48 protein-coding genes and 1 tRNA gene (1 of these 49 cut by a window edge) are annotated in these 57,671 nt (G+C 61.3%); 21 read left to right on the forward strand and 28 right to left on the reverse strand.

What is annotated here, in order from left to right; all coding sequences use genetic code 11:
* From pqqC to A462_RS19100, 7 genes are all read right to left on the reverse strand, one after another.
* A protein-coding gene (gene pqqC, locus A462_RS19125) for a pyrroloquinoline-quinone synthase PqqC (protein ID WP_003211042.1) crosses the window boundary here: on the reverse strand, positions 1–461 show its 5' portion. 292 nt of this gene lie to the left of the window's left edge; 461 of the gene's 753 nt are visible here — the first part of the coding sequence; it begins with the start codon at positions 459–461; its stop codon lies off the left edge, out of view.
* A gap of 11 nt (positions 462–472) precedes the next feature.
* Complete coding sequence (pqqB, locus tag A462_RS19120; protein WP_003211040.1) at positions 473–1,384, reverse strand: pyrroloquinoline quinone biosynthesis protein PqqB; 912 nt, start codon at positions 1,382–1,384, stop codon at positions 473–475.
* Positions 1,385–1,461: 77 nt separating this feature from the next.
* Positions 1,462–1,536 carry a pyrroloquinoline quinone precursor peptide PqqA gene (gene pqqA, locus A462_RS33330; protein WP_003194766.1) on the reverse strand — a complete coding sequence of 25 codons (75 nt, stop codon included), beginning with the start codon at positions 1,534–1,536 and terminating at the stop codon, positions 1,462–1,464.
* 159 nt (positions 1,537–1,695) lie between these two features.
* Positions 1,696–4,068, reverse strand: a complete 2,373-nt coding sequence (gene pqqF, locus A462_RS19115) for a pyrroloquinoline quinone biosynthesis protein PqqF (RefSeq protein ID WP_008434387.1) — start codon at positions 4,066–4,068, stop codon at positions 1,696–1,698.
* Between the two features lie 51 nt (positions 4,069–4,119).
* Positions 4,120–4,914: a carbon-nitrogen hydrolase family protein gene (locus tag A462_RS19110; RefSeq protein WP_008434389.1), complete on the reverse strand. Its 795-nt coding sequence runs from the start codon at positions 4,912–4,914 to the stop codon at positions 4,120–4,122.
* A gap of 10 nt (positions 4,915–4,924) precedes the next feature.
* Entirely contained in the window at positions 4,925–6,607 is a 1,683-nt protein-coding gene (locus A462_RS19105; RefSeq protein ID WP_032899288.1) for a flavin monoamine oxidase family protein, read from the reverse strand.
* A gap of 167 nt (positions 6,608–6,774) precedes the next feature.
* Positions 6,775–7,257: an Lrp/AsnC family transcriptional regulator gene (locus tag A462_RS19100; protein WP_050543199.1), complete on the reverse strand. Its 483-nt coding sequence runs from the start codon at positions 7,255–7,257 to the stop codon at positions 6,775–6,777.
* Between the two features lie 161 nt (positions 7,258–7,418).
* Between A462_RS19100 and A462_RS19095 the strand changes: the two genes are divergently transcribed.
* Positions 7,419–9,779 (forward strand): glucose/quinate/shikimate family membrane-bound PQQ-dependent dehydrogenase, encoded by a 2,361-nt coding sequence (locus A462_RS19095; protein ID WP_008434394.1) that lies wholly within the window; start codon positions 7,419–7,421, stop codon positions 9,777–9,779.
* 42 nt (positions 9,780–9,821) lie between these two features.
* On the opposite strand, the gene A462_RS19090 is transcribed toward A462_RS19095, so the two are convergent.
* Positions 9,822–10,688, reverse strand: coding sequence for a LysR family transcriptional regulator (locus A462_RS19090; protein WP_003211026.1), 867 nt, complete (start codon positions 10,686–10,688; stop codon positions 9,822–9,824).
* A 113-nt stretch (positions 10,689–10,801) separates the two neighbouring features.
* Here A462_RS19090 and A462_RS19085 point away from each other — a divergent pair, with 113 nt between their 5' ends.
* The 4 genes from A462_RS19085 (at position 10,802) to A462_RS19070 (ending at position 13,316) form a co-directional block, all read left to right on the forward strand.
* Positions 10,802–11,227, forward strand: coding sequence for a VOC family protein (locus A462_RS19085; protein WP_003211024.1), 426 nt, complete (start codon positions 10,802–10,804; stop codon positions 11,225–11,227).
* 10 nt (positions 11,228–11,237) lie between these two features.
* Positions 11,238–12,491 carry an amidase gene (locus A462_RS19080; protein ID WP_008434398.1) on the forward strand — a complete coding sequence of 418 codons (1,254 nt, stop codon included), beginning with the start codon at positions 11,238–11,240 and terminating at the stop codon, positions 12,489–12,491.
* Positions 12,492–12,676: 185 nt separating this feature from the next.
* On the forward strand, positions 12,677–12,859 hold the full coding sequence (locus tag A462_RS19075; protein ID WP_003211022.1) for a type II toxin-antitoxin system HicA family toxin: 183 nt from the start codon (positions 12,677–12,679) through the stop codon (positions 12,857–12,859).
* Positions 12,860–12,914: 55 nt separating this feature from the next.
* Positions 12,915–13,316 carry a type II toxin-antitoxin system HicB family antitoxin gene (locus A462_RS19070; protein WP_003211020.1) on the forward strand — a complete coding sequence of 134 codons (402 nt, stop codon included), beginning with the start codon at positions 12,915–12,917 and terminating at the stop codon, positions 13,314–13,316.
* Between the two features lie 89 nt (positions 13,317–13,405).
* On the opposite strand, the gene A462_RS19065 is transcribed toward A462_RS19070, so the two are convergent.
* The 6 genes from A462_RS19065 to rpsU form a co-directional block, all read right to left on the reverse strand.
* Complete coding sequence (locus A462_RS19065; RefSeq protein WP_008434401.1) at positions 13,406–13,918, reverse strand: cupin domain-containing protein; 513 nt, start codon at positions 13,916–13,918, stop codon at positions 13,406–13,408.
* A 147-nt stretch (positions 13,919–14,065) separates the two neighbouring features.
* Positions 14,066–14,142, reverse strand: a tRNA-Ile gene (locus A462_RS19060).
* Between the two features lie 15 nt (positions 14,143–14,157).
* Positions 14,158–17,901, reverse strand: coding sequence for a bifunctional diguanylate cyclase/phosphodiesterase (locus A462_RS19055; protein WP_008434403.1), 3,744 nt, complete (start codon positions 17,899–17,901; stop codon positions 14,158–14,160).
* A gap of 120 nt (positions 17,902–18,021) precedes the next feature.
* Complete coding sequence (gene rpoD / locus A462_RS19050) at positions 18,022–19,872, reverse strand: RNA polymerase sigma factor RpoD (protein ID WP_003211014.1); 1,851 nt, start codon at positions 19,870–19,872, stop codon at positions 18,022–18,024.
* Positions 19,873–19,939: 67 nt separating this feature from the next.
* Entirely contained in the window at positions 19,940–21,901 is a 1,962-nt protein-coding gene (dnaG, locus tag A462_RS19045; RefSeq protein ID WP_003211012.1) for a DNA primase, read from the reverse strand.
* A 445-nt stretch (positions 21,902–22,346) separates the two neighbouring features.
* Positions 22,347–22,562, reverse strand: a complete 216-nt coding sequence (rpsU, locus tag A462_RS33335) for a 30S ribosomal protein S21 (RefSeq protein ID WP_002551877.1) — start codon at positions 22,560–22,562, stop codon at positions 22,347–22,349.
* Positions 22,563–22,765: 203 nt separating this feature from the next.
* Here rpsU and tsaD point away from each other — a divergent pair, with 203 nt between their 5' ends.
* A complete protein-coding gene (tsaD, locus tag A462_RS19040; RefSeq protein WP_008434407.1) occupies positions 22,766–23,791 on the forward strand; it encodes a tRNA (adenosine(37)-N6)-threonylcarbamoyltransferase complex transferase subunit TsaD in 1,026 nt (341 codons plus the stop codon).
* Between the two features lie 33 nt (positions 23,792–23,824).
* Here the strand turns inward: tsaD and plsY are convergent, their stop codons facing one another.
* Complete coding sequence (gene plsY, locus A462_RS19035; RefSeq protein WP_003211009.1) at positions 23,825–24,394, reverse strand: glycerol-3-phosphate 1-O-acyltransferase PlsY; 570 nt, start codon at positions 24,392–24,394, stop codon at positions 23,825–23,827.
* Positions 24,395–24,468: 74 nt separating this feature from the next.
* Between plsY and folB the strand changes: the two genes are divergently transcribed.
* Positions 24,469–24,822 carry a dihydroneopterin aldolase gene (gene folB, locus A462_RS19030; protein WP_003211007.1) on the forward strand — a complete coding sequence of 118 codons (354 nt, stop codon included), beginning with the start codon at positions 24,469–24,471 and terminating at the stop codon, positions 24,820–24,822.
* Positions 24,813–25,331 (forward strand): 2-amino-4-hydroxy-6-hydroxymethyldihydropteridine diphosphokinase, encoded by a 519-nt coding sequence (gene folK / locus A462_RS19025; RefSeq protein ID WP_003211005.1) that lies wholly within the window; start codon positions 24,813–24,815, stop codon positions 25,329–25,331. The genes folB and folK overlap by 10 nt, the downstream gene beginning before the upstream one ends.
* Here folK and A462_RS19020 read toward each other — a convergent pair.
* From A462_RS19020 to A462_RS18970, 11 genes are all read right to left on the reverse strand, one after another.
* Positions 25,301–26,536, reverse strand: a complete 1,236-nt coding sequence (locus A462_RS19020) for a multifunctional CCA addition/repair protein (RefSeq protein ID WP_008434412.1) — start codon at positions 26,534–26,536, stop codon at positions 25,301–25,303. The genes folK and A462_RS19020 overlap by 31 nt on opposite strands.
* 63 nt (positions 26,537–26,599) lie before the next feature.
* Positions 26,600–28,162, reverse strand: a complete 1,563-nt coding sequence (locus tag A462_RS19015; RefSeq protein WP_003211001.1) for a SpoVR family protein — start codon at positions 28,160–28,162, stop codon at positions 26,600–26,602.
* Positions 28,159–29,430, reverse strand: a complete 1,272-nt coding sequence (locus A462_RS19010) for a YeaH/YhbH family protein (RefSeq protein WP_003211000.1) — start codon at positions 29,428–29,430, stop codon at positions 28,159–28,161. Before A462_RS19010 ends, A462_RS19015 begins: the two co-directional genes overlap by 4 nt.
* Before the next feature lie 126 nt (positions 29,431–29,556).
* Entirely contained in the window at positions 29,557–31,479 is a 1,923-nt protein-coding gene (locus tag A462_RS19005; RefSeq protein ID WP_003210999.1) for a PrkA family serine protein kinase, read from the reverse strand.
* A 285-nt stretch (positions 31,480–31,764) separates the two neighbouring features.
* Positions 31,765–32,094 (reverse strand): thiosulfate sulfurtransferase GlpE, encoded by a 330-nt coding sequence (glpE, locus tag A462_RS19000; RefSeq protein ID WP_008434417.1) that lies wholly within the window; start codon positions 32,092–32,094, stop codon positions 31,765–31,767.
* A gap of 33 nt (positions 32,095–32,127) precedes the next feature.
* Entirely contained in the window at positions 32,128–32,979 is an 852-nt protein-coding gene (locus A462_RS18995) for a symmetrical bis(5'-nucleosyl)-tetraphosphatase (RefSeq protein WP_008434419.1), read from the reverse strand.
* Positions 32,979–33,359, reverse strand: coding sequence for a Co2+/Mg2+ efflux protein ApaG (apaG, locus tag A462_RS18990; protein ID WP_003210996.1), 381 nt, complete (start codon positions 33,357–33,359; stop codon positions 32,979–32,981). The genes A462_RS18995 and apaG overlap by 1 nt, the downstream gene beginning before the upstream one ends.
* A gap of 124 nt (positions 33,360–33,483) precedes the next feature.
* On the reverse strand, positions 33,484–34,296 hold the full coding sequence (rsmA, locus tag A462_RS18985; RefSeq protein ID WP_003210994.1) for a 16S rRNA (adenine(1518)-N(6)/adenine(1519)-N(6))-dimethyltransferase RsmA: 813 nt from the start codon (positions 34,294–34,296) through the stop codon (positions 33,484–33,486).
* On the reverse strand, positions 34,293–35,282 hold the full coding sequence (gene pdxA / locus A462_RS18980) for a 4-hydroxythreonine-4-phosphate dehydrogenase PdxA (RefSeq protein WP_003210992.1): 990 nt from the start codon (positions 35,280–35,282) through the stop codon (positions 34,293–34,295). Before pdxA ends, rsmA begins: the two co-directional genes overlap by 4 nt.
* A complete protein-coding gene (locus tag A462_RS18975) occupies positions 35,279–36,616 on the reverse strand; it encodes a peptidylprolyl isomerase (protein WP_003210991.1) in 1,338 nt (445 codons plus the stop codon). Before A462_RS18975 ends, pdxA begins: the two co-directional genes overlap by 4 nt.
* Positions 36,597–39,407 (reverse strand): LPS-assembly protein LptD, encoded by a 2,811-nt coding sequence (locus tag A462_RS18970; protein ID WP_008434426.1) that lies wholly within the window; start codon positions 39,405–39,407, stop codon positions 36,597–36,599. Before A462_RS18970 ends, A462_RS18975 begins: the two co-directional genes overlap by 20 nt.
* Positions 39,408–39,537: 130 nt before the next feature.
* On the opposite strand from A462_RS18970, the gene A462_RS18965 reads away from it, so the two are divergent.
* The 3 genes from A462_RS18965 to A462_RS18955 are packed head-to-tail and all read left to right on the forward strand — an operon-like array spanning position 39,538 to position 41,997.
* Complete coding sequence (locus A462_RS18965; RefSeq protein ID WP_008434428.1) at positions 39,538–40,557, forward strand: aminoglycoside phosphotransferase family protein; 1,020 nt, start codon at positions 39,538–39,540, stop codon at positions 40,555–40,557.
* On the forward strand, positions 40,554–41,228 hold the full coding sequence (gene murU, locus A462_RS18960) for an N-acetylmuramate alpha-1-phosphate uridylyltransferase MurU (RefSeq protein ID WP_008434430.1): 675 nt from the start codon (positions 40,554–40,556) through the stop codon (positions 41,226–41,228). Before A462_RS18965 ends, murU begins: the two co-directional genes overlap by 4 nt.
* A gap of 1 nt (position 41,229) precedes the next feature.
* Entirely contained in the window at positions 41,230–41,997 is a 768-nt protein-coding gene (locus tag A462_RS18955; RefSeq protein WP_003210983.1) for a TerB family tellurite resistance protein, read from the forward strand.
* A 180-nt stretch (positions 41,998–42,177) separates the two neighbouring features.
* Here A462_RS18955 and A462_RS18950 read toward each other — a convergent pair whose 3' ends face one another.
* Complete coding sequence (locus tag A462_RS18950; protein WP_008434433.1) at positions 42,178–43,152, reverse strand: alpha/beta hydrolase family protein; 975 nt, start codon at positions 43,150–43,152, stop codon at positions 42,178–42,180.
* Between the two features lie 77 nt (positions 43,153–43,229).
* On the opposite strand from A462_RS18950, the gene A462_RS18945 reads away from it, so the two are divergent.
* The 10 genes from A462_RS18945 to trpE all read left to right on the forward strand — a co-directional run bounded on the left by A462_RS18945 (position 43,230) and on the right by trpE (position 55,452).
* Positions 43,230–45,617: a PAS domain-containing sensor histidine kinase gene (locus A462_RS18945; RefSeq protein ID WP_008434435.1), complete on the forward strand. Its 2,388-nt coding sequence runs from the start codon at positions 43,230–43,232 to the stop codon at positions 45,615–45,617.
* 25 nt (positions 45,618–45,642) lie between these two features.
* Positions 45,643–46,272 (forward strand): response regulator, encoded by a 630-nt coding sequence (locus tag A462_RS18940; RefSeq protein WP_003210977.1) that lies wholly within the window; start codon positions 45,643–45,645, stop codon positions 46,270–46,272.
* A gap of 226 nt (positions 46,273–46,498) precedes the next feature.
* The gene (locus A462_RS18935) at positions 46,499–47,611 is read left to right on the forward strand and encodes an ABC transporter ATP-binding protein (RefSeq protein ID WP_003210974.1); all 1,113 of its coding nucleotides are present in this window, start codon (positions 46,499–46,501) and stop codon (positions 47,609–47,611) included.
* Positions 47,612–47,654: 43 nt separating this feature from the next.
* Positions 47,655–48,695 (forward strand): ABC transporter substrate-binding protein, encoded by a 1,041-nt coding sequence (locus A462_RS18930; RefSeq protein ID WP_003210973.1) that lies wholly within the window; start codon positions 47,655–47,657, stop codon positions 48,693–48,695.
* A 212-nt stretch (positions 48,696–48,907) separates the two neighbouring features.
* Positions 48,908–50,140, forward strand: a complete 1,233-nt coding sequence (locus tag A462_RS18925) for an ABC transporter permease (RefSeq protein ID WP_003210972.1) — start codon at positions 48,908–48,910, stop codon at positions 50,138–50,140.
* A 13-nt stretch (positions 50,141–50,153) separates the two neighbouring features.
* A complete protein-coding gene (locus A462_RS18920) occupies positions 50,154–50,978 on the forward strand; it encodes an ABC transporter permease (RefSeq protein WP_003210970.1) in 825 nt (274 codons plus the stop codon).
* Between the two features lie 202 nt (positions 50,979–51,180).
* Positions 51,181–52,329, forward strand: coding sequence for an iron-containing alcohol dehydrogenase (locus tag A462_RS18915; RefSeq protein ID WP_008434439.1), 1,149 nt, complete (start codon positions 51,181–51,183; stop codon positions 52,327–52,329).
* An 83-nt stretch (positions 52,330–52,412) separates the two neighbouring features.
* Complete coding sequence (gene rpe / locus A462_RS18910) at positions 52,413–53,087, forward strand: ribulose-phosphate 3-epimerase (RefSeq protein ID WP_008434441.1); 675 nt, start codon at positions 52,413–52,415, stop codon at positions 53,085–53,087.
* Positions 53,084–53,902 carry a phosphoglycolate phosphatase gene (locus A462_RS18905; protein WP_003210964.1) on the forward strand — a complete coding sequence of 273 codons (819 nt, stop codon included), beginning with the start codon at positions 53,084–53,086 and terminating at the stop codon, positions 53,900–53,902. Before rpe ends, A462_RS18905 begins: the two co-directional genes overlap by 4 nt.
* Before the next feature lie 68 nt (positions 53,903–53,970).
* Positions 53,971–55,452: an anthranilate synthase component I gene (gene trpE, locus A462_RS18900; protein ID WP_003210962.1), complete on the forward strand. Its 1,482-nt coding sequence runs from the start codon at positions 53,971–53,973 to the stop codon at positions 55,450–55,452.
* Positions 55,453–55,590: 138 nt separating this feature from the next.
* Here trpE and estP read toward each other — a convergent pair whose 3' ends face one another.
* Positions 55,591–57,513, reverse strand: a complete 1,923-nt coding sequence (gene estP, locus A462_RS18895) for an esterase EstP (RefSeq protein ID WP_008434445.1) — start codon at positions 57,511–57,513, stop codon at positions 55,591–55,593.
* Between the last annotated feature and the right edge of the window lie 158 nt (positions 57,514–57,671).

Raw genomic sequence — 57,671 nt, forward strand, 5'->3', positions numbered from 1 at the left:
TGGTGGATCTGCGGGGCGAACAACTCGGTCAGGGAACTGCTGGCGGCTTCCTGCCAGCTGGCCCGGCGGGCGAAGTTGACGTAGGCGTCTACCGCAAATCGTACGCCCGGCAGTACCAACTCCTGGGAGCGCAGTTGATCCGGGTCGAGGCCGACGGCCTGTCCCAGGCGCAACCAGGCTTCAATGCCGCCGTCTTCGCCGGGAGCGCCGTCGTGATCCAGCAGGCGCTGGATCCACTCACGACGAATCTCCCGGTCCGGGCAGTTGGCCAGGATCGCGGCGTCCTTGAGGGGAATGTTCACCTGGTAATAAAAACGGTTGGCGACCCAGCCCTGGATCTGCTCGCGGGTGGCGCGGCCTTCGTACATCGCCACGTGATACGGGTGATGGATATGGTAGAAGGCGCCCTTGGCGCGCAGGGCCTGTTCGAACTCGGCGGTGGTCAGCGGTGTGTCAGTCATTTGGCTCGCTCCTACAATTCAATGCTCATGCCGTCGTACGCCACTTCTACATTGCGTCGCAGCAGCTCGGCTCGCTCGGGCGAGTCTTCATCCAGGATCGGGTTGGTGTTGTTGATGTGGATAAGCACCTTGCGCTGCTTGGGCAACTGCTCCAGCACTTCCAGCATGCCGCCGGGGCCGTTTTGTGCCAGGTGGCCCATCTCGCGACCGGTGCGGGTGCCGACGCCACGGCGCTGCATTTCGTCGTCGTCCCACATCGTGCCGTCCACCAGCAGGCAATCGCTGCCGGCCATGATTTCCAGCAACGGTGCGTCAACCTTGCCCAGGCCCGGCGCATAGAACAGCTTGCCGCCGGTGCGCAGGTCTTCGACGATCAGGCCGATGTTGTCGCCCGGGTGTGGGTCGAATCGGTGAGGCGAGTAGGGCGGTGCCGCGCTGCGCAGCGGCAATGGCGTAAAGCGCAGGTTGGGGCAGGCGGGGATCGTGAAGCTGGCGTCCAGCTCGATGCGGTTCCAGGCCAGGCCGCCGTTCCAGTGGGTCAGCATGGTGAACAGCGGGAAGCCGGTGCTCAGGTCTTCATGGACCATGTCGGTGCACCACACCTGGTGCGGGCAGCCTTCGCGCAGGCTGAGCAGACCGGTGGTGTGGTCGATCTGGCTGTCCATCAGGATGATCGCGCTGATGCCGGTATCCCGCAGCGCGCGGCCCGGTTGCATCGGGGCGAAGCCTTGAAGCTGGGCGCGGATATCTGGCGAGGCGTTGCACAGCACCCAGTTCACGCCGTCATCGGAAATCGCGATGGACGACTGGGTACGCGCCTCGGCCCGCAGGCTGCCGTCGCGAAAACCTGCACAGTTCACGCAGTTGCAGTTCCATTGCGGGAAACCACCGCCGGCGGCGGAACCTAGAATCTGGACAAACATGGCCGCTCCATTACACACAACTCAAAAATAAAAACGCCCCGGGCGAGCCGAGGCGTTGCATTGCGATACAAAGCCAATCAGCGGCTGGCAAAGTACATGGTGACTTCAAAGCCGATACGCAGATCAGTGTAAGCAGGTTTGGACCAGGTCATGTTCTTACTCCTACGAAGGGAAGGGACGTTTACTACCAAGTAATACATATAGTCCACCTCCAAGCGGAGATGTTCAGATGTGTGCATGTGAATGTTACGTACTTCTTTTGAAGATAGCGCTGTCCTGCGGGAAAAAGCCTTTTACCGAAGCGGCAATGATCAGCCAGATCGTTGCCAGGAGCCGGCGGCACAAGCGCCATTGGCCACACAGCACCATCCGCCTGCAGCAGCATCGAGTTGCTGTGCAGCTACCATTAAATCCTCGCGGGTGCGGGTCTGGATGAAATCTTGCAGCTGCTGGATGTAATCCGACGGGTGGCCTGCCAAGTGCGCGTGCCAGAGCAGTTCAGCGGCTTGGGAAGTGGGTAGGGCGTCGAGGGAAAATTGCCGGGCCAGATCGTTCGGCAGTTCGCTGGCGTTGATCAGCGCGGGCAGTTGCTTCAGGAACGCCTGCAGGTGATCAAGTATTTGCGCAAGAGACGCGCTTGGGGATTGCACCCCAAACAGCAGGCCGGTTTGCCCGTTGTACTGTCGGATGCCGCTGAACACCGCGTAGCCCAATTGAAGCTCAACACGCAGTTGCTGGTAGAACGGCGCTTGCACCAGATGTGCGAGGAGGCGCCAGCAAGCCTCGTTCGCCAGGGAACGTGTGGGTGTCGGGCAGAACAGCAGCAACGCGGCGTCGCTGGAATCGGTCCTGACTTCGTGCCAACGATGCTGGCTGCTGATTGACGGCAGTTTGCTGATAGCCGCTTGGGGTTGGCCGGGCAGTTTCCCGGCTGCACTTTTTATCCCCGTCTCGCAGGCGGCGGGCAGCCCCACGGCGAGCCCTTGCCAGCGAGCGGTTGACCATCGGTCTCGCCCAGCAACCTGTTGTGCAGCTGGGGTGTCGGCGCAATACCCGGGCAATGCCTTGAGTAACTGCCGGATCGCCATTGCCGGCGCCGGGGAGGATGACGCTCCGGCATTTTCGCCGAGCCGGGTCAGCTCGCGTGCCACTTCCTCCAATATCGCGGGCATGGGTTCGTGCAGCCCTACCATCTTCAGCTGCCAGTGACCGCCGATTGTCTCGAAAGACAACTGAACGCCAGCCTGGCTGGCGTTCTCACGCAGCCGTGGGAAAAGCTCCGCATCCAGCGGCGAATCCAGATGCCAGCGCAGGTACAGCGCACCTTCATCTGTGTCGCCTGGCAAGGCCTGGCTGAAGGTCAGCGCCGAAAGGTCCTTCCGCCCACGGGAGCGATCCTGGGCGAACGTGCGCAGGCCGCGATGGGCGCTGGTTTGCCCGCGAATCAGCCCCGGGCGCTCTTCCCTGGCTGCCGGCTGCAGGAACGGATTGGTGGGCGGCAGTTGCCAGGCGTGCCGGGACGGCGGCAATTGCAGCGAGTCCAGCAGGGTCTTGAGGGAGCTGGCGCTTTGCTCGGACATGACCAGTTCGTTGGCCTGCCGGGCCAATGCCAGGGCACCACTGACCTGTTGTTTGCGAGTAAGCAGCAAGGCGTACTCTTCCCGCAGGGGCGCCCAGTCACTGTGTGCGAAAAAGCTCAGCCAGTCGTGCAGCAGTTCTTCGATCAGTGTCGTCTGCTGCGCACCCTGAGTGTCCAGGGTGAACTTGATATCCAACAACGCCTGTCCGGCAAATTGATACAGCGCCGTTGCGTTAATGGCACTGACTAACTGCCGCGACTGCAACTCGGCGAGCAACCCGCCGGGCGCCGAAGTGTTCAGCCACAGGCAGAGGAAATCCAGCGCCTCAGGGGAAGCCTCGCTTGCCACCACCTGATGCCAGTGGTGTTCATCGGTGTGTTGATAGGTACGTTGATTGCCGGCCAGCAACGCTGGCGCCGGCGTCTGTCGCCGCAGAGGTGCAGTCTTCAGCGCAGCGCCAAACTGATGCGCCAATGCCTCCAGCTCCACCAGCGACTGAGGGCCCGCAAGGCTCAAGGTCATCTGCCCGGAATGATAGAAACCTTCATAAAAATCCCGCAACGCCTGCTGAAAATCCTCACGCTCTACCGCCAAGCTATCCCGGTTGCCCGCATGAAACGCGCGCAACGGATGATCCGCCGCAACACCTCCCAGCAACGCTTGTTGCTGTTGCGCCGTGGCATCTTGCGACCAGGCAATAAACTCCGCCTGCAATACTTCGCGCTCACGCAACTGGTCTTCCAGGGCCAGGCGCGGATGGGCGAGCATGTCCCCCAGGCGCTCCAGTGCGGCTTCAAATGCCGTAACAGGCACCTCAAAGAAAAAGTCGGTAGTGCGCTCGCGGGTGCTGGCATTCACCTGCCCACCCTGGCGCTGGACGTAGGCCATCAGCCCTTCGCTTGCAGGAAAACGCTCGGTGCCCAGGAACAATAAATGCTCAAGAAAATGCGCCAGTCCCGGCCACGCCAAGGGTACATCGTGGCTGCCCGCTGCAACGCGCAAGGCAGCCGCGGCGCGCTTCAAGCGCGGCGCATGATGCAAGGAAACCCGCAGGCCGCTGGCCAGGGTCAATTGAAGGTGATGAGGGTGGGCCGGCGCAGGCATGAGCACTTCCGAAACGTAGGAAGTGCCTATGCTAGCGCAAAGCAGCCGGGATCAGTGCTTGTGCAACGCCCCATAAAGCTCGGGACGACGGTCCAGCAGGTAGCGATTGGCCGCGCGTGAGTCGACCATCAACTGCCGATCGAGTGTGCCCACGATCAGCGCTTCATCCAGACCGGCCTGGGCAATCCGCTGGCCATCCGGCGCGGCGATGCTGCTTTGCCCGCAATACTGGATCTCGCCTTCCTGCCCGCAGTAATTGGCGTAGGCCACATAACACTGGTTTTCAAAAGCCCGCGCCCGCACGGTCACATCGGCGACGAAATCGAAGGGCACCATATTGGCCGTCGGCACCAGGATCAACTCCGCCCCGGCCAGCGCCAGGCGCCGGGTGTTCTCCGGGAATTCCAGGTCATAGCAAATCAGGAAACCCAGCTTCCAGCCGTTCAATTCCACCAGCGGAAAATCATCGTCCCCGGCGCTGAACATCGAGTTGTCGAGGTCGCCAAACAGGTGGGTCTTGCGGTAGTTGCACAGGCGTTGGCCGTTGGCGTCTATCAACTGCACGGCGTTGTAGATCTGCCCGTCTGCACCGCGCTCCGGATAGCCATACAGAATCGCCACGCCCGAGTTTTTCGCCAGCGCGGCGATGGACTGGGCAGCGGGACCGTCCTGGGTTTCAGCCAGGGCGCCGACCGCTTCCACGCCGATGTTATAGCCGGTGAGAAACATCTCCGGCAGCACCAGCAGGTCGGCGTCATTGGCCTCTTGCGCCAGCTGATGCAGCCGCTTGAGATTACCGGCCACATCCAGCGGCAAAGGTGGGCATTGATACAGGGCAACACGCATGGGCAACTCCTTACTCGGGCAGTGCGATCGGCCCGATCTCGTCGAACACATCCCCCGGCCCCGGGTTCTGCGGGTGAGTGCTGCCACCGAAGTGAGTCATGATGCCCCACACCGCGTTCAGCGAGGTTTGCACGGCGCCTTCAACCCACGCCGGGGTCCAGGACACGTCGTCACCGGCAATGAAAATACCGCGTTGCTCCGCCGGCATGTCCTTCTGCATGAAGTGCGCATACATCCGTTGGTTGTAGCGATAGTGGCCGGGAAGTGCGCCTTTGAAAGCACCGAGGAAATGCGGGTCTGCTTCCCATGACACGGTGATCGGATCGCCGATGATCCGCGCGGCGATGTCGACTTTCGGGTAGATCTTCTTCAGTGCATCCAGAGCCAGTTTCACGCGTTTCTCGATGGGTTGCGGAAGCATTTTCAGCGCATCGCTCATCCAGGAGTAGGACAGGCAGATCACCCCCGGCTTGTCGTCACCGTTGTCGAACAGATAGGTGCCGCGGGTCAGGCGATCCGTCAGCGTCATGCTCATCAGGTCGCGGCCGGTTTCCGGATCCTTGTCCTTCCAGAATGGCCGGTCGACCATCACGAAGGTCTTCGACGACTGCATGTAGCGGGTGCGGTCCAGGGCCATCCACATCTTTTGCGAGAACAGGGTTTCGTCGCACTCGATCTGGGTGGTCAGCAGCCAGCTCTGGCAGGTGGTCAGCACGGCGGCGTATTCGCGGGTGTCACCGTAGTTGTCGGTGACGGCGAAACGGCCGTCCGGGGCGTGGGCAATGCGCTTGACCCCGGCCCGTGGCGCACCGTTGTGCAGGGAACTGAGGCTGGTGCCTTCGGGCCAGTGGGCGCAACGCTCCGGCACATGGCGCCAGATGCCCATGGGCACTTGGGCGACGCCGCCGACCACCAGATGCTGGTGATCGTCGCAGTTGGTCATCACCACGCGGAAGATTTCCAGCATCGAGTTGGGGAAGTCCGAGTCCCAGCCGCCGGTGCCAAAGCCGACCTGGCCGAACACTTCGCGGTGATGAAAGGACAACTTGGCGAACGCTTTGGAGGTCGCCACGAAGTCGTAGAAGGTGCGGTCGTCCCACAACGGAACCAGCGTATTCCACAGCTCTTTCAGGCGCGGTACGTCACGGTCGCGGATGGCTTGCTGGATATCGGCGAACTGCGAGCCGGCTTCCAGGGCGTCGGCCCAGGCGTCAGCCACTTCCTGGAACAGTGCAGGAAGGTCAGCGAGTTTCTGTGCGTAGTGCGTCTGGCCTTCGAGGTCGATGACCGTGCTGCCGGAAGCCGGCGTCAGCGGGTTGGGGAAGGGTTTGGTCTCCAGCCCGAGCTTGTCTACATAGTGGTAGAACGCGGTAGAGGACACCGGGAAACGCATGCCACCCAGTTCCGCAATGATGCCTTCGGCGCCTTCAAACGCCTGGGAGCGCAGGCGGCCACCCATTTTCGAGGCTTCATACACCACGGGTTTAAGGCCCAGCTTCATCAACTCATAGGCGGCTACCAGCCCGGCAATCCCGGCGCCGACGATCGCCACTTCGGCGCCGTGGTTGGCCGCCGGAATGCTACCCAGGCCCGCCGGATGCTCGATCCAGTCATCAAAGGCAAACGGGAAGTCCGGGCCAAAGATGGTGATCGGCTTTTTACCGGTGGCGGGGTGGCGATTGGTCTTGCTGATGGTGCTGGAAGGAATGCTCATGGCTGACCTTGCTGGCGGCTCGGCGGGGCGCGACCCGCTGAGTATAGGAAAAGATGGCAGCCATTCTAGGGAGCGTAGCGTTCGTTAATAAGACGCAATGTGTCGTCGGATTGAATTGTTTTTAGTCAGAGTGACGAGCTTGCTGGTCAGATTGGTTGGCCGCGATCCAGTTTGTTACTGAGGATGATCGAGGTGGTGGTCTTCTCCACGCCGTCGACGCTGCCGATCTGGTCCAGCAGTTGATCCAGCTGTTCCGGCGAATCGGTGCGCAGCCAGGCCACGTAATCGAACTCGCCGCTTACCGCACATAACTGCTGAACCTGCGCCATGGCACTGATCCGGCGCAGCACTTCCTTGCCGGAGCGCGGTTGCACGGTGATCCCCACGTAGGCCTGCAAACCACCGTCCACCACCCGCTGGCTGAGGCGCACGCCATAGCCGGTAATCACCTGGGTTTTTTCCAGGCGCGCCAGGCGTGAGGTGACGGTGGTGCGCGCGATGCCCAGTTGCCGGGCAAGCATGGCCACGCTTTCACGCGCGTTGATCTGCAAGGCGGCGATCAACTGGCGATCGATTTCATCGAGGACGGGAGGGTGAGAGGCGGGCAAGGTGTTCTCCGGCGCGGGCATCAATGGGCGAGCATGTTACAGGCTCGGTCCTGGCGATACTGCCCGCCCCGCCGGGAATTTATTTTCGCCGCTGATCGAACACATTATTTTGTGCCAGATTGTGAAAAGTAACTGTTTGGTACATTATTTTGCGTTAGGTATACAGGAAGGACGTTTGCGCGATGAATAACTTTGGGGCTGCCACCGGCAGCAGATGGTTGCTGGTTGGGCTGGGCCTGCTGATCGCCTTGATCGGCCTGGGTTTGGCAGGCGGTGGCGGTTACCTCGTAGTGCTGGGCGGCAGTTGGTATTTCCTGCTGATGGGCCTGGCGATGCTGGTCTCTGGTGTGCTGATCGCCAAGCGCCGGCCTCAGGGAGCATGGCTGTACGCCGTGGCATTGGTGCTGACTGCGATCTGGGCGGTGTGGGATACCGGTCTGGAATACTGGCCGTTGGTTTCGCGAGTCCTGACCTTCGCCGTCATCGGCCTGGTAGTCGCGCTGATTTATCCCCAGCTCGCCCGCGCTTCCGGATCGACACCCGGGCGCGGCGCCTATGGCGTTGCCGGGCTGCTGGGCCTGGGCGTGGTCGCCACCCTGGCGTACATGTTTGTACCGACCCACGTGGTCAAGGCCAGCAGTGAGCCTGCGGTGACTGCGGTAACGCCGGGCACCGAGCAAAAAGACTGGGCCCACTGGGGCAACACCACCGCCGGCAATCGGTTTGCCGCGCTGGACCAGATCAACAAAGGCAACATCGACAAGTTGCAGGTGGCCTGGACCTTCCACACCGGCGACATCCCCGAGAGCAATGGCGCCGGTGCCGAAGACCAGAACACCCCGCTGCAGATCGGTGACAGCGTTTACGTGTGCACCGCCTACGGCAAAGTGTTTTCCCTGGATGCCGATACCGGTGCCCAACGCTGGAAATTCGATCCCCAGGGCAGCGGCCCCAACTGGCAGCGTTGCCGTGGCCTGGGGTATTTCGACAGCAGTGCCAGCGAGCAACCCGCCGGCGCCAAAGCCTGTGTGAAACGTCTGTTTCTGCCGACCGGCGATGCCCGGTTGATTGCGATCAATGCTGAAACCGGCGCGCCTTGCGAAGACTTCGGCGACCACGGCACCGTCGACCTGAAGACCGACATGGGCGAAGTGAAGCCCGGTTATTACCAGCAAACCTCGACGCCACTGGTGGCGGGCGATGTGGTGATCGTGGGCGGGCGTGTGGCGGACAACTTCTCCACCGGTGAACCGCCAGGCGTGGTGCGCGCCTTTGACGTGCACAGCGGCGAACTGGTGTGGGCCTGGGATCCGGGCAACCCGAACACCACCAAACGCCCACCTGCAGGAGAGACCTACACCCGTGGCACGCCGAACGTATGGTCGGCCATGTCCTACGACGCCAAGCTCGGCCTGGTCTACCTGCCTACCGGTAACGCCACCCCGGATTTCTTCGCCGGTGAACGTACCGCCTATGACGACAAGTGGAGCTCCTCCATCGTCGCCATCGACGTGAAGACCGGCCAGGTGCGCTGGCACTTCCAGACCACTCACCACGACCTGTGGGACTTTGACCTGCCGGCACAGCCGCTGCTCTACGACATTCCGGATGGCAACGGCGGCGTGCAACCGGCACTGGCCCAAGTCACCAAGCAAGGTGAAATCTTCCTGCTCAACCGCGCAACCGGCGTGCCCATCGCCCGGGTAGAAGAGCGCCCGGTGCCCCAGGGCAATGTGCCCGGCGAACGTTATTCGCCGACCCAGCCGTTCTCGGTGGACATGCCTTCGATCGGCAATCAGCAACTGACCGAATCCGACATGTGGGGCGCCACGCCGTTTGACCAGTTGATGTGCCGCATCCAGTTCAAGGGTATGCGCCACCAGGGCGTCTATACGCCGCCAGGCCTGGACCGCGCGCTGCAATTCCCGGGCTCCCTGGGCGGAATGAACTGGGGCAGCGTGTCAGTGGACCCGAACACCCACTACATGTTCGTCAACGACATGCGCCTGGGTTTGGCCAACTACATGATCCCGCGCGACAAGATTGCCGCCGGTGCCAGTGGCATCGAAATGGGCGTGGTGCCGCAAGAAGGTACGCCGTTCGGTGCGATGCGCGAGCGCTTCCTCTCGGCGGCGGGCATTCCGTGTCAGAAGCCGCCGTTCGGCACCCTGTCGGCCATCGACCTGAAAACCCACAAGCTGATGTGGCAAGTGCCGGTGGGTACGGTTGAAGACACCGGGCCGCTGGGCATCCGCATGCACATGCCGATTCCGATCGGCATGCCGACCCTTGGCGCGTCCCTGGCCACCCAGTCCGGCTTGCTGTTTTTCGCCGGCACCCAGGACTTCTACCTGCGCGCTTTCGACACCGGCAACGGCAACGAGATCTGGAAATCACGGCTGCCGGTGGGTAGCCAGTCGGGGCCGATGACCTACGTGTCGCCCAAGACCGGCACGCAGTACATTGTGCTCACCGCTGGCGGCGCGCGACAGTCGCCGGACCGTGGGGATTATGTGATTGCCTACGCGTTGCCCAAGAAATAGGGCGTGAAAAAGCCGCACGGATGTGCGGCTTTTTTTTGCGTCTTAGATTGTGTCTGCCAGCAGGCATCGGGCAAAGAGTTGTGGCACCGGAAGGTTGCGCTGGCTGTAGCGGCTCAGCAAGATGATTTCCCGGTTAAAGGTCAGCTCGCCCAGCGGGATGACACGCACCTGCGGGGATCGGTCCAGCCATAGTCCGGCGTGGGGAACCAGTGAAACGCCCAGGCCGCATTCGACCATTTTGACCAGCGCCTCAATCTCGTCCAGTTCCAGCGCCACTTGCACGTCCAGCCGCTGATCCCGCAGAAAGCGACTGACCAGCCGCCCGCCAAACGAAGCCCGGTCGTAGCGCACGTGAGGATGAGCGGCGAGCAGTTGCAGCGGGTCATCCCCCTCGACCGTCAGCGGCGCGATCAACACAAACGGCTCCCTGCGCAGCAGTTGCACGTGCAGTTCCTTGGGCAAGTCAAAGGGTGGGCGAATGATGATCGCCGAGTCGAGTTCGCCTGCATCCACCTGGCTGAGCAGCTCCAGGGAAACTCCCGGCACCAACTTGCACTCCACCGTCGGCGCCGCCTGGCGCAAACGCACCAGGGCCTGGGGCAGCAGGCCGGTCTGGGCGGTGGTGATGGCGCCGACCTTCAACTCGCCCCTGTACTCATTGGCATCCACCGGCACAGCCATGCGGTTGAACGTCTCGAGAATTTCCCTGGCCAGCGGCAGCGCGCGGATCCCCGCCGCGTTCAGCGTGGCCTGGCGCCCGGTTCGGTCGAACAACTGCACGCCGAGCACCTGCTCCAACTGACGGATCTGCGCACTCACCGCCGATTGCGTCAGCCCGATATGCATGCCCGCTGCGGCGAACGTGCCATGGCGGGTAACGGCGATAAAGGTTTTCAGTTCCCGCAGCATGGGCGTCTCGATTGATCAAAATAATTTGAGCTCGCTGCGAAAATTATCGTCTTTCCATCGGTTACGGCAAGGCTAGACTCGCAAGGACTTAATACCCATAGAGGTTAAACCTGATGGCACTGGCTCCTTTTCACCTGGCAATTCCGGTATTCGACCTGGCGGCAGCGCGGCAGTTTTATGGCGAGGTGTTTGGGTTGGAGGAGGGACGAGCCAGTGATCACTGGGTCGACTTCGACTTCTTCGGGCATCAATTGGTGATTCATGAGCATCCGAAAACCGCTTCTCAAGAGGCGGCGCACACCAATGCGGTAGACGGTCACGACGTGCCGGTGCCGCATTTTGGCGTGGTGTTGAGTTGGGATGATTGGCATGCGTTGGCGGAGCGTTTGCAGGCGCGCAATACCCAGTTTGTGTTGGAACCGCATATTCGTTTCAAAGGCCAGGTGGGCGAGCAGGCGACGTTGTTTCTGTTTGACCCGTGCGGCAACGCGCTGGAGTTCAAGGCGTTCAAGGACATTGGGCAGTTGTTTGCCAAATGAGGGCGCCTTGATGAATGGCCTGGATGCAACGGGCATCGCCGTGGCGGTGGGTTCGGGGGCGATTACGCCGGCTTTGGTTGCTGAACACTTTCTTGCGCGCATAGGTGTCGACGAACCAGATATCCAGGCGTTTGTATCCTTCGACGCTGAGGCGGTGCGCGAGCAGGCGTTGCAGCTTGAAGGCTGTTCCGGTCCGCTGGCGGGCTTGCCCGTGGGGGTCAAGGACATCTTTGATACCGCCGACCACCCAACGGAATTCTATTCGCCGATTTACCTGGGTAATCGTCCATCGCGGGATGCCCATGTGGTGACGCTGCTACGACAGGCGGGCGCGATCATCATGGGCAAGACCCACACCACCGAATTTGCCTACATGCACACAGGGCCGACGCGTAATCCGCTCGATCTGTCCCGCACGCCGGGTAGCTCCAGCGCGGGTTCCGCGGCGGGGATGGCGGCCGGGTTTTTCCCGTTGGCGTTGGGTACCCAGACGGCTGGGTCGCTGCTCAAGCCAGCCGCTTATTGCGGGTTGTATGCCTTCAAACCGTCGTTTGGACTGGTCTCGCTAGAAGGCGTGAAACCCCTGGCGCCGAGCTTCGATACCGTGGGTTGGTATGGCCGTTCGGTGCGTGATCTTGAGCGGGTGGCGCGGGTGTTGATCCCTGGGTTTCCGGCTGTTGAGGCGGGGCGTCGGCCCTTGCGGCTTGGTTTCTGCCGTACCTCTCGCTGGTCGGATGTGCAGCCGTTGGTGGCCGAGGCTATTGAACGAGCGGTTGCACGGTTGGGGCCTCTTGTCAGTGAGGTCGTGTTGCCTGAAGCGTTCGACGGAGTATTCGACGATCACCAGTTGATCAACGATTGCGAAGGTGCCCGTTCATTGGCCAAGGAGTTTCAGTCTCATCCCGAACTACTCAGCGACTCGACGTTGGCCATGATCGAGCGCGCCCAGACGACGAGTTGGGAGCAGGAGTCGGCAGCCAAGGCCCGCTTGGTACAACTGGCCCCGCAGCTTGCGCAAATCTGCCAGCCGTTTGATGCGATGTTGAGTGTTCCCTGCGGGATGCTGGCGCCGGTGGGGTTGGCGACCACGGGCCCGTCGGACTTCATCAAGTTCTGGGGCGCGTTTGGCTTGCCGCAGGTGAATGTACCGGTGATGCGTGGGGAAGGGGAGTTGCCGGTGGGGTTGCAGGTAATTGGGGCGTTTAGAGGGGATGCGCCGTTGCTAGGTACGGCGCAAGTCATTGTTAATGCGTTGGTAAGCTGAGAGTCAGTCAAGGCACAAAAACTGACATTAGTTCGCTGGCGAAGCGGCGATAGGCGTCGTCATCATATTCTTCGCATGAGCCCGTTCAGAAATGAGCGGGCTTTTTTCATTGGTGTGTCCTGTGTGTATAAAAGATGCTGCAGGATACCTTCGGTGTGTAAGATACACACTGTGGAGCGGGCGCGATGAGAAGCAGAGAGGTAATTGACTTGCTGATGGCGGATGGATGGTTTGAGGTGGCGGCGAAAGGCAGTCACCATCAATTCAAGCACTCAACCAAGCCCGGCCGGGTGACGGTTCCTCATCCTAAATCAGAGATAGCCAAGGGGACCTTGCACAGCATTTTGAAATCAGCAGGCCTGAAGTGATGACCGTAGGTTATGTGGTGAATGATCCCGCTGCGGCTCATTCAAAGGAGGAAAAATGAAATTTCCAGTGGTGATACACAAAGACGCTGATTCAGATTACAGCGTGACCGTCCCGGACGTGCCAGGTTGCTTTTCTGCGGGCACAACCTTTTCCGAAGCTCTGGATAATGTCCGCGAAGCTTTAGCGCTGCACCTCGAGGGATTGGTTGCTGATGAGGAGCGGCTTCCTCAGGCTAGAGAGGTCGACGTCCATTTGGAGAATCCGGACTTTGCGGGTGGCGTGTGGGCGGTGATCGACTTTGATCTCACTCCTTACCTGGGCAAGTCAGTCAGGTTCAACGCCTCACTGCCTGAGCAACTTTTGAATCGTATCGATGAGCGAGTGCAAAAAGACCATCGCTATGCCTCGCGCTCTGGGTTCCTGGCGACGGCGGCTTTGCGCGAACTTTCCGTTTGATAACGGGCCGGTAGAGCACGCAGTACAAAAAAGGCTTACACCGCAAAGCGTAAGTCTTTCTTTTATTCGAGGAGGTGTGATCAGCGAGACTACGACCCCTTGCACACCTTCGCAGCGGCAGCATCGTTCGGGATAAATGAATCCGGCGCGCCCGGCTTCAGCACCACGTACCCTCGCCGCCACGGTTGATCGTCCACCAGATTCCAGCGATGCCCTGTGCCGGTGTTGTCTTCGGCGATCAGTACTTCACCCGGATGCAACGTGAACTTCTCACCGCCGCGTGTCACGAACGCCAGGGTGCCGGACAGCGTCATGACGTACTGTGGCTCCGGGTCGTTATGCCAGCTATACGAGGAATGCGCCGCCGTTTGCTTGAAGTGAACGGCGGTCACGTCATTGCGCATGCTCTGGTCGATGGTGCCTTCCAGTACGTGCGAATTGTTGTCGGCGCCGGTGCAGAGCTTGAATGCCTTGATGGAGTCAGTGGCGGCGGGGGCGGCTTGTGCGCCGCTCAAGGTTGCGAGGGTGATTGCGACGGCGGCTGTGGCACGTATGCCCAGGCCGTGGATTGCGTTGCGCGGCGAGCGTTTTTGCTGATGCATGGAACAAGTTTCCCTCGTGCTGAATTGGCGTTGACTGGGAATCATGGTCAGTGCCGTAGCCGTTCGGGACAACTAACTAATGTTTCATTGCTGCACGACTCACGCGCGCCAGAAACGACAAAGCCGCGCAATGCGCGGCTTTCAAGATGGTGGGCCCAGTAGGACTCGAACCTACGACCAAGGGATTATGAGTCCCCTGCTCTAACCAACTGAGCTATAGGCCCTCAGTAGGCCGCGGATTATAGCGATGGTTTCTTCGCTGTGCCATCCGAAAAGTCCGAAACGCTCATACGAAGGAACGTAGCGGCGAAAAGGTCCGGCGGCAGCGGCAGGCTGACGATGTAGCCCTGCATCTGCTCACAACCTTCAGCCGCCAGAAACGCTTGCTGGGCCGGCGTTTCTACGCCCTCGGCAATGATGGTGAATTGCATGCTGTGCCCAAGGGCGATGATGGCGCGCACGATCGCCGCATCGTGTGGGTCGTCGGGCAGGCCACGGACGAAGGATTGGTCGATCTTCAGGAAGTCCAGCGGCAGGCGTTTCAGGTAGCTGAGGGACGAATAGCCGGTGCCGAAGTCATCAATGGCCAGTTGCACGCCCAGATGCTTGAGCTGGTGCAGCACCTCCAGCGCCTCTTCGGCCTGGCTCATGATGAAGTTTTCGGTGATCTCCAGTTGCAGGCAGCCAGGCTCCAGGCGGTTGTCCCGCAGCAGTTGCTCGATGCGCGCCAGCAGGTTGGGGTGGCGCAGTTGCGCGCCGGCGAGGTTGACGGACAGCGGGCCGAAGTCATCAAAAATTTCTCGCCAGTCGTGCATCTGTCGGCAGGCCTGCTCCAGTACCCAGTCGCCAATCTGCAGGATCATGCCGTTCTCTTCGGCCAGGGCAATGAAGTGCTCGGGCGGCACTTCGCCGAAGGTGGGGTGGCGCCAGCGAATCAGGGCTTCGGCGCCGATCAGTTGTTGGGTGTCGAGGCTGAGTTTCGGCTGGTAATAGAGAGACAATTCGTCGCGCTCGATCGCTCGGCGCAGTTCGTGTTCCAGGGCCACGCGCTCGTTGGCTTGCGCGGTGAGGTCCTGGGTGTAGCTTTCGACGCGGTTGCGGCCTTTGGCCTTGGAGCGGTACATGGCGGCGTCGGCGTTTTTGACCAGGGTGGCGACGTCGTTGCCGTCCCGTGGGTACAGGCTGGTGCCGATGCTGGCGCTGATGAAGAACTCATGCTCGCCCGCCTGGAATGGTGGGGTGAAGCAGGCCAGCAGCTTATTGGCCAGGTGTTCGGCGTCGCTGGCTTGTTGCAGGCCGGGCAGCAGGATGATGAATTCGTCACCGCCCAGGCGCGCGACGGTGTCGACGTCTCGCAGTTGGTCCTTGAGGCGAACGGCGATGTCCTTGAGCAGCAGGTCGCCAATCGGGTGGCCGAGGCTGTCGTTGATGTGTTTGAAACGGTCGAGGTCTAGGAACAGCACGGCGCCCTGGCTGCCGGTTTCCTGTTGGTTGTTGAGGGCGGCTTGCAGGCGGCTTTCAAACAGGGTGCGGTTGGGCAGGCCGGTCAGCGGGTCGTGGTGGGCCTGGTAATCGAGGCGCGCCTGGGCGTGCTTGAGGCTGGAGATGTCGGCAAACACGGCGACGAAGTGGGTGATCGACTCCTCGCGGTTGCGCACGGCGCTGATGGTCAGCCAGCTGGGGTACAGCTCGCCGTTCTTGCGCCGGTTGGAGATCTCGCCTTGCCAGTGGCCGTTGGCCGTCAGTTGGTGCCACATGGCGGCGTAGAAGGCGCTGTCGTGCAGGCCCGAGGCAAGCAGGCGCGGGGTTTGGCCGAGGGCCTCGGCTTCGCTGTAGCCGGTGATCTCGCTGAAGGCGCGGTTCACGGCGCTGATATTTTGCCGGGTGTCGGTGATCAGTACGCCTTCGGCCGTGCTCTCGAACACGGTGGCGGCCTGTTGCAGTTTTTCCTGCATCAGTTGGCGTTCGGTGATGTCCCGGGCGATGGTCAGCATGCAGTCGTCGTCGCCGATGGGCAGCGGGCCGCTGGAGACTTCACACAGGCGAATTTCGCCGTCGCTGCGGCGGATGTGGCAGACAAAGTCGCGGACAAATCCATCCCGTTGCAGCCGCTCCAACATATCTTTGCGTTCGTTCAGGTCGACCCAGATCCCGAGGTCCAGGGTTGACTGGTCCAGTGACATCACGCTGTTAAAGCCGGTAATTCGACTGAATCCTTCGTTGACCTCAATCAGCAAACCGTCGCTTTGGCGGGACAACAGCAGGCCGTCGGGAGAGGCATGAAAGGCCTTGGCGAATTTCTCTTCGGAGGTCTGCAGTCGCTGCTGGGTTTCTTTCAGCTGGGTGATGTCACGCACCACCACGACCAGGGCTTCGGTGGTATCCAGTTGAAAGGGTTCGGCGGAGATCAGTCCGGTGAAGGCCTGGCCGTTGCTGCGCAGGAAGGGCATTTCCAGGTTGCGGATGCTGGTGGTCTGTACCCGTTGCAGCAGGCCGGGGCCTACGCCCTGGATGCCCCAGATATTCAGTTCAGTGGCGGTTTTTCCTACGACTGCTTCGGCGCTCAGGCCGATCTGGTCTTCGAATGCCTTATTGACCTCCATCAGGCAGCCGTCCGACAGCCGGGCGATGACCAGGATGTCCGGGCATTGCTGGAACACAGAGGCGAATTTCTGTTCCGAAAGCTGCAACGCTTCCTCGGTGCGCTTGGCCTCGCTGATGTCGATCATCAGGCCGCGCAGCACGGGCTCGTGGCCGTGTTCGATCAGGCTGACGATGTCCCGCACCCACAGGCAGCGTCCATCGGCGGTGATCACCCGGTAGTCGACACTGTGGTCGCGGTTGGCCCGGGTTTCGGCGTAGCAATAGGATTCGGTGCGGGTCAGGTCCGCGGGGTGGATGATGTTGCGCCAGAAGCCCGGGATCAGCCAGTGGGCACGGGGGTAACCCAGCAGTTCCTCGGCGTGGGGCGACACGTAGCTGTAGGTGAAATCGCTGATGCTGGCTTCCCAGGCGATCGCGGAAAGGCTCTCCACCAGGCCGCGATAGTGGTATTCGCTGCTGCGCAGTTCCTGTTCGAGGGCGACCCGGCGGGAAATTTCCGAGCTGAGCCGACGATTGATCCGAATAACCACGGCCAGCACGATGCTCAGCAACAGCACGGCAGGCAACCCGTAGAGCAGCACATCCGTCCAGAGCGTCCGGTGGTCGATGACGTTGCCGACCCAGCGCTGCTGGATGGCCTCGGTCTCAGACGGGCTGATGTCGGCCAGGACTTTATCGAGGATGCCCACCAGCATCTTGTCGTCCTTGGGTACGCCCATGGCCAACTGATAGCGGTAAGGCGTTTCGCCGCTGATGTACAGGCCTTCCAGCTTGAGTTGGCGCAGGCTCCACACGCTGGACGCCAGATCGCCCACTACGGCGTCGACCTTGTCGGTGGCCAGGGCCTGCAGCGTAGCGCTGACATTGGGCATGGCCACCAGGTTGAGGTCCGGGTGGTGAGTGCGCAGCAGTTCATGGGGCGCGTAGTTTTCCACCACGGCCACCTTCAACCCGTACAGGTCTTTGAGGCTGCGTGGTTGCGGGCCGCCTTCGTGGGCGAGGATGACGATGGGGAAGTCGAGATAAGGCCGGGTAAACGACAGGAAACCCTGGCGTTCCGGTGTGGACATGATGCCCGGCAGCAGGTCGAGCTGGTTGTTGCGGGCCTGTTCCAGCACGGCGCTCCAGTTCACCGGCTCGATCAGTTTGATCCTGACGCCAAGGCGATCCTGCATCAGCCGCACATAATCAGCGGCCAGGCCCTGGTAGCGACCATCTTCATCGCGGTATTCAAAGGGTGGCCAAGAGGCGTCGACGCCCAGGCGCAACTCTTGGTGGTCCGCCAGCCAGCCACGCTCTTCATCGGTGAGAGTCAACGCGCCAGCCGTTGCGGTCCAGGTCAGCAGCGACAGCAGTAACACGGTCGGCAATCTGGGCATAACGGTCTCGTTATGGCACGGGGAATGTTTCGAGTGTAGACGGGCATTGCGGGGGAGGGGAGTCAGCGAGGATTTAATCTGTAGAAGCAAAAACCCCGGCCTGGGCCGGGGTTTTTGTGATCACTCGTCGAGGAAGGAGCGCAAATGCTCGCTTCTCGTCGGGTGGCGCAGCTTGCGCAGCGCCTTGGCTTCGATCTGACGAATCCGCTCACGGGTAACGTCGAACTGCTTACCAACCTCCTCAAGGGTGTGGTCGGTATTCATGTCGATGCCGAAGCGCATGCGCAGTACCTTGGCTTCACGGGCAGTGAGGCCGGACAGTACGTCGCGAGTCGCTTCTTTCAGGCTCTCAACGGTAGCAACATCGATTGGCGACTGCATGGTCGAGTCTTCGATGAAGTCACCCAGATGGGAGTCTTCGTCATCACCGATCGGGGTTTCCATGGAGATCGGCTCTTTAGCGATCTTCAATACCTTGCGGATTTTATCCTCAGGCATTTCCATGCGTTCGCCCAACTCTTCCGGGGTCGGTTCGCGACCCATTTCCTGCAGCATCTGCCGGGAAATACGGTTGAGCTTGTTGATCGTCTCGATCATGTGCACCGGAATACGGATGGTGCGGGCCTGGTCGGCGATCGAGCGAGTGATCGCCTGACGGATCCACCAAGTGGCATAAGTCGAGAACTTGTAGCCGCGACGGTATTCGAACTTGTCCACCGCTTTCATCAAGCCGATGTTGCCTTCCTGGATCAGATCGAGGAATTGCAGGCCACGGTTGGTGTACTTCTTGGCGATGGAGATCACCAGACGCAAGTTCGCTTCAACCATCTCTTTCTTCGCGCGGCGGGCCTTGGCCTCACCGATCGACATGCGACGGTTGATGTCCTTGATCTCGGCAATCGTCAGACCGGTTTCGGTCTGCAATGCAGTCAGCTTCTGCTGGCAACGAACGATGTCGGCCTGGAAGCGACCAATGGCTTCAGCGTATTTGCTTTTGCCTTTGGCCAGTGCGTCGGTCCAGCTTTCGTCGACTTCGTTGCCCGGGAACTGGCGCAGGAAGTCGGCACGCGGCATGCGCGCATCACGGACACAGAGCTGCATGATCGCACGCTCTTGTGCACGCAGACGCTCAAGGGCGCTACGAACCCGCTCAACCAGGCCTTCGAATTGCTTCGGTACCAGTTTGATCGGCATGAAGAGTTCAGCCAGGGCCAGCAATTCAGCAGTTGCCTGCTTGCTGCCGCGACCGTGCTTCTTCAGGGCCTTGCGAGCCAGTTCCATCTGATCGGAGACCGCGCCAAAGCGCTGCGCTGCGATGATCGGATCCGGACCGCTTTCGACTTCTTCTTCGTCATCAGTGCTGGCTTCAGCTTCGTCGTCGTCGGTGTCGTCGTCTGCTTTCGCAGCCTTGGCATCGATCGGTGGCGGAATTTCAGCCGCAGGTGGCGCAATGCCGTCGTCCGGGTCGATATAACCGCTCAGGACGTCGGACAGGCGGCCACCTTCGGTGGTGACGCGAGTGTACTCGGAGAGAATGTGGTCAACCGTGCCAGGGAAGTGCGCGATTGCGCCCATCACTTCACGGATGCCCTCTTCGATACGCTTGGCGATTTCGATTTCGCCTTCACGTGTCAGCAGCTCTACCGTACCCATTTCGCGCATATACATGCGCACAGGGTCAGTCGTGCGACCGATGTCGGTCTCGACCGCTGCCAACGCGGCGGCTGCTTCTTCAGCGGCTGCCTCGTCGGTATCGGCGTCGGCCAACATAAGGGCGTCCGCATCCGGAGCACTCTCGTGTACGGGGATCCCCATGTCATTAATCATGCGGATGATGTCTTCCACCTGCTCTGGATCTGAAATATCCTCAGGCAGGTGGTCGTTGACCTCTGCGTAAGTCAGATACTTCTGCTCACGACCAAGGGTGATCAACTCTTTGATACGAGACTGCTGTTGCGCTTTTCCGGACATAACACCCTATCCACTGAAGGTCTTGGCGGGCAAAAAACAAGCCGAGGATTATACCCGAGCTATGACCTCACACGCCAGCTGAGGTCGGGTTTGATGCGGAAACATTGCGACTTAAAAGGTCGCGCAGTTGATTTTTCTCTTCGGCGGTCAATTCACTCTGACGCGCTTTTCGAAGAAGTTGTTCCAGGTTTCGCTCGCGTTGACGAGCTACCAAGCTAGTAATGGTGTCGAAAAACTGTTGTTCAAGGTTATCGCCATCAATCAGCCATTCCTTTTCTGCCAATGCCTTCAGCAAACGGCCCTGTTCGGTGCCGTGCCAGCGTGCAATCAGCTGGAATGAGTTTAGCTTAGGATTCTTCTGTACGGCTTCGAGCAGGGCCACCAACAGTTGCGTATTGGTGTGGTCTTCGGCCGCAAAGTGCCCCGCATCCTCGACTTTTTGTGCCAGTTGCGGGTGGTGCAAAAGTGTACGCAGGGCTGCCATGGTGGGCGGCTCTACTGCTGCTGGGACGCGTGGGCCGCGCGGTTCGTCACGGTCACCGCCACGTTTGCCGTTTTTGTCCCAGGGTTTCTTGTCCCATTTCTTGCCGCCGGCGCCGGGTTTCTTCGGTGTCCACTCCTGCTGGGGCGTGTAGGCCTCCTGCGGTTGGTGGAAGTCGGAATAGTCCGGCATGGCGTCGTAATCCATGCCCGGGTCGTAGGCCGGCGGCGCCTCTTGCGGCGCGCTGCGGGCCAGCTGGCTGACGGCCTCGCCACTCAAGCCGGTGATTTCCAGCAGGCGCTGGCGCATCAGGGTGCGCAGGTTGGCGCCCGGAACCTTGTCGATCAGCGGGGCCGCGAGGGTGACCATGTGGGCCTTGCCTTCGAGGGAGCGCGGGTCGGACTCTTCGGTCAGTTGCTGGAAAAAGTAATCGGCCAGCGGTTGTGCGTGTTGGTTGATGCGCGCGCGGAACGCGTCGGTGCCTTCGGAGCGGACCAGGGTGTCCGGGTCTTCACCTTCGGGCAGGAACAGGAAGCGTGCGCGCCGCCCGTCCTGCAGGCTCGACAGGGTCGACTCAAGGGCACGCCACGCTGCGTTGCGGCCGGCCTGGTCGCCGTCGAAGCAGAACAGTACGTTGGGCACCACGCGAAACAGGCGCTTCAAGTGCTCTTCGCTGGTCGCGGTGCCCAGGGTCGCCACGGCGTTGCGCAAACCTTGCTGGGCCAGGGCAATCACGTCCATATAGCCTTCAACCACGATGATTTCGTCGAGGTTGCGGTTGTTCTTGCGCGCCTCAAACAGGCCGTAGAGTTCCTGGCCTTTATGAAACACCGGGGTTTCCGGTGAGTTCAGGTATTTGGGCTTGTCGTCCCCCAGCACCCGGCCGCCGAACGCGATGATGCGGCCGCGGCTGTCGCGGATCGGGAACATCACGCGGTCGCGGAAACGGTCATAACGCTTGCCGGTCTCGGCGTTTTCCACCAACAGGCCGGCGTCGATCATGGCTTTTTGCTGCAGGGTGTCGCTGCTCAGGTGCTTGTACAGGTTGTCCCAGCCCGGCGGGGCGAAGCCGAGGCCGAAGTCGCGGGCGATTTCACCGGTCAGGCCGCGGCCCTTGAGGTAATCGACGGCGGCTTTGCGCTGCGGGTGGCTTTTCAGTGCCTGGCGGTAAAAGTCGGCAGCAGCGGTAAGCAGCGGGTACAGCGGCGAATCGGTGGGTTGCCGCGGTTTGTGCGGGCGGCCACTTTCTTCGCGGGGGATTTCCATGCCGGCGGCTTTCGCCAGTTCCTCGACGGCCTGGGGGAAGTCCAGGTTGTCGTGGTCCATGATGAAGCCGAGGGCGTTGCCGCCAGCGCCGCAGCCGAAGCAGTAGTAGAACTGCTTGTCGGGGCTGACGCTGAACGACGGCGTCTTTTCCTTGTGGAACGGGCAGCAGGCGGTGTAGTTCTTGCCGGCCTTTTTCATCTGCAGGCGCGAGCTGACAACATCGACGATGTCGGTGCGGTTCAGAAGGTCGTCAATAAAGCTCTGGGGAATTAGCCCGGCCATGGCGTTCTCGTCATCACTGCGTGTAAAAGAGGGCCCGCAAAGTGCTCAAGGCGCGCGTGTTGTGCGGCTCGATCTACTGTCGTCTGCTTGGTCTGTCAGGAAGTGTATCTGCCGAACATTCACTGACGTTAGTTCCGATCAGTGCCCGGCGTAGAAATGTTGCCCGGGAGTCCGGTCTTGGCCATGTGGGGGCCTCGGAAGCTCATCGGTGGGCGCAGCCGACCTGTTGATCGCCTGTTAAAAAATAAGTGTGCTCGTCAGTAGCCTTGTTAGGCTCGTCAGAAGAGACGTGCACCGCTGGCAAAAGAGCCAGTCCTGACGTGTGAAGCAGTTCGTTTCAGTCGCGTGTGCGGCGTCAACGGTGAAGCATCAAGCGATATCCGCAAATGCCAACAGCCCGGCTGAGGGCCGGGCTTGGCAGAAGCTTGCTACGAACGTCTGTGTATTAGTACAGACGAACGGCGCGGCGCTGCTCGCGCTGAACTTTCTTGGCGTGACGCTTAACAGCGGCTGCTGCTTTACGCTTACGCTCAGAAGTTGGCTTCTCGTAAAATTCGCGGCTACGAACTTCAGCCAGAACACCGGCTTTTTCGCAGGAGCGCTTGAAACGACGCAGAGCTACGTCGAAGGGTTCGTTCTCTTTTACTTTGACGGCTGGCATCCAGAGCTACCTTCTTTCATTACCGGGAATCAACGTTCTCGTCGCAAAAAATTCGCGGCTGAGGTCGTCGGTTTTTAAGGGTTGCGGATGTTAACCCCTCATTGCCCGGAATGCAAAGCCTCTGATCGAAAACCGCTAGTCGGGAGGGGGAGTGGCGACTATTATGCGCGCCTTCGAATTCAGCCTCTACAAGGCGCAAACCCATGCTAGTTCTGGGATTAGAAACCTCGTGCGACGAAACCGGTGTCGCACTTTACGACAGTGAACGCGGGCTTTTGGCCGACGCACTGTTCAGTCAGATCGACCTGCATCGCGCCTATGGCGGCGTGGTGCCGGAGCTGGCCAGCCGTGATCATGTGAAACGCATGCTGCCATTGATTCGCCAGGTGCTGGACGAGGTCGGCTGCGTGCCGACCGAGATCGACGCCATTGCCTATACCGCCGGCCCCGGATTGGTCGGAGCCCTGCTGGTTGGGGCCTCTTGCGCCCAGGCGCTGGCATTTGCCTGGGGCATTCCGGCCCTTGGTGTGCACCACATGGAAGGCCATTTACTGGCACCGATGCTGGAAGAAAACCCGCCAGCGTTCCCGTTCGTCGCTTTGTTGGTTTCAGGCGGCCATACGCAGCTGGTTCAGGTCGACGGAATCGGTCAATACACGCTGCTGGGCGAAAGCCTGGACGACGCTGCCGGTGAAGCTTTCGACAAGACTGCGAAGATGATGGGCCTCAATTATCCGGGCGGCCCGGAAATCGCCCGCTTGGCAGAAAAAGGCGTTCCGGGGCGCTATACCTTCCCGCGCCCGATGTGCGATCGCCCTGGCCTGATGTTCAGTTTCAGCGGCCTGAAAACCTCTGCCCTGAACACCTGGCAGCAGAGCGTCAGCGCCGGAGACGACAGTGAGCAAGCCCGTTGCGACATCTCGCTGGCGTTCCAGCAGGCCGTGGTGGAGACTTTGACCATCAAGTGCAAGCGGGCCCTGAAGCAGGCGGGCATGAAGCGCCTGGTGATCGCGGGCGGCGTCAGCGCGAACAAGGCGCTGCGCAGCTCCCTGGAGAAAATGCTCGGCGACATGAAGGGCGACGTGTTTTATGCGCGTCCCGAATTCTGCACCGACAACGGTGCGATGATCGCCTATGCCGGTTGCCAGCGTTTGCAGGCCGGGCAGCATGAAAGCCTGGCAATCAGCGTGCAGGCGCGCTGGCCGATGGAGCAGTTGCCGCCGCTGTAACGGGCGAACGTGAGCCGGGTTCACCGGGCGTATTTAAAAATGCCGTTCGCGCCCGGCAAACAGGTCGCGTAAATTGCCCCGGTGGCGCCAGACGATCAGCAGCGTGAGCACGCTCATCGGCACCAGCGCCTCCGGTTCCTGCCACGCCAGCAACGGCAGGGTCAGGGGCGTGGCGATGAGGGCGGCCAGCGAGCTGGTGCGTGTCAGGTAGAACGTCAGCAGCCAGGCCAGGATGGCCAGCAGCGCCGCCGGTGGGTAGATCCCCAGCAGCATGCCGGCCGCCGTCGCAACGCCTTTGCCGCCGCGAAAGCGAAAGTACAGCGGGAACAGGTGGCCGAGCACCGCGCAGACGCCGATCCAGGCTTGCTGTTGCAGCGAGAGCCCGGCGAGATCGGCGATCAGCACCGGCAGCAGGCCCTTGCAGACGTCGCCGAACAGCGTGAGTACGGCGAGTTTCTTGCCGGCCAGGCGCAACATATTGGTGGCGCCGGCATTGCCTGAGCCACTCATTCGCGGGTCGGGATTTCCCGTCAGGCGGCTGAGCAAAATGGCGAAGGACAGCGAGCCGAGCAGGTAGGCGAGAGTCGCCAGTAACCAAAACATGCTAACTATTCCGGGCGAGGACGCCCTGATTCTAACGGGGCATCGCGCCCTTGTCGTGCAGCGGAGAAGAGTGCTTGGACAGAGTGTTTATCGAAGGCCTGGAAGTCGACACCGTGATCGGGGCCTACGACTGGGAGCGCGGTATCCGGCAATGCCTGCGTCTGGACCTGAGCTTCGCCTGGGATAACCGCCCGGCCGCTGCCGGTGATGACCTGACCCTGGCGCTGGATTACGCGAGCGTGTCCGCGCGGATCCAGGCCTTTGCCGAGCAGGCGCAATTCCAGCTGGTGGAAACCTTCGCCGAGCGCCTGGCTGAAGTGTTGATGAGTGAGTTCCAGATTCCCTGGCTGCACCTCAAACTGACCAAGCCCGGCGCCGTACCGGCCGCCAAGGGTGTGGGCGTGGAGATCGAGCGCGGATGTCGCTAACTCAGGTTTACCTTGGTCTTGGCAGTAACATCGAGCGTGAGGCCCATTTGCACGCTGGCCTTGATGCGCTGGCGGGTTTCCTGACGCAGATGCGCTGTTCGCCGGTGTTTGAAAGCCAGCCTGTGGGCATCAAGAGCGGGCCATTCTTCAATCTGGTGGTGTCGGCGTATACCGACCTGCCGTTGATGGAGCTGGACCGCCGGCTGAAATTCATCGAGGCCGACAATGGCCGCTACGCCCCGGATCGCAAAGGCTTGCCGCTGGACATCGACGTGCTGCTGTATGGCGAGCTGGTGGGTAACTTCGATGGCCTGATCCTGCCCCGGGCCGAAATCCTGAAGAACGCGTTTGTGCTGTGGCCGCTGTCGTTGATGGCGCCGCAGCGTGTGCATCCTGAGGTGGGCAAGTCATTTGCCGCGCTGTGGCAGGATGCACACATTGACCAGGTACTGGCGCCGGTCGCGTTCGAATGGCGGGATCAGCCGTTGACGCCGGACTCGCTCTTGTAGGCTTTTAGCGCCTTGAGCCGTTCGCGTTTCAGCGCTTCGCCCAGTTCGGGACCTTTGTAGCCTTGTTCCAGTAGCGGTGCGACGGCCACACCTCTGGCCGCCAGCGCCGCACCGCGCAAATAATCGGCTTGTGGATAACTTCTCTGCTCAAGGCCCTTGCGCCCGCGGGCGTCCATCTCGCATGCCACCACAAACTCTTCAAAGCGTTGCGGGCGACGGTAAACGTCGAAGCTTTGCAGCAACTCCAGCAATGTCGAGGGCCTCAGCTCCAGTGCGCGGTGGCCGTGGGTGTGATATTCGCCCACCAGCAACGCCAACTCCTGGCAATCCCTTGGCACCTTGAAGCGTTCGTTCATCGCCTTGATCAGCTTCACGCCGCGTTGCTCATGAGCGATGTGCTGCGGCAACTTATCCACAGGCGTGAGCCCCTTGCCCAGATCGTGCAGCAGGCAGGCCCAGCGGACGGTCAACGGTTGGGCATGGATGGCTGCCTGTTCCAGCACGCTCAATGTGTGCACGCCGGTATCGATTTCGGGGTGATGGGCCTCGGGTTGCGGCACGCCAAACAGTGCGTCGATTTCCGGCATCAGGGTTTTCAGGGCGCCGCAATCGCGCAGCACCTGGATAAACACCTGTGGCTGGTTTTCCATCAATGCGCGGGAAATCTCCTTCCAGCTGCGTTCGGGCGTCAAGGCTTCCAGTTCGCCCGACGCGCTGAGTTCGCGCATCAGTTCCAGGGTTTCGGGCGCTACCGTAAAGCCGAGGCCGGCATAGCGCGCGGCAAAGCGGGCAACGCGCAGGACACGCAGTGGATCTTCGGCAAACGCCGGGGAAACGTGACGCAGAATGCGTGCGTCCAGATCCTGCTGGCCGTGATAAGGGTCGGTCAGGTTGCCCGCGTCATCCTCGGCCATGGCGTTGATGGTCAGGTCGCGGCGGATCAGGTCTTCTTCCAGGGTAACTTCGGGGCTGGCGTGAAACACAAAGCCGCCATAACCCCGGCCGCTCTTGCGCTCCGTGCGGGCGAGGGCGTACTCGTCACCATTTTTCGGGTCAAGAAATACCGGGAAGTCCGAACCCACAGGCTTGTAGCCCAGGGCGAGCATTTCTTCAGTGGTAGCGCCGACTACGACACGGTCGATATCGGTAACGGGGATGCCCAGCAGGCGATCACGTACCGCACCACCGACTTTGTAGATTTGCATGAAAAAGCCTCCATTAGCGGCACAGGATAACGCCTGCGGCCCGCCAATGGAGGCTTTGCCGTTTCACAGATGTACGACTGCCAGGTCCAGGCGGCCGTAATCGTTATCGCCGTGTTCGTTGCGGGGCGGAACATGGTGGGTTTTCATCACCTGGTCGCCTTGCAGCGTTTCCAGGTGGATATCGAACCCCCACAGCCGGTGCAGGTGCTTGAGAACCTCCTCAGTGGACTCTCCCAGCGGTTTGCGGTCGTGCTGCTGGTGGCGCAGGGTCAGCGAGCGGTCGCCGCGTACGTCGATGCTGTAGATCTGCACATTGGGTTCGCGGTTGCCCAGGTTGTACTGCGCCGCGAGGGTTTCGCGGATGGTGCGGTAACCCGGCTCATCGTGGATCGCCGGCACCAGCAGGTCGTCCTTTAGGTCGTCGTCCATGATGCTGAACAGCTTGAGGTCTCGAATCACCTGGGGGGACAGGTACTGCAGGATGAAGCTCTCATCCTTGAAGCTGCTCATGGCGAACTTGATGGTCGACAGCCAATCGCTGCCGGCAATCTCCGGGAACCAGCGGCGGTCTTCTTCGGTGGGGTGCTCGCACATGCGCCGGATATCGCGGTACATCGCAAAGCCCAATGCATACGGGTTGATACCGCTGTAGTAGGGGCTGTCGAAGCCCGGCTGGAAGACCACGCTGGTGTGGGACGTCAGAAACTCCATCATGAAACCGTCGGTGACCAGGCCTTCGTCATACAGGTCGTTCATCAGGGTGTAGTGCCAGAACGTGGCCCAGCCTTCGTTCATCACCTGGGTCTGGCGTTGTGGGTAGAAATACTGGGCGATCTTGCGCACGATCCGCACGATTTCCCGCTGCCAGGGCTCCAGCAATGGTGCGTGCTTTTCGATGAAATACAGGATGTTTTCCTGAGGTTCGGCGGGGAAGCGCGCATTGTCCTTGTCGTTATTCTTGCCGGCGCGTTTGGGAATGGTGCGCCACAGGTCGTTGATCTGTTTTTGCAGATGCTCTTCACGGTCCTTCTGGCGCAGCCGTTCTTCTTCGGCGGAAATCGGATACGGGCGTTTGTAGCGGTCGACGCCGTAGTTCATCAGGGCATGGCAGGAGTCCAGCAGGTCTTCCACTGCGTCGATGCCGTGGCGCTCCTCGCACTGCATGATGTACTGCTTGGCGAATACCAGGTAATCGATGATCGAGCTGGCATCGGTCCAGGTGCGGAACAGGTAGTTACCCTTGAAGAAGCTGTTATGCCCGTAGCACGCGTGGGCCACCACCAGCGCCTGCATGCAGATGGTGTTTTCTTCCATCAGGTAGGCGATGCACGGGTCGGAGTTGATGACGATTTCGTAGGCCAGGCCCATCTGGCCGCGGGTGTAGGACTTTTCAGTGCTGAGGAAGTGTTTGCCGTAGGACCAGTGGTGATAGCCCAGGGGCATGCCCACGGACGCATAGGCATCCATCATCTGTTCGGCGGTGATCACTTCGATCTGGTTGGGGTAGGTATCCAGGGCATAACCCGCCGCGATGCGGCTGATTTCCCGGTCATAGGCCTGGATGAGTTCGAAGGTCCATTCGGACCCCGTGGATATGGGTTGGCGCTTATGCTCTTTGGCGGTCATGTCACTAACCTGCGCTGGAAGAGTTCACGGAAGACCGGATAGATATCGCCGGCCGAGACCAATTGTTGCTGGGCGAAGGTGTCAGCGAAGGCTTCGCTGATGCGCTCGTATTCGAACCACAGGGCCTGATGCTCGCGCGGGGTGATTTCGACGTAGGTGTAGTACTGCACGAACGGCATGATCTGGTTGATCAGGATGTCGCGGCAGATCGGCGAGTCGTCGTTCCAGTTGTCGCCGTCGGAAGCCTGGGCGGCGTAGATGTTCCACTCGTTGGCCGGATAGCGTTCGGCCATGATTTCCTGCATCAGCTTCAAGGCGCTGGAGACGATGGTGCCGCCGGTTTCCCGCGAGTAGAAGAATTCCTCCTCGTCGACTTCCCTGGCGCTGGTGTGATGGCGGATGAACACCACATCGATCTTGTCGTAGTTACGCTTGAGAAACAGGTACAGCAGGATGAAGAAGCGCTTGGCGATGTCCTTGGTCGCCTGGGTCATGGAGCCGGACACGTCCATCAGGCAGAACATCACCGCCTTGGAACTGGGGTTGGGTTGCTTGACCAGCAGGTTGTACTTCAGGTCGAAGGTGTCGAGAAACGGCACGCGATGGATTCGCGCGCTGAGTTTGGCGATTTCGGCTTCAATTTCCTGGATATCGCCGAAGTTGTCCGGCTCTTCGCGTTTCAGGCGTTCCAGTTCCGCCTTGGCATCCCGCAGTTTTGCCCGGCTGCTGCCAGACAAGGCGATACGTCGCGCATGGGCCGAGCGCAGGGTGCGGATGATGTTGATCCGTGACGGGTTGCCTTCGTTGCTGATCCCGGCACGCACGGTCTTGAAGGTGTCGGTACCGGTCAGGTTGCGTTTGACCAGGTTGGGCAGTTCCAGGTCTTCGAACATGAACTCCAGGAACTCTTCCTGGGTGATCTGGAACACGAACTCATCCATGCCTTCGCCGGAGTTACCGGCCTTGCCCGGGCCTTTGCCGCCCGCGCCGCCCTGGGGCCGCTGGATATGTTCGCCGCTGGTGAATTCCTTGTTGCCGGGATGCACGACGGTCTGTTTGCCGCCCCGGCCGTGGTGCAGCACCGGTTCATCGATGTCGCGTCCGGGGATGCTGATCTGTTCGCCATGCTCCATGTCGGTGATGGAACGGCGGCTGACGGCCTCTTCGACGGCCTTTTTGATGTGGTCACGGTAACGCCGCAGGAACCGCTGGCGGTTTACCGTGCTCTTGTTCTTGCCATTGAGACGTCGGTCGATCACATAGCTCATGCAGGAGCCCTCCGGGCAGCTTCAAGTTACAAGCTTCAAGCGGCAAGCTGGAAGCTTAAAGACAAGCGGTCGATTGCCAGGCTGTCCGGCGTACCGGGAGCCTGGCATTACACGCTTGTCGCTGCCTTACTGCGATTTGCGGACCCGCAGGTACCACTCGGAGAGCAGTCGTACCTGTTTGTCGGTGTAGCCACGCTCGACCATGCGAGTGACGAAGTCGTTGTGTTTTTGCTGATCCTCCTTGCTGGCCTTGGCGTTGAAGCTGATGACCGGCAGCAGATCCTCGGTGTTGGAGAACATTTTCTTCTCGATGACCACCCGCAGCTTCTCGTAGCTGAGCCAGGTAGGGTTCTTGCCATTGTTGTTGGCCCGGGCGCGCAGCACGAAGTTGACGATTTCGTTGCGGAAATCCTTCGGATTGCTGATGCCGGCGGGTTTTTCGATCTTTTCCAGTTCCTCGTTGAGGGCTACGCGGTTGAGGATCTCGCCGGTTTCCGGGTCGCGGTATTCCTGGTCCTGGATCCAGAAGTCTGCGTACAGCACGTAGCGGTCGAAGATGTTCTGGCCGTATTCGCTGTAGGACTCCAGGTACGCGGTCTGGATTTCCTTGCCGATGAACTCGATGTAGCGCGGTGCCAGGTATTCCTTGAGGAAGCGCAGATAGCGCTCGCGGGTTTCAGCCTGGAACTGTTCCTGTTCGATCTGCTGTTCCAGCACGTAGAGCAGGTGCACCGGGTTGGCGGCGATTTCGTGCGGGTCGAAGTTGAAGACCTTGGACAGGATCTTGAACGCAAAACGTGTCGACAGGCCGTTCATGCCCTCATCCACGCCGGCGGTGTCGCGGTATTCCTGGATCGACTTGGCCTTCGGATCGGTGTCCTTGAGGTTTTCGCCGTCATACACGCGCATCTTCGAGTAGATGTTGGAGTTTTCCGGCTCCTTGAGGCGCGACAACACGGTGAACTGGGCCAGCATCTTCAGGGTGTCAGGCGCGCAATGGGCCTTGGCCAGGGAGCTGTTGAACAGCAGCTTGTCGTAAATCTTGATTTCATCGCTGACCCGCAGGCAGTACGGCACCTTGACGATGTAGATCCGGTCGATGAAGGCTTCGTTGTTCTTGTTGTTGCGGAAGGTGTGCCATTCCGATTCGTTGGAGTGGGCCAGCAGGATCCCGGTGAATGGAATCGCCCCCAGGCCTTCGGTGCTGTTGTAGTTACCTTCCTGGGTGGCGGTAAGCAGTGGGTGCAGCACCTTGATCGGTGCCTTGAACATCTCCACGAACTCCATCAGGCCCTGGTTGGCCCGGCACAGTGCGCCCGAGTAGCTGTAGGCATCGGCGTCGTTCTGCGGGAATTCTTCGAGTTTGCGGATATCGACCTTGCCCACCAGTGCCGAGATGTCCTGGTTGTTCTCGTCACCCGGTTCGGTCTTGGCCACGGCAATCTGGTTGAGGATCGAGGGATAGAGCTTCACCACCCGGAACTGGCTGATGTCGCCGCCGAACTCGGCCAGGCGCTTGGTCGCCCAGGGCGACATGATGGTATTGAGATAGCGCCGTGGAATGCCGAAGTCTTCTTCGAGGATCGCGCCATCTTCCGTGGCATTGAACAGCCCCAGGGGCGACTCGAACACCGGTGAGCCTTTGATGGCGTAGAACGGCACCTTCTCGATCAGTTGTTTGAGCTTCTCGGCCAGGGACGACTTACCGCCGCCGACGGGGCCGAGCAGGTAGAGGATCTGTTTCTTCTCTTCCAGGCCTTGGGCGGCATGGCGGAAATACGAGACGATCTGGTCAATGCATTCTTCCATACCGTGGAAGTCTTCAAAGGCCGGGTAGCGACGGATCACCTTGTTCGAGAAAATCCGCGACAAGCGCGAATTGGCTGCGGTGTCCACCAGCTCCGGCTCGCCGATCGCCAACAGCAGGCGTTCAGCGGCAGACGCGTAGGCGCTGCGGTCCTTTTTGCACAGTTCGAGATACTCCTGAAGCGAGAGCTCTTCCTGGCGGGTGGACTCGAAGCGTTGTTGGAAGTGGCTAAAAATACTCATGACGTCGTCACCTCGCTCGATACGTGGAGCCGACGCCGGATCAATCAGTCGATGCTGGCAGCCATTGGTGGACACCAATGGCCGTTTTCCCCCCAGAACACCCTGAAACGCTACCGATGACCCGCACGCCGGTGTACCGGCTCTCCCCTGTTTTGGATGGCCTGCGCTTAAGGATAGTTCGGAATCGGGGAGGTCAAGGCGCGATACGAAATTAGTTTGGCCGCGCCGTTCGTCAGAAACGGCGCGAGGCCAAGCGTCACGCGGGATAGCGGGGTTTGAAAAAAATTATTGCGCGTCGCCTGCGGCAATTTCTGCAGGATAGGTCGCACGCCATAGCTCAAAGCCACCGTCGAGGCTATAGACGTCGGAGAAGCCCTGGCTCACCAGGTAGGCGGCGGCGCTTTGGCTGGAGTTGCCGTGGTAGCACGCGACGATGACCGGCGCGTCGAGGTCGGCGGCGCGGATGAAGTCGGCGATGTTGTGGTTGTCCAGGTGCTGGGCACCACTGATGTGGGCAGCGTTGTAGGTTGGCTGGTCGCGGATGTCTACAACCACCGCGCCTTGCTCGCGCAGGGCCTGGGCTTGCTCGGGAGGGATACGTTTGAATTCAGTCATGGCGGGCTCCTTTGGCCTGTATGAAAGCGCGGCTCAGCGCTTTGCCGTGGCCTGCAGTTGTTCGGGAATGGGCGAGTCGCACTGGCAGCTCGAGCGCTCGCCGGTGTCGACATTCATCAGGGTCATCGCGCCGCCCCACACGCAGCCGGTGTCGAGGGCGAATACACCGGGTTCATCGCATTTGCCTTCCAGGGCTGCCCAGTGGCCGAAGATGATCTTCGTTTCACGGGTCTTGCGCTCCTTGTGGGCGAACCAGGGCTTGTAGCCGGGCAGCGCAGTGTCGGCGCCTTCCTTGCTCTTGAGGTCCAGCTTGCCTTCGGCGGTGCAGAAACGCATGCGGGTGAAGTAATTGGTGATCACCCGCAGGCGCGCGACGCCGGTCAGTTCGTTGTCCCACTTAACGGGTTCGTTGCCGTACATGCCATCCAGGTAAGCGGTGTACAGGTTGTCATCGGCCAGGGCTGCTTCGACTTCACTCGCGCACTTGAGGGCTTTCTTCAGCGTCCACTGGGGTGGAATGCCGGCATGCACCAAGGCGGTGTCGCGGCTCTCGTCGTAGTGCATGAGTTTTTGCCGGCGCAGCCAGTCAAGCAGCTCGGTGCGATCCGGCGCTTCGAGGATTTCCCGCAGGGTATCGCCCTTTTTCAGACGCTCGATGTTATTGCCGGCGGCCAGCAAGTGCAGGTCATGGTTGCCCAGTACGCACACCAGGGAGTCGCGCATGCCATAAAGGAAGCGCAGGGTTTCCAGGGATTGCGGGCCACGGTTGACCAGGTCGCCCACCAGCCACAGGCGATCCTTGGCCGGGTCAAAGGCCACACGCTCGAGCAGGCACTTGAGCGGTTCCAGGCAGCCTTGCAGGTCGCCGACGGCATACGTCGCCATCAGTGCAGGGCTCCAGGCACCGCGAGGCGGAACGGGGCGATGATGGCGTCGAAGTGTTTGCCGTCGTCGGCGAGCATCTGGTAGCTGCCTTGCATGTTGCCGACACGGGAGGTCATGACAGTGCCGCTGCTGTAGGTGTGGCTCTTGCCTGGGGCGATCAGCGGTTGTTGGCCGACCACGCCGGCGCCGCGTACTTCCTCGACCTGGCCGTCACCGTCGGTGATGACCCAGTGGCGCGACAGCAGCTTGGCAGGCAGCTCGCCGTTGTTTTGCACGGTAATGGTGTAGGCGAACGCAAAGCGGTTCTGCTCGGGTTGCGATTGTTCCGCCAGAAAGCGGGTGACGACGCTGACGTCGATCTGATAACGAGGATCGGACATGCAAGAGGCCTTAAAAGCAAAAGCGGGGGAACAGCGGATGCCGGTCAGTCTAGGCCCGTAGGCGCTGGCTTGCCAGCGATGGCGATCGTGAGTGCGCCATCGCCGGCAAGCCGGCTCCTACTATTTATTCAGCCACTGGCGCAGGCTGAATGGCGAGCTGGTCAGCCAGGCGCACGAAGGCGGCCAGGTCCAACTGCTCGGGGCGCAGGCTGCCGTCGACGCCGGCGGCCTCGATTTCAGCGTTGCTGAGCAAAGCCTTCAGCGTATTGCGCAAGGTCTTGCGGCGCTGGTTGAAGGCTTCGCGCACCACGCGCTCCAGCAACTTGTGATCTTTGGCCGGGTGTGGCAACACCGCGTGAGGCACCAGGCGCACGATGGCGGAGTCGACTTTCGGCGGGGGGTTGAACGCGCCAGGTCCGACGTTGAACAGGTGCTCTACGCGGCAATGGTACTGAACCATGATCGACAGGCGACCCCAGTCACCGCCTCCAGGACCCGCTGCCAGGCGCTCGACCACTTCCTTTTGCAGCATGAAGTGCATGTCGCGGATGATGCCGGCGTTGTTCAGCAGGTGAAAAATCAGCGGGGTGGAGATGTTGTACGGCAGGTTGCCGACCACTCGCAGGCTGTTGGGCGCTGCATTGAGGCTGGTGAAGTCGAACTTCAGCGCATCACCCTGGTGCAGGTTGAAATTGGGCATGCCGGCGAACTGCTGGTTGAGGATCGGGATCAGGTCCTTGTCCAACTCAACCACGTCCAGCTGGCCGCCGCTTTTCAGCAGGCCTTGGGTCAGGGCGCCCTGGCCCGGGCCGATTTCCAGCAGGCGGTCTTCGGGCTTGGCATGGATGGAACGCAGGATGCGATCGATCACGCCAGCGTCGTGCAGGAAGTTTTGCCCGAAACGCTTGCGCGCCCGGTGTTGGTAATGCTCGGTCATATACGGGTCTCGGCCATCTGATAGGCGGTTTCCAGGGCCACGTGCAGGCTGCCGGTATCGATCTTGCCGCTGCCTGCGAGGTCCAGGGCGGTGCCATGGTCGACGGAGGTGCGGATGATCGGCAGGCCCAGTGTCACGTTGACCGCGGCGCCGAAGCCTTTGTACTTCAGCACGGGCAGGCCCTGGTCATGGTACATCGCCAGCACTGCGTCGCAGTGCTCCAGATATTTGGGGGTAAACAGAGTGTCGGCAGGCAATGGGCCGCGCAGGTCCATGCCTTCAAGGCGCAGACGCTCCAGGGTTGGTTCGATAATGTCGATTTCTTCATGGCCCAGGTGGCCGCCTTCACCGGCGTGGGGGTTGAGCCCACAGACCAGGATGCGTGGTTGGGCGATGCCGAACTTCTGTTGCAGGTCGGCGTGCAGGATGCGTGTCACACGCTCCAGTCGCTCGGGGGTAATGGCGTCGGCAATCTCGCGCAGGGGCAGGTGAGTGGTCACCAGCGCCACCCGCAGGTCGCCCGTTGCCAGCATCATCACCACTTGTTCGGTATGGGTCAGCTCAGCGAGGAATTCGGTATGACCGGAAAAGGCGATGCCTGATTCGTTGATCACACCCTTGTGTACCGGGGCGGTGATCATCCCGGCAAAATCCCCGTCGATGCAGCCCTGGCCGGCACGGGTCAGGGTTTCCAGGACGAAGGCAGCGTTGGCCTTGTCCAGTTGCCCGGCCACGACCTTGGTCGCCAGCGGGGTATCCCATACGTACAGGCTGTTGGCCGGTGCCGGCAGATCAGGCCAGTTGCCCGGGCCCACCGGCAGCAGATCGACAACCACACCCAGCTGCGCGGCCCGCTCAATGAGCAGGTCGCGGCTGGTAATGGCAATCAGGGGGTGTGGCTGGGGGTGCGAGGCGAGCAGCAGGCACAGGTCAGGACCAATGCCGGCCGGCTCGCCGGGTGTCAGTGCGAAACGCTTGGGTGTCACTGGGCTGCCTGGTCGGTGCCTGTTTGGTCGGCACCAGGAAGCTTGTTCTCTACGTAGGCTTCGTCACGGATCTGACGCAACCAGGTTTGCAGCTCTTCGTCGTATTTGCGGTTACGCAGTACGGTCAGGGCTTGCTGCTCGCGGGCCTGGGTGGTGTTGTCAGTGGCGCGACGGCCAAGGACTTCCAGCACATGCCAGCCGTATTGGGTCTTGAACGGCTTGGACAGAACGCCTTGCGGGGTCTTGGCCATGACGTCCTGGAACTCTGGAACCAGTGCCTTCGGATCGATCCAGTTCAGATCGCCGCCGTTAAGCGCCGAACCCGGGTCTTCGGAATAGCTCTTCGCCAATTCGCCGAAGTCTTCGCCCGCTTCGATGCGGTCATAGAGCTTCTGGGCCAGTTCCTTGGTTTGGGCTTCGGTACGGATCTCGCTTGGCTTGACCAGGATGTGACGAACGTGAACTTCGTCCTTCATCTGGGCTTCTTCGCCACCGCGCTTGCCGAGCAACTTGAGGATGATGAAACCGCCTGGCGTACGGGCAGGCTGGGTGATGCCACCGACTTCCATGGCACTCAGCTCGCGGTCGAACGGTGGTGGCAGTTGCGCGGCTTTACGCCAGCCCATGTCACCGCCTTCGAGGGCGTTGTCGCTGCCGGACTGGGCAATGGCCATCTGGGCAAAGTCGGCACCTTGCTTGAGACGGTCATAGATAGCCTGGGTTTTCGCTGCAGCAGCATTGAGCTGTTCAGCGTTGGCGCTGTCGGGCGTAGGCACCAGGATGTTGGCCAGGTGCAGTTCTTCGGAAAGCTGCATCTTGCCAAGGTCGGAGGCGAGGAAGTTCTTCACTTCCTGCTCGGACACCTGAATCCGTTCGGCCACGCGACGCTGACGTACACGGCTGATGATCATTTCCCGGCGAATCTGGTCACGGGCGTCCTCATAGGACAGGCCGTCGTGAGCCAGGGCTGCGCGGAACTGATCAACACTCATGTTGTTGCGCTGGGCGATGGTGCCGACAGCCTGGTTCAATTCTTCGTCGCTGATACGGATACCGGAGCGATCGCCGATCTGCAGTTGCAGGTTTTCAACGATCAGGCGTTCAAGCACCTGCTGGTCCAGCACGCTGGTCGGCGGTACGCCGCCGCCACGCTTGGCGATGGTTTGCTGAACTTCCTTGACCCGTTGGTCCAGTTGGCTCTGCATGATCACGTCGTTATCGACGATGGCCACTACCTTGTCCAGCGGTTGAACCGCAGCGTGAGCTGCGGCGGTACCCAGGAACAGCGCGCCCAGCATCAGCGGGCGCAGACAATCAGAAAGCTTGGTCTTCACGTTCACGATAACCTTCAATGCCTTTGTCGAGGAAGCTCTCTACCTTGGCGCCGGTCAGGCCGCCGAGTCCTTTAAGGACGATCTGGAAGAAGAGCCCGTGGTCACCCTTTTCGTTCAGCGGGGCGATCTGGCTGTATTCGTCGTTGGAAACCCAGTAACGGTTGATGACGCGCAGTTTCCAGCAGCAGTTGTCGTACTCGAAACCACCGAAGGCTTCCAGGGTACGGTTGCGGGCATAGTCATACTGCCAGCGGGTGATCAGGTTCCACTGCGGAACGATCGGCCACATCATCGAGAAGTCGTGTTGCTGGATTTTGTAGTAATCCTTCACGAAGTTGTCGGTGCCCGGAGTGCCGTAGTCACCACCAAACTGCCATTTGCCGGTCAGCTGGTTGTACACCACCTGGTCGTTGCGATAGCGGTAGCCGACGTTGATAACCTTGTTCGGGTTGTCTTCCGGCTGATAGTGGAACATCGCGCTGCCGGAGCGTGGGCTGTGGCTTTCCGGGTCCCAGTTGTAATCGGCAGTGGCGCGCCAGTCACGGTTGAAGCGGAACTCGTAGTCCAGGGCGATTGGCGAAACATCAGACTGTGCGTCCGCACGGTCCGAGGCCAGGATGCCCGGCAGTTGAACTTCGCGGTTCTTGAAGTACACGGCCTCGCCGATGCTGACGCGTTGGCGTTCGAAGCCGTTTTCTTCGATCCAGCGGCTGGTCACGCCCAGGGACAGTTTGTTCTCGTCGCCGATGCGGTCAGTACCGCTGAAGCGGTTGTCACGGAACAGCGACGCGTAGCTGAACGAGTACTCACCGCTGTCGAATACCGGGATATCGCCCTGGTCCTTGTTCGGTACATACAGGTAGTACGCACGAGGCTCCAGAGTTTGACGGTAGTCTTTGCCGAACAAGTTGGTGTTGCGGTCGAAGTACAGGCCGCTGTCGATGCTGGCAATCGGAATTGCACGGTCTTGCGAGCTTTTGAAGGTGCCGCCAGCATAAGGGTTGGCTGCAGTTGACTCGGCTTGCGCTGCGATAATCTGGTTTTTGCCGATGCTGTCCAAATCAAGATCGTACTTGGTATAGACGTACTTCAACTTTGGCGTAATAAAACCGTAGGTCCAGTTCATCGGGTAGTCGACTGCCGGCGCAACGTTCAGGCGAGTACCGTTTGCACGGGTCAGGCCGGTTACGTAGGTGTCGAGCCGCGGCGATACGAGCCCGTTTTCATCCGTGAAGCTTCCGTTCTCCAAGTCCCGATCAAAGCGTACGGCTTCGGTCTCGTAGGTGAAGTTCACCCCGCCTGGATGGTACGGCAGCGTGCCGTTGAAGGTGATCTGTGGCAAGCGGTCATACGGCGTGATCTGGGAGATCGTTGCCAGCTGGTACGCCTGCAGGTTCAGCTTCGCCTGGAAGGTATCACCGCGATAGGTCACCGAACCTTGCTGGTTCACGTAGTCCTGGCTCTTGATCCCTTCCTGATAGGACTTCAGATCCTGGAAGTAATAAGGGTCGCTGATGTTGGTGTAGTCGACCTGGGTCAGTACACGCGAGTCCAGCCCGCCCTTGTGCTGCCAGTTGATCATGTAGCGATCTTTTTCGTAGTCGGTCTGGCCTTTACGCTCGCTGCTGTCGTCGTTCAGGTACGCGCCGCCGAACTGGCCTTCGCTGGACTTGGTGAGGTAGCGGAATTCGCCTTCCATCAACAGGCCGCGCTTGGTCATGTATTGCGGGTACAGCGTGGCGTCGTAGTTTGGCGCCAGGTTGAAGTAGTACGGCGTAACCAGCGTGAAGCCAGTCTCGCCACCGGTGCTGAAGCTCGGCGGCAGGAAGCCGGATTGACGACGGTTGTCGATCGGGAAATAGATATACGGGGTGTAAAGGATCGGAATGTCCTTGACCCGCAACGTCACGTTGGTCGCGGTACCGAAACCGGTGGCCGGGTTGAGCGTGATGTTGTTGCCCTTGAGCTGCCAGGCGTTGCTGTTCGGCTCGCAGGTGGTGTACGTACCGTCCTTGAGACGGATGATCGCGTTCTCGGCACGCTTGGCGTACAGGGCGTTACCGCGGATGCGCGATTTGTGCATCACGTATTCGGCGTTGTCGACCTTGGCGGCGCCGGTGTCCAGTTGGACTTCAGCGTGGTCGCCCACCAGCAGGGCACCGTTGTCGCGCAGACGGACGTTGCCGTTCAGCTCGCCACGGTTCTCGGCCTGGTACAGGTTGGCCTCGTCGGCCTCGACCTGCATGCTGCCCTGGCGCATGACGACGTCACCGGCCAGGGAAGCAACTTGTTGTTCCTGCTCGTAACGAGAGACCTTGGCGCCGATGAAGGTCGGCGCGTCGCTCTTGTTCGTCTTGTCGTTCATGCCAGGACGGATCGGCTCGATGTACGCGCCGGAGCAGTACGGGCCGGTTTCGGCCAGTTGTGCGGCGGTGAGCTTCTCGCGAGGGACCCAGTCCAGGTGGCTGTAGTCGGCGCTGCGCGAACGCAGGCCGCGGCCCTTGGCTTCGGTGACCAGAGCGGTCTGCGGCACGGCCTCGGCGGTGCCGCCGGACTCGCCTTGCGGCGTGCCACTGGCAGAGCTGACGGCACTGCCGTCATGCACCGGGCGCGGTGGCAGCGGGGCTGCGGCCGTTTTCGGCGCGCAATCCCAGGCACCCGAAGCAGAGACTGAGCAGTCATACTGTTCCGCGGCGACCACGAATGAGGTGGCGAAAGGTTGCATGGCCAGCAGACTGCCGGTTACCAGCAACGGAAATTTTCTACGAAACGCGGGGGATTTCAATGCCATCTTATTAGTCCGGGCTTCCTGCGTGCCATCTGCCCGCGGTGTGGGCCGCACGCCTCTCGATGGTCTGAAAAAGATGCGTGATAATAAAGCATGACCCGCTTGACGGCTAGCGCCGTCGGAGACCCTTGTAATGCCCGACCAAGATCTACGTTTGCAACAGCTGAAAGTCTGGCTTGATGAGCAATTGCCAGGCCTCTTTACCACCCAGGGCTGGGGTGTCGTACCCCCGGCCACGTTGACTGCGGCCAGCAGTGACGCGAGTTTCAGGCGTTACTTCCGGTGGGAGGGAGGAGGTCGCAGTTTTGTCGTGATGGACGCTCCACCCCCCCAGGAAAACTGCAAACCTTTCGTCGATATCGCTCATTTACTCGGTCAATCGGGAATAAATGTTCCGAAAATTTATGCGCAAGATCTGCTTCGCGGCTTTCTTTTGCTTAACGACCTGGGGAAAAAAACCTATCTGGACGTGATTACGGCTGAAAATGCCGATCAATTGTTCGCCGATGCCATAGACGCATTGCTGGCTTTCCAGCAATTGCCGATGGAAGCCCCGTTGCCCAGTTATGACGTCGCGCTGTTGCGTCGGGAGCTGGAATTGTTTCCTGAATGGTACGTTCGCCGGGAGCTGGGCATCGAGTTCGACGCCCGGCAGCTTGGCCTGTGGCAACGCGTCAGCGAACACCTGATTGACAGCGCCCTGGCCCAGCCCAAGGTCCTGGTGCATCGTGACTATATGCCGCGCAACCTGATGATCAGCGAGCCGAATCCCGGCGTGCTGGACTTCCAGGACGCAGTCTACGGCCCGGTGACCTACGACATCACGTGCCTGTTCAAGGACGCCTTTCTCAGTTGGCCGCAGGCCCGCGTGCGGGAATGGCAGCGCGGTTACTGGCAGCGCGCCGGCGCGCTGGGTATCCCGGTGCAGGCGGACTTCGAGGAGTTCCTGCGGGCCAGCGACCTGATGGGCGTGCAGCGTCACCTCAAGGTGATCGGCATCTTTGCGCGCATCTGCCACCGCGATGGCAAGCCGCGCTACCTGGCGGACGTGCCGCGCTTCTTCGCTTATATAGAGGCGGTGCTCGCGGACCGGCCAGAGTTGAGCGAACTGGGTGAATTGCTGGCGAGCCTGCGCGTCGAGGCGGTGGTATGAAGGCCATGATCCTGGCCGCCGGCAAAGGTGAGCGGATGCGCCCGCTGACCTTGCACACGCCCAAGCCGCTGATCCAGGCCGGCGGCAAGCGCCTGATCGAGTACCACCTCGAGGCGCTGGCGAAAGCAGGCTTTACCGAGATCGTCATCAATCATGCGTGGCTCGGCCAGCAGATCGAAGGCTATCTGGGCGATGGCTCGCAGTACGGCGTACGCATCCAGTATTCGGCCGAAGGCGAACCGCTGGAAACCGGTGGCGGGATCTTCAAGGCCTTGCCGCTGTTGGGGAACGAACCGTTCCTGGTGGTCAATGGCGACATCTGGACCGACTACGACTTCGCCAGCCTCCACCAGCCACTGGATGGGCTGGCCCACCTGGTGATGGTCGACAACCCGCCGCACCATCCGTCCGGTGGTGATTTCTACCTGAAGGACGGCGCGCTTCATGATGCCGCCGCCGGTGCCGATAACCTGACCTTCAGTGGCATTTCCGTACTCCACCCCCAGCTGTTCGCGGGTTGCAGTGCGGGTGCCTTCAAGCTGGCGCCGCTGTTGCGTGACGCCATGGCGAAAGGGTTGGTGACGGGGGAACACATGAACGGACGCTGGATCGATGTCGGGACGCTGGAGCGTCTGGCGCAAGTCGAAACCCTGCTGACAGCGGGGCACTAGGATGTTGTGGCCAGGGACTCTGATCGGAGCCGGGGCGGGCTTTGCCATTGCCAGCATTCCGGGGGCCATGTTGGGCGCACTGCTGGGCCAGGCGCTGGACCGGCGCCTGGAACTGCAAAGCTGGGCCCAGTTACGCGAGCGCCTTGGCGGGCGGCCGGCGCTGCGCAATGACGAGTTGCTGTTCGTGTTGCTCGGCCGCCTGGCCAAGAGCAACGGCCGGGTGGTGGACGGGCATATCCAGCAGGCCCGCCAGGAAATGCGCTCGCTGGACATGGCCGAGCCGGCCCAGCGCCGTGCGATTGCCGCGTTCAATCGCGGCAAGTCCGGCTCGGACCGGGTACGCAGTTACCTGGGCGTGCTCAAGGCCCAGCCCCATGCGGCGGAAGGTGTGCTGCGTGCCTGTTGGCGCATGGCCTGGGCGGACGGCAAGGCCAGTACGGCCGAGCGCGAGTTGATTGAACAATGGGGCAAATGGCTCGGCTGGACGGTCCAGCAGATCCAGGCGCTGGCGGCTGACTATGAGCCGGAGCGCAAGCCGTTGGCCAATCGTGGCGGGGCTTATCAGGAGGCGTTGCGGATTCTGGGGGTGACGTCGACGACGGAGCCCGCGGTGATCAAGCGCGCTTACCGGCGCCTGCTCAGCCGGCACCACCCGGACAAGATTGCCGGCAGTGGCGCCAGCCCCGCACAAGTGCGCGAGGCGACCGAGCGCACCCGCGAGCTGCACAACGCCTATGCGCTGATTCGCGAAAGGCGAGACTTTCGCTAACGGAATTATCAGGCGCTGCTTTTTTATGGCGTAAACCGGATCAACTGTGGGAGTGGCGGTGCGACGATTCGACTTGCTCGCGAATGCGGTGGATCAGTAACAGATGCAGTGACTGACTCACCGCATTCGCGAGCAAGCCCGCTCCCACATTTTGTTCTCCAGTGTTTTTGAGATTTACGCTCAGTCTCCGGGATTTTGCGGGCTCAGCCACCCGCGAATCCGCCGGTACAGCTGCTCTTGTCCGGCCTGGCTGTTATCGGGGAGGGCCTTCAACGACACCTGCTTGTAGCTGTCATTCTTCAAACGCTTGCTGGCCTGGGAACGTTCCTGGGCCGCTTTGCGTGCCTGGGCGTTGTCCTGGTAGAAAAAGTCTGCCGTGGCCAGCTTCAGTTTCGGTGCCAGTTGTTGCAGGTCCGGGGCACGGCCCGCCGGGGTCTGCGCGGCCACCATGACAAATTTCTGCACCTGCGCCGGTTGTTTTTCACTCAGGTAACGCGCGGCCCACCAGGCGCCGGTGCCGTGGCCGAGCAATACGACGCTGCGGGCATTCTGGGTCTGGGCGAAGGCGAGGGCGGCGTCAATGCGCGCGAAGATTCGCGTGGTGTCGGTCTTGTCTTGTTCATCGGTGCCGGGAACCACGGCCGGGTCAGTGCCTTCCGCTTCGGCGCTGGCGGCTTGCTCCACGGGTTTGGCGACGGTGCTGGCGTCTTTGCTGCTGGTCTCCACGGTCGCCTTGGGCGATTCGATGACGCGGGGTGGCAAAGTGTCCAGGGTCAGGTCCGGCAGCGACAAGCTCAGGGTGCCCCAGGAGGCGTCCGGCAATTTCTTGCGCAACGGCGCGATTGCTTGAGGCCAGTCAGCACTTTCGCCGTTGCCCGGGACGATAATCACCACGCCTTCAGGCTCACCGCTGTTGGCCGGCTTCCACAAAGCCAGGAAAGAATCGCTGCCCGCCTGCAACTGTTGTTGTTCCTGCTGCGGGATTTGTCGTTCCAGGGCGTTGGCTTCTTCCTGGCTGCGCTCCGGCAAGGGCTGGCGCACCACCGGTTTTTCCGGGGCGGGAGCGGGAGTGTCGGCGGCCTCGACACAAAAGGCGCTGGTAAACAGCAGCGACAGGCACAATGCTGGCAGTGCCGAGCGGTGGGAAAGTGGCATCGTTGATTTCCGGCCAGAAGTGATTCCGGCAGCCTAATGGGTTGGTCAGTATTTGTCAGTGATATGAGACGTGGATCATGGGTTTTCGCTACCTGCTGGTTATCGGCTGTATATGCTTTCCCTTGATCGCGGGCGCCGTGCCTGCGCCTGCCACTCATCAGGCGCAGCTCGATGCCGGCCAGCGCGAATGGCTCGAACAGCATCCCGACCTGCGGGTCGGGCTGGTGTTACAGGCGCCTTATGCCCAATACGATCGGCGCTTGCAGCGGCTGTCCGGGGCCAATGTCGAATTGATGCAGTGGTTGGCCAAGGCGCTGAATATCGAACTGACCTGGCGCAACTTTCCCAATCAGGAGCAACTGGAGGCGGCGGTGCGTGACGGCGAGGTCGACCTCGCCCCCGGCCTGCTGCAAACCCCGGCCGGCCTGCGCCTGTGGTTGTTCTCCGATCCGTATATGCGGGTGCCCCAGCACATTGTCGGGGTTCGTGATGGCAGCACCGCAGTCGACCTGGAGAAACTCGACGACCAATCCCGCGTCGCCGTGCGCATGCCCAGCGCAGTGGCGGATTACCTGCGCAGCACCTACCCGAGCCTCAACCTGCAAGGCGTGCCCATGGAGCGCCAGGCCCTGCAATTGCTGGTGAGCCAGCAGGCGCGGTATGCGGTGGTGGATGAGGCGCAATTGAGCCGGTTGTCGGGCGAAACCGAGTTCGCCGGCCTTGCCGTGGTCGGCGATATCGGCCTGCCGCAATTGCTGCGGGTGGCCACGCGGCGCGACTGGCCCGAGCTGGCCGATATCATGCAAAGCGGCTTGCGCGCGATTCCCGCTCGTGATCTGGACCAGTTGCACAGCCGCTGGCTGCAGCCCAAATACCCACGGGTGACCGAGTCCCCCGGCTTCTGGCAAAACCTCACGTTGCTGCTGGGCCTGCTATTGCTCGCCAGCCTGGCCGTGGTGTTCTGGCAGCGCCGCCAGCAACGCGGCCTGGAGCATAATCTGCTGGCCGCCCGCGAAGAAAGCGCCGCCCGCGCCGCCGGTGCCGAAGCCTTGCGCCTGACCCAGTTCTCCATCGACCAAAGCACCGTCGGTATCCTCTGGGTCAATTGGGACAGCCATGTGCGCTACGCCAATCAGGCGGCGGAAACCATGCTCGGCTACGCCCCCGGCGCCCTGATCGAACGCCCGCTGATCGAATTCGACCCGACGCTGACCATGGACCGCTGGCTCAACCTGTGGAAGCGTGCCCGGGCCAGCGAAGACGGGCCACAGAGCTTTGCCACCAATTGCCTGCGCGCCGATGGCAGCGTATTGCCAGCCGATGTGTCCCTGAGTTTCCTGCGCTTTGCCGACGGCGAATACCTGGTGGTCTACCTCAACGATGTCACCGAGCGTCGCCGGGCCCTCGCGGCGTTGCAGGAAAGTGAGGCGCGGCTGCAAGGGATCGCCGCCAATGTGCCGGGGCTGGTGTTTCGCCTGGAGCGCTTGCCGCGCAGCGAGGCGATCGAGTTCGCCTACATCAGCCAGGGCAGCGAGGGCCTGGTGGGGTACGCGCCGGAAGTGCTCAGCCATCCGGCCATGGGCATTCGCAGCCTGGTGCATCCCGACGACCGCGCCAGTTATCACCGCACCCAGGACCAGGCCATCGAGACCGAGAGCAACTGGGCCTGGCAGGGCCGCATCCTGACTCGCCTGGGCGAGCAGCGCTGGGCCGATATCAAGGCCGTGACCCGGCGCCTGGAAGACGGCGCCGTGGTCTGGGACGGAATTGTCTGGGACATCAGCGAGAGCAAGCGCATCGAGCTGGAGCTGGACGCCTCCCGCGCGCAATTGCGGGAATTGTCGGCCCACCTGGAAACCGTGCGCGAGGAAGAGAAGGCCCGCATCGCCCGGGAAGTGCACGACGAGTTGGGGCAGATGCTCACCGTGCTCAAGCTGGAAACCTCGATGTGCGAGCTGACCTACGCGCAACTGGATCCTGGCCTGCACGAGCGGCTGAACAGCATGAAGCGCCTGATCGCCCAACTGTTCCAACTGGTACGCGATGTGGCCACCGCCTTGCGTCCGCCGATTCTCGATGCCGGGATTGCCTCGGCGATCGAATGGCAGGCCCGGCGTTTCGAGGCCCGGACGCAGATTCCGTGCCTGGTGCAGGTGCCGGATAATCTGCCGGCGCTGAGCGACGCCAAGGCCATCGGCCTGTTCCGTATCCTGCAGGAGGCACTGACCAATGTGATGCGCCATGCCCAGGCGCATACTGTCGAGCTGACGCTGGTGGTGGAGGGCGCGCACCTGCGCCTGACCATCAGCGACGACGGCGCAGGTTTCGTCCAGGCTCCCGGGCGCCCCGTATCGTTTGGCCTGGTGGGCATGCGCGAGCGGGTGCTGATCATGGGCGGGCAGTTGAGCCTGGACAGCGCATTGGGCGAAGGCACCACCCTGAGTGTGACGGTGCCGCTGGATTGATAACCAAAAGAAGAGGACATCCACAGTGATCCGTGTACTGGTAGCTGAAGACCACACCATCGTTCGCGAAGGCATCAAGCAACTGATCGGCCTGGCCAAGGACCTGCTGGTGGTGGGCGAGGCGAGCAATGGCGAGCAGTTGCTGGAAACCCTGCGCCACGTGCCTTGCGAGGTGGTGTTGCTGGACATCTCGATGCCTGGCGTCAACGGCCTGGAAGCCATCCCGCGGATCCGTGCGCTGAACAATCCCCCGGCGATCCTGGTGCTGTCGATGCACGACGAAGCGCAAATGGCCGCCCGTGCGCTGAAGGTCGGTGCCGCCGGCTATGCCACCAAGGACAGCGACCCGGCGCTGCTGCTGACCGCGATCCGCAAGGTCGCGGCGGGCGGACGGTACATCGACCCGGACCTGGCCGACCGCATGGTCTTCGAAGTCGGCCTCACCGATTCCCGCCCATTGCACTCGTTGTTGTCGGAGCGCGAGTTCTCGGTATTCGAGCGCCTGGCCCAGGGCGCCAACGTCAACGACATCGCCCAGCAGTTGGCGTTGAGCAGCAAAACCATCAGTACCCACAAGGCGCGCCTGATGCAAAAGCTCAATATCACCTCCCTGGCGGAACTGGTGAAGTACGCCATGGAGCACAAACTCCTATAGCGGCATACCTGTTTGCGACTGCCTGCCGAGCGCCGCGCTGCCCGGTCTTGCTGCTTGTAGCGTGGGGTTTGTAACTGCTCTGTTCTATCCCCGCCATCCGTGTAGGGCAATCCCTACCCCAAACCTTCCATCCTGCTGATGCCAATCTCTCCGGGCCCCCGATTTGCGCGGCCTTGCCCTGGGACTACGCTTGTTCCACGGCAGTCCAAAACAAAAAGGTGCGGGTATGAGCGAGGTGGATTCAAATGATGTGCTGGTCAGCTTTCGTGGCGTGCAGAAGAGCTACGACGGCGAGAACCTGATCGTCAAAGACCTCAACCTGGAGATTCGCAAGGGCGAGTTCCTGACCCTGCTCGGGCCGTCCGGGTCGGGCAAGACCACCAGCCTGATGATGCTCGCCGGTTTTGAAACCCCCACCGCCGGCGAGATCCAGCTGGCCGGCCGCTCCATCAACAACGTGCCGCCCCACAAGCGCGACATCGGCATGGTGTTCCAGAACTACGCGCTGTTCCCGCACATGACCGTCTCCGAGAACCTGGCGTTTCCGCTCTCTGTACGCGGCCTGAGCAAGACCGACATCAGCGAGCGGGTCAAGCGTGTACTGAGCATGGTCCAGCTCGATGCCTTCGCCCAGCGCTACCCGGCGCAACTCTCCGGTGGCCAGCAGCAGCGGGTGGCCCTGGCCCGGGCGCTGGTGTTCGAGCCACAGCTGGTGCTGATGGACGAACCCCTCGGCGCCCTCGACAAGCAACTGCGCGAACACATGCAGATGGAGATCAAGCACCTGCACCAGCGCCTCGGCGTGACGGTGGTGTACGTGACCCACGACCAGGGCGAAGCACTGACCATGTCCGACCGGGTGGCGGTGTTCCACCAGGGCGAGATCCAGCAGATCGCTGCCCCGCGCACCTTGTACGAAGAACCGAAAAACACCTTCGTCGCCAACTTCATCGGCGAGAACAACCGCCTCAATGGCCGCCTGCACAGCCACACCGGCGACCGCTGCGTGGTCGAACTTGCGCGCGGCGAAAAGGTCGAGGCGCTGGCGGTGAACGTCGGCCAGGTCGGCGGCCCGGTGACCCTGTCGGTGCGCCCCGAGCGCGTCAGCCTGAATGGCTCCAGTGAAAGCTGCGTCAACCGATTCTCCGGGCGCGTGGCCGAGTTCATCTACCTGGGCGACCACGTGCGGGTGCGCCTGGAAGTCTGCGGCAAGACCGATTTTTTTGTGAAACAACCGATCGCCGAGCTGGACACAGCCCTGGCGGTCGGCGACGTGGTACCGATTGGCTGGCAAGTCGAGCACGTTCGCGCACTCGACCCACTTCTAGAGGCGAATTGATCGCCCCCTTGCTTCACCAACCTCGCACGTGGAGAGAACAACAATGTTGAGATCCCTGAAATATTCCGCCCTGGCTCTGAGCTTGATGGGCGCGACACAGGCCATGGCAGGCCCTGATTTGACGGTGGTGTCCTTTGGTGGCGCGAACAAGGCGGCGCAGGTCAAGGCCTTCTATGCACCGTGGGAAAGCGCGGGCAACGGCAAGATCGTCGCCGGTGAATACAACGGTGAAATGGCCAAGGTCAAGGCCATGGTCGACACCAAGAGCGTGTCCTGGGACCTGGTGGAAGTGGAGTCGCCGGAACTGTCCCGTGGCTGTGACGAAGACATGTTCGAGCCCCTGGACCCGAAACTGTTCGGCAACCCGGGCGACTACGTGAAGGGCGCGATCCAGCCGTGCGGCGTGGGTTTCTTCGTGTGGTCCACGGTGCTGGCCTACAACGCCGACAAACTGAAAGCACCGCCAGGCGGCTGGGCCGATTTCTGGGACACCAAGAAATTCCCGGGCAAACGCGGCCTGCGCAAGGGCGCCAAGTACACCCTGGAATTCGCCTTGATGGCTGACGGTGTGGCGCCGAAGGATGTGTACAAGGTGCTGGCCGGCAAAGATGGCCAGGACCGTGCGTTCAAGAAGCTCGATGAGCTCAAGCCGTATATCCAGTGGTGGGAAGCGGGCGCCCAACCGCCGCAGTACCTCGCTTCTGGCGATGTGGTGATGAGTTCTGCCTACAACGGCCGGATCGCTGCCGTGCAGAAAGAAAGCAATTTGAAAGTGGTGTGGAACGGCGGGATCTACGATTTCGACGCCTGGGCCATTCCAAAAGGCCTGGCGAAAGACCGTGCTGACGCGGCGAAGAAGTTCATCGCCTTCTCGGTGCAGCCGCAGCAGCAGAAGACCTATTCGGAAAACATCGCCTACGGCCCGGCCAATACCCAGGCGGTACCGTTGCTGGCGAAGGACATCCTGAAGGATATGCCGACTACCCCGGAAAACATCGCCAACCAGGTGCAGATCGACGTGAGCTTCTGGGCGGATAACGGTGAGCAACTGGAGCAGCGCTTCAATTCCTGGGCTGCCAAGTAACCACCGCACCCAGGGTGGATGGGCTTTTTGTGGCGAGGGGGCTTGTCCCCCGTTGGGCTGCGAAGCGGCCCCAAAACCAGCCACCGCGGTCAGTCTAATAAACCACAGTGGCTTTACTGGGGCTGCTGCGCAGCCCAACGGGGGACAAGCCCCCTCGCCACAGGTGTGGGCCTTCACAGGTCTGCATTCTTTTTTACGATCCGGAGTTCGCCATGGCCCTCGCCATTCCCAGCCCCACCCTGAAACAGCGCCTGGCGCGTGCCGAGCGGCTCAACCGCTGGAAGGCCCAGGCCCTGATCGCGCCATTGGTGGTGTTTTTGCTGCTGGTGTTCCTGGTACCGATTGTGGCGCTGCTCTACAAAAGCGTCGGCAACCCGGAAGTGGTGGGCGGCCTGCCGCGCACGGTGGTGGCGGTGACGGCCTGGGACGGTCGTGGCTTGCCGGGCGAGCCGGTGTACCAGGCCATCAGCGAGGACCTGGGCGAAGCCCGGAAAAACTCGACCCTGGGCGACCTCTCCAAACGCTTGAACATGGAGCTGGCGGGCTATCGCAGCCTGCTGACAAAAACCGCGCGGGCGCTGCCGTTCACCGAAGCGCCTGCCTCCTATAAAGAAGCGCTGGAAAACCTCGACGAACGCTGGGGCGACCCGGCGTACTGGCAGGCGATCCGGCGCAACACCAGCAGCCTCACGCCATACTACTTGCTGGCCGCCGTCGATCACCGCATCGACGACCTCGGCGAAATCGCCCCGGCCACCCCGGACCAGGCGATCTACCTCGATATCTTCGCCCGTACGTTCTGGATGGGTCTGGTCATTACCGTGTGCTGCCTGCTATTGGCCTATCCGTTGGCTTACCTGCTGGCCAACTTGCCGGCGCGGCAAAGCAACCTGCTGATGATCCTGGTGCTGCTGCCGTTCTGGACCTCGGTGCTGGTGCGCGTGGCGGCCTGGATCGTGTTGCTGCAGTCCGGCGGCTTGATCAACAGCGCGCTGATGGGCATGGGGCTGATCGATAAACCCGTCGAGTTGGTGTTCAACCGGCTGGGGGTCTACATCTCCATGGTGCACATTCTGTTGCCGTTCATGATTTTGCCGATCTACAGCGTGATGAAAGGCATCTCGCCCACCTACATGCGGGCGGCAATCTCCCTGGGCTGCCATCCATTCGCCAGCTTCTGGCGCGTGTACTTCCCGCAGACCTACGCAGGCGTTGGTGCCGGCTGCCTGTTGGTGTTCATTTTGGCGATTGGCTACTACATCACCCCGGCCTTGCTGGGCAGCCCGAACGACCAGATGGTCAGCTACTTCGTGGCCTTCTACACCAACACCAGCATCAACTGGGGCATGGCCACGGCCTTGGGCGGCTTGTTGCTGCTGGCCACCGTGGTGCTGTACCTGATCTACAACTGGCTGGTGGGCGCCAGCCGCCTGCGCCTGAGCTAAGGAGACCGTTGCGATGCTGAGCCCTTATATGTCGCCCGTGGAACGGGTCTGGTTCTACAGCTTGCGGATCCTCTGCGGCCTGATCCTGTTGTTCCTGATCTTGCCGGTGCTGGTGATCATCCCGCTGTCGTTCAACAGTGGAAGTTTCCTGGTCTACCCGCTGCAAGGTTTCTCGCTGCACTGGTACCAGGATTTCTTCGGTTCGGCGGAATGGATGCGCGCCCTGAAGAACAGCATCATCGTGGCTCCGGCGGCTACAGTGCTGGCGATGGTGTTCGGCACGCTGGCGGCGATTGGCCTGACCCGGGGGCACTTTCCCGGCAAGGCGCTGGTGATGGCCCTGGTGATTTCGCCGATGGTAGTGCCCGTGGTGATTATCGGTGTGGCCAGTTACCTGTTCTTCGCGCCGCTGGGCCTGGGCAACAGCTTCTTCTCGCTGATCGTGGTGCACGCGGTGCTGGGCGTGCCGTTTGTGATCATCACCGTGTCGGCGACCTTGCAGGGGTTCAACCATAACCTGGTGCGGGCGGCGGCCAGCCTGGGCGCGTCACCGCTGACGGCGTTTCGTCGGGTGACCTTGCCATTGATTGCCCCGGGGGTGATTTCCGGTGCGCTGTTCGCCTTTGCCACCTCGTTCGATGAAGTGGTGGTGACGCTGTTCCTCGCCGGGCCCGAGCAGGCAACCTTGCCCCGGCAGATGTTCAGCGGCATCCGTGAAAACCTCAGCCCTACCATTGCCGCCGCAGCGACCTTGTTGATCGCGTTCTCGGTGGTGCTGTTGCTGACCCTGGAATGGCTGCGCGGGCGTAGCGAGAAACTGCGTACGGCCCAGGTCTAAAGCCAAACAGAGATCAAAATGTGGGAGCGGGCTTGCTCGCGAAGGCGGTGTGTCAGTCAACGGAGATATCGACTGGCCTACCGCCTTCGCGAGCAAGCCCGCTCCCACATTGGGTTTGTGTCTATTCAGTAGCTGAATGCAAGACAACCAGCCCAAGTCAGCTAATCTTGTGCCAGCCCATAACTGATAAGAGGCCGCGCACATGAGTACTTCCTCATTCAAGATCGCCCACAAACTGCTCACCGGCCCAGGCGCCATCGAGCAACTGGCCGCCGAGCTGACGCGGCTGGATGTCGACAACCCGCTGATTGTCACCGATGCGGCACTGGTCAAGTCCGGCACCGTGGCGCTGGCGCTGGAACACCTGGGCGAACGGACCTACGAGATTTTCGACCGCGTGCTGCCCGACCCGGAAATCGCCATCGTCGAGGACTGCATGCGCGTCTACCGCGAAGGCGGGCATGACGGCCTGATCGGCGTCGGCGGCGGCAGTGCCATCGACATCGCCAAGAGCGTGGCGGCCTACGCCGGTTACCATGGCGCCCTGGCCGACCTGTTCGGCGTGGACCAGGTGCCGCGCAAAGGCCCGCCGCTGATCGCGATTCCCACCACCGCCGGCACCGGTTCGGAGGTGACCAACGTGGCGATTCTGTCGGACAAGGTCGCGCAACTGAAAAAAGGCATCGTCAGTGATTACCTGCTGCCGGACGTGGCCCTGATCAGCCCGCAGATGACCCTGACTTGCCCCCGCAGCGTCACCGCCGCCAGTGGGGTGGACGCATTGGTGCACGCCATCGAATCCTACCTGTCGCTGAATGCCTCGCCGATCACCGATGCGCTGGCCATCGGGGCGATCAAACTGATCGCCAAGGCGTTGCCCAAGGCCTACGCCAACCCCGCCAACCTTGAGGCCCGGGACGACATGGCCACCGCCAGCCTGATGGCCGGGATGGCGTTCGGGAATGCCGGCGTGGGCGCGGTGCATGCGTTGGCCTACCCGTTGGGCGGGCGTTTCAACATCGCCCACGGCGTAAGCAATGCCTTGCTGCTGCCCTACGTGATGCACTGGAACAAGCTGGCGTGTGTGGAGCGCATGCAGGAGATTGCCGAGGCCATGGGCGTGAATATCACGGGGTTGAGTGCGGTGGATGCCGCCGACCAGGCCGTCGATGCAATGACGCGACTGTGTGCCGCAGTCGAGGTTCCGTCCGGCCTGCGCAGCTTCGGTGTGCCTGAAGACGCGATCCCGGCCATGGCGGTAGAAGCGGCGGGGATCGAGCGGCTGATGCGCAACAATCCGCGCAAGCTCAGCGCCGCTGATATCGAGAAAATCTACCGGGCAGCTTATTAACCATTGAGCGAGGTCACGGTGCGCGCGGCAAAGCATGAGGTATACAATGCGCGCCATCGTGATTTAGCTCAAAAAGGTGCGTCATGCAGCCCTTCGTCATTGCTCCATCGATTCTCTCCGCCGACTTCGCCCGCCTGGGCGAGGAAGTCGACAACGTGTTGGCCGCCGGTGCCGACTTCGTTCACTTCGATGTCATGGACAACCACTATGTGCCGAACCTGACCATTGGTCCGATGGTCTGCGCCGCCCTGCGTAAATACGGCGTGACCGCGCCTATCGATGCGCACTTGATGGTCAGCCCGGTGGACCGCATCGTCGGTGACTTCATCGAAGCCGGCGCGACCTACATCACCTTCCACCCGGAAGCCACGTTGCACGTGGACCGCACCCTGCAACTGATCCGCGAGGGCGGTTGCAAGGCGGGCCTGGTGTTCAACCCGGCCACTCCGCTGAGCGTGCTTGAGTACGTGATGGACAAAGTCGACATGGTGTTGCTGATGAGCGTCAACCCGGGCTTCGGCGGGCAGAAGTTCATCCCCGGCACCCTCAACAAACTGCGTGAAGCGCGGGCGCTGATCGATGCGTCGGGCCGTGATATCCGCCTGGAGATCGACGGTGGCGTCAACGTCAACAACATCCGCGAAATCGCCGCGGCCGGTGCCGACACCTTTGTGGCCGGTTCGGCAATCTTCAATGCCCCGGACTATCAGGAAGTGATCGCCAAGATGCGTGCAGAACTGGCGCTGGCGCGTCCATGAGTGGCTTTGAGCAACTGTTCCCCGGCAAACTGCCACGGCTGGTGATGTTCGATCTGGACGGTACGTTGATCGATTCAGTGCCGGACCTGGCCGCGGCGGTGGACCAGATGCTGCTCAAGCTGGGGCGCAAGCCGGCGGGTATCGAGTCGGTGCGCGAGTGGGTCGGCAATGGCGCGCAGATGCTGGTGCGTCGGGCCTTGGCCAACAACATCGAGGCCGAGGGTGTCGATGATGTGGAAGCCGAGCATGCGCTTGAGCTGTTCAACGTGGCCTACGAAAACGGCCACGAACTGACCGTGGTTTATCCCGGCGTGCGCGACACCCTGAAATGGCTGCACAAGCAGGGCGTGGAAATGGCCCTGATCACCAACAAGCCGGAGCGTTTCGTCGCACCGCTGTTGGACCAGATGAAGATCGGCCGGTATTTCCGCTGGATCATCGGCGGCGATACCTTGCCGCAGAAGAAGCCCGACCCGGCCGCGCTGTTCTTCGTGATGAAAATGGCCAATATCCCGGCGTCCCAATCGCTGTTTGTCGGCGATTCGCGCAGTGATGTGCTGGCGGCGAAAGCGGCGGGGGTCAAGTGTGTGGCCTTGAGTTACGGCTACAACCATGGCCGGCCGATTGCCGAAGAATCCCCGGCGCTGGTGATTGATGACCTGCGCCTGTTAATCCCCGGTTGCTTGGGAACGGGCGCTGAGATAACGTTGCCCGACGCTGTTCCATCCCCCTCTGGAAATCCCATCGTGGTGGTCACTCGCAAACTCTGGATGAAAGTCATCAAGGCCCTGGCCCGCTGGCGTTGGCGCGCCTGACTGATCCTCGCCGCGCTGCGGCACGTTTGCACACCTGACCGTTAGACCCTCAAGCCACGAGGCACCTCATGATCCGCGAAGAATTCCTGCGTTTGGCCGCTGCCGGCTACAACCGTATCCCCATGGCCTGCGAAACCCTGGCCGACTTCGACACCCCGCTGTCGATCTACCTGAAACTGGCCGACGAGCCCAACTCCTATCTGCTGGAGTCGGTGCAGGGCGGTGAGAAATGGGGCCGTTATTCGATCATCGGCCTGCCGTGCCGCACGGTGCTGCGGGTACATGATCACCATGTGAGCATCACCCTGGACGGCGTCGAGATCGAAAGCCACGACGTGGAAGACCCGCTGGCCTTCGTCGAGGAATTCAAGGCGCGCTACAACGTGCCGACCATCGCCGGCCTGCCGCGCTTCAACGGCGGCCTGGTGGGTTACTTCGGCTACGACTGCGTGCGCTACGTGGAAAAACGCCTGGGCAAATCCCCGAACCCCGATCCGTTGGGCGTGCCGGACATTCTGCTGATGGTTTCCGACGCGGTGGTGGTGTTCGACAACCTCGCGGGCAAGATGCACGCTATCGTGTTGGCGGATCCTTCCCAGGCCGATGCGTTCGAGCAAGGCCAGGCGAGCCTGGAAGCGCTGCTGGAAAAACTGCGCCAGCCGATCACCCCGCGTCGCGGCCTGGACCTCAGCCGTCCACCGGCGGCTGACCCGGTATTCCGCTCCAGCTTTACCCAGGATGACTACGAGCGTGCGGTCGATACCATCAAGGAATATATCCTTGCCGGTGACTGCATGCAGGTGGTGCCGTCGCAACGCATGTCCATCGACTTCAAGGCCGCGCCGATTGATTTGTACCGGGCGCTGCGCTGCTTCAACCCGACGCCGTACATGTACTTCTTCAACTTTGGCGACTTCCACGTCGTGGGCAGTTCGCCGGAAGTGCTGGTGCGTGTGGAAGACAACCTGATCACCGTGCGCCCGATTGCCGGCACCCGCCCTCGCGGTGCGACCGAAGAGGCCGACCTGGCGCTGGAACAGGACCTGTTGAGCGACGACAAGGAAATCGCCGAGCACTTGATGCTGATCGACCTGGGCCGCAATGACACCGGGCGTGTCTCGGAAATCGGTTCGGTGAAGCTCACCGAGAAGATGGTGATCGAGCGTTACTCCAACGTGATGCACATCGTGTCCAACGTCACCGGCGAGCTGAAGGCCGGGTTGACGGCGATGGATGCACTGCGGGCGATCCTGCCGGCGGGCACCTTGTCGGGCGCACCGAAGATTCGCGCGATGGAAATCATCGACGAGCTGGAGCCGGTGAAGCGGGGTGTGTATGGCGGCGCGGTGGGGTATTTCGCCTGGAACGGCAATATGGACACTGCGATCGCGATCCGTACGGCGGTGATCAAGGACGGCGAACTGCACGTGCAGGCGGGCGGCGGGATTGTGGCCGACTCGGTACCGGCCCTGGAATGGGAAGAGACGCTGAACAAGCGCCGGGCGATGTTCCGCGCGGTGGCGTTGGCTGAGCAGACCCCGCAGGACTGAAGTCAGACGTAGATCAAAAATGTGGGAGCGGGCTTGCTCGCGAAGGCGGTGTATCAGTCGATATATAAGGCGACTGTCGCACCGCTTTCGCGAGCAAGCCCGCTCCCACATTTGGTATTTGTCAGTTTCAAGTCCGAGTCAGAAATCCAGACTCACCCCGACACTCAGCCCTTGCTGGGTAAAGTTGTCATCCTTTCTCACGTTATAGGCCGCGTTCAGCGCCAGGTCCTTGGTCACCTTGTGGGTAATCCCCAGGTTCAAGCGATCTGAATTGCTGCGTGGCGTGTAGCCGTCCAGTTTGAAATCAATCCCCGGCACGCTGTTGAGGGACATGCCCACTCGCTGCGTATCGTTTTCAAACTCGTGCTCGTGGGCCACTTCGCCAAACACCAGGGTTTGCGGGGTGAAGCGGTAGTTGGCTTGTAATCCGATTCCCAAACGCTTGGAGTCGCGCTGTTGGTCATCAAAGGTCAGCGCGGTGGAACGGGCATCTTTCTCCGAATAACCATTCACCTCGACCCGCGAATAGTCAGCGCTGATAAAGGGTGAGAAGTGCCATTCGCTGTTTGGCTCGGCGATGTCATACCCAACCCGTGCGCTCAATGCCCATAGCCAGCCGTCGGTGTCGCCTTTCTCGGTGCCTTCGCTGATGCCCAGGGCGAACTTGCGCTTGAGGTTGTCGAAGTCCAGTTTGCCGCCGGTCAATGCGGCGTCGGCCCACCAGTGGTCCTCTTGATACTGGGCGAACGCGGTGCCCAGGTAGCTGTTGAGCTTGTAGTCCGAATCGCTGGCGCCGGCCTCAAGACTCTGGCGATAGAAGCCTGCTGCCACACCCACGCGCCACTCGTCATTGAGCCTGTAGCTGCCACCGATGTTCAGGTTATAGCCGCTGCCGTCACCGCTGGCCGAGCTGTTCTGATCATCGAAGTCCAGGTGCTGGCCGCCAGCGTCGACGATCGCCCGCCATTGGCCCACGGCCTGCCAGCTACGGGAGTCGGCTTGCCATTGGTTGCGCAATGAATCCTGATGGGCGCGCAAGGTGCCTTGGGCCATTTCCGGAAGCAGGGTGATTTCCCAGGGGGCTGCCAGCAGCGAATACGCGTAGTCGGCGATCAGTACCTGGCCGGCCTCGGTCGGGTGCACGGTGTCGTTGTAAATCAGCTTGGTCGGGTCCGGATTGGTGCCGCCGACGCCATACACCGGATTCCTGCAGGTGGTGCCGCTGAAGCACGTCTGGTTGAGGTTCTGGTCGGTGGCAAAACCAAAACGCCCGGGATCGGCAAAGGTTTCCTTGAGCAGCAACGGAATGTTCAGCGGGATGATCTGCGCATCGATTTGCGACAGGCGCTGTACCAGGGTCTGGTTGAACGCGCCGGCCAGGGTGCTGACGGCCCCTTGGAGCGGGGTGCCATTGACGGCAGGTGTCAGGCCCAGGTCCGGCAGCATCCATACCATTACATAACGGGCGCCAGCCTGTTGCAGCGCCTGGGCGCTGTCGGCCAGGCGCCCGGCTGCGGCCGAGGCCTGGTCGGGGCTGAGGACCAGGCCGTCGAGGAAGTCATTGCCGCCGCCGGAGAGAAAGTACAACGCGTTGGGGTCGGCTCGGCCCCCCGTTGATGCCAGGTATCCGGGACGTGTACGCAATACCTGCCCGGTGTCGCTGTCGGTGACGGTGGAGTTACCGGTGATGGCATCGTAGATCTGTTGGGTGGTGTAGCCGCCGACGGCCCAGTTATTGCCGTCTGGCTGGCCCAGCGCGGCGCGCTCCGGCGAGGTCGAGGCATTCAGGTCGCCCGGGGCAACACCCAGCTTGCCGCCCAATAACGTCGAGGAGATCAGCGATGTGCTTTCGCCGCTGCCGTCGAAGTATTGCGGGCCGGTGCGGTTGGTGAAGCGATAGGTTGAGCCCGGTGCGCCAGGGTCGGCAAATGTACCGGCGTCGGCCAGGCTGTCACCGAAAACGACCATCGTCGAATAAGGCGAGGGCGCGGCGAAGGCTTGCGAGCATGCCAGCGCCAAGAGGCAGCCGACGATGGGGGTGAAATAGGGCATCTTGGTCATGAGTCCGTCCATGATTTTGTTTTTTTGTCAGCACTGTGACTGTAGCGCCCTTGGAAGGGTTCTGAAAAGTTTGACGCCAATTATCAGTCGGGCAGTTCCCCCCGTATTTGCGGCTCGATATTGCACCGTTGGCGAGGCTACGTTACTGTGCCTGAACG

Origin of the sequence: Pseudomonas sp. Ag1 (assembly GCF_000278565.1) — a bacterium.
In the GTDB taxonomy this organism is placed as follows: Bacteria; Pseudomonadota; Gammaproteobacteria; order Pseudomonadales; family Pseudomonadaceae; genus Aquipseudomonas.

Coding starts and splice junctions, on each gene's coding strand:
- pqqF (WP_008434387.1), bottom strand. CDS start 4,068: ATGCCTGCGCCGGCCCACCCTCATCACCTTCAATTGACCCTGGCCAGC.
- A462_RS19080 (WP_008434398.1), top strand. CDS start 11,238: ATGAATGGCCTGGATGCAACGGGCATCGCCGTGGCGGTGGGTTCGGGG.
- rpe (WP_008434441.1), top strand. CDS start 52,413: ATGCAGCCCTTCGTCATTGCTCCATCGATTCTCTCCGCCGACTTCGCC.
- A462_RS19015 (WP_003211001.1), bottom strand. CDS start 28,162: ATGACCGCCAAAGAGCATAAGCGCCAACCCATATCCACGGGGTCCGAA.
- A462_RS19075 (WP_003211022.1), top strand. CDS start 12,677: ATGAGAAGCAGAGAGGTAATTGACTTGCTGATGGCGGATGGATGGTTT.
- rpsU (WP_002551877.1), bottom strand. CDS start 22,562: ATGCCAGCCGTCAAAGTAAAAGAGAACGAACCCTTCGACGTAGCTCTG.
- A462_RS19065 (WP_008434401.1), bottom strand. CDS start 13,918: ATGCATCAGCAAAAACGCTCGCCGCGCAACGCAATCCACGGCCTGGGC.
- estP (WP_008434445.1), bottom strand. CDS start 57,513: ATGACCAAGATGCCCTATTTCACCCCCATCGTCGGCTGCCTCTTGGCG.
- A462_RS19095 (WP_008434394.1), top strand. CDS start 7,419: ATGAATAACTTTGGGGCTGCCACCGGCAGCAGATGGTTGCTGGTTGGG.
- A462_RS19110 (WP_008434389.1), bottom strand. CDS start 4,914: ATGCGTGTTGCCCTGTATCAATGCCCACCTTTGCCGCTGGATGTGGCC.
- rpoD (WP_003211014.1), bottom strand. CDS start 19,872: ATGTCCGGAAAAGCGCAACAGCAGTCTCGTATCAAAGAGTTGATCACC.
- A462_RS18995 (WP_008434419.1), bottom strand. CDS start 32,979: ATGGCGACGTATGCCGTCGGCGACCTGCAAGGCTGCCTGGAACCGCTC.
- A462_RS18930 (WP_003210973.1), top strand. CDS start 47,655: ATGTTGAGATCCCTGAAATATTCCGCCCTGGCTCTGAGCTTGATGGGC.
- A462_RS19055 (WP_008434403.1), bottom strand. CDS start 17,901: ATGCCCAGATTGCCGACCGTGTTACTGCTGTCGCTGCTGACCTGGACC.
- A462_RS18955 (WP_003210983.1), top strand. CDS start 41,230: ATGTTGTGGCCAGGGACTCTGATCGGAGCCGGGGCGGGCTTTGCCATT.
- apaG (WP_003210996.1), bottom strand. CDS start 33,359: ATGTCCGATCCTCGTTATCAGATCGACGTCAGCGTCGTCACCCGCTTT.
- dnaG (WP_003211012.1), bottom strand. CDS start 21,901: ATGGCCGGGCTAATTCCCCAGAGCTTTATTGACGACCTTCTGAACCGC.
- pqqB (WP_003211040.1), bottom strand. CDS start 1,384: ATGTTTGTCCAGATTCTAGGTTCCGCCGCCGGCGGTGGTTTCCCGCAA.
- glpE (WP_008434417.1), bottom strand. CDS start 32,094: ATGACTGAATTCAAACGTATCCCTCCCGAGCAAGCCCAGGCCCTGCGC.
- A462_RS19085 (WP_003211024.1), top strand. CDS start 10,802: ATGGCACTGGCTCCTTTTCACCTGGCAATTCCGGTATTCGACCTGGCG.
- A462_RS19070 (WP_003211020.1), top strand. CDS start 12,915: ATGAAATTTCCAGTGGTGATACACAAAGACGCTGATTCAGATTACAGC.
- A462_RS18925 (WP_003210972.1), top strand. CDS start 48,908: ATGGCCCTCGCCATTCCCAGCCCCACCCTGAAACAGCGCCTGGCGCGT.
- tsaD (WP_008434407.1), top strand. CDS start 22,766: ATGCTAGTTCTGGGATTAGAAACCTCGTGCGACGAAACCGGTGTCGCA.
- A462_RS18945 (WP_008434435.1), top strand. CDS start 43,230: ATGGGTTTTCGCTACCTGCTGGTTATCGGCTGTATATGCTTTCCCTTG.
- rsmA (WP_003210994.1), bottom strand. CDS start 34,296: ATGACCGAGCATTACCAACACCGGGCGCGCAAGCGTTTCGGGCAAAAC.
- A462_RS18950 (WP_008434433.1), bottom strand. CDS start 43,152: ATGCCACTTTCCCACCGCTCGGCACTGCCAGCATTGTGCCTGTCGCTG.
- A462_RS18905 (WP_003210964.1), top strand. CDS start 53,084: ATGAGTGGCTTTGAGCAACTGTTCCCCGGCAAACTGCCACGGCTGGTG.
- A462_RS18970 (WP_008434426.1), bottom strand. CDS start 39,407: ATGGCATTGAAATCCCCCGCGTTTCGTAGAAAATTTCCGTTGCTGGTA.
- A462_RS19090 (WP_003211026.1), bottom strand. CDS start 10,688: ATGCTGCGGGAACTGAAAACCTTTATCGCCGTTACCCGCCATGGCACG.
- A462_RS18965 (WP_008434428.1), top strand. CDS start 39,538: ATGCCCGACCAAGATCTACGTTTGCAACAGCTGAAAGTCTGGCTTGAT.
- A462_RS18920 (WP_003210970.1), top strand. CDS start 50,154: ATGCTGAGCCCTTATATGTCGCCCGTGGAACGGGTCTGGTTCTACAGC.
- A462_RS19005 (WP_003210999.1), bottom strand. CDS start 31,479: ATGAGTATTTTTAGCCACTTCCAACAACGCTTCGAGTCCACCCGCCAG.
- A462_RS19020 (WP_008434412.1), bottom strand. CDS start 26,536: ATGCAAATCTACAAAGTCGGTGGTGCGGTACGTGATCGCCTGCTGGGC.
- A462_RS18935 (WP_003210974.1), top strand. CDS start 46,499: ATGAGCGAGGTGGATTCAAATGATGTGCTGGTCAGCTTTCGTGGCGTG.
- A462_RS18915 (WP_008434439.1), top strand. CDS start 51,181: ATGAGTACTTCCTCATTCAAGATCGCCCACAAACTGCTCACCGGCCCA.
- trpE (WP_003210962.1), top strand. CDS start 53,971: ATGATCCGCGAAGAATTCCTGCGTTTGGCCGCTGCCGGCTACAACCGT.
- plsY (WP_003211009.1), bottom strand. CDS start 24,394: ATGTTTTGGTTACTGGCGACTCTCGCCTACCTGCTCGGCTCGCTGTCC.
- murU (WP_008434430.1), top strand. CDS start 40,554: ATGAAGGCCATGATCCTGGCCGCCGGCAAAGGTGAGCGGATGCGCCCG.
- A462_RS19010 (WP_003211000.1), bottom strand. CDS start 29,430: ATGAGCTATGTGATCGACCGACGTCTCAATGGCAAGAACAAGAGCACG.
- A462_RS19100 (WP_050543199.1), bottom strand. CDS start 7,257: ATGCCCGCGCCGGAGAACACCTTGCCCGCCTCTCACCCTCCCGTCCTC.
- folK (WP_003211005.1), top strand. CDS start 24,813: ATGTCGCTAACTCAGGTTTACCTTGGTCTTGGCAGTAACATCGAGCGT.